Origin of the sequence: Micromonospora sp. NPDC048871 (assembly GCF_043198155.1) — a bacterium.
Taxonomy (GTDB): Bacteria; Actinomycetota; Actinomycetes; order Mycobacteriales; family Micromonosporaceae; genus Micromonospora.
In genome coordinates this window covers 718,273-774,225 of record NZ_JBICUM010000002.1, presented here as the reverse complement: position 1 = coordinate 774,225, position 55,953 = coordinate 718,273, and the positions used below count along the sequence as shown (strand labels likewise).

Annotated in this window: 56 protein-coding genes and 1 pseudogene (2 of these 57 cut by a window edge); 43 read left to right on the top strand and 14 right to left on the bottom strand. The window is 72.4% G+C overall.

The genetic code is table 11. The features are described from left to right. Positions 1 to 240, top strand: the 3' end of a protein-coding gene (leuS, locus tag ACGFIK_RS08050) for a leucine--tRNA ligase (protein WP_393338344.1). Its footprint begins 2,625 nt before the window's first position; 240 of the gene's 2,865 nt are visible here — the last part of the coding sequence; the start codon falls outside the window, past its left edge; its stop codon occupies positions 238 to 240. Between the two features lie 79 nt (positions 241 to 319). On the opposite strand, the gene ACGFIK_RS08045 is transcribed toward leuS, so the two are convergent. Continuing rightward, complete coding sequence (locus tag ACGFIK_RS08045; RefSeq protein WP_327024836.1) at positions 320 to 1,165, bottom strand: hypothetical protein; 846 nt, start codon at positions 1,163 to 1,165, stop codon at positions 320 to 322. Continuing rightward, positions 1,162 to 2,073 carry an ATP-binding cassette domain-containing protein gene (locus ACGFIK_RS08040; protein ID WP_327024837.1) on the bottom strand — a complete coding sequence of 304 codons (912 nt, stop codon included), beginning with the start codon at positions 2,071 to 2,073 and terminating at the stop codon, positions 1,162 to 1,164. Before ACGFIK_RS08040 ends, ACGFIK_RS08045 begins: the two co-directional genes overlap by 4 nt. A 132-nt stretch (positions 2,074 to 2,205) precedes the next feature. Between ACGFIK_RS08040 and ACGFIK_RS08035 the strand changes: the two genes are divergently transcribed. Continuing rightward, positions 2,206 to 3,489: a sensor histidine kinase gene (locus ACGFIK_RS08035; RefSeq protein ID WP_327024838.1), complete on the top strand. Its 1,284-nt coding sequence runs from the start codon at positions 2,206 to 2,208 to the stop codon at positions 3,487 to 3,489. Beyond that, positions 3,486 to 4,142, top strand: coding sequence for a response regulator transcription factor (locus tag ACGFIK_RS08030; protein ID WP_327024839.1), 657 nt, complete (start codon positions 3,486 to 3,488; stop codon positions 4,140 to 4,142). Before ACGFIK_RS08035 ends, ACGFIK_RS08030 begins: the two co-directional genes overlap by 4 nt. A gap of 103 nt (positions 4,143 to 4,245) precedes the next feature. Here the strand turns inward: ACGFIK_RS08030 and ACGFIK_RS08025 are convergent, their stop codons facing one another. The 3 genes from ACGFIK_RS08025 to ACGFIK_RS08015 are packed head-to-tail and all read right to left on the bottom strand — an operon-like array spanning position 4,246 to position 6,906. After that, positions 4,246 to 4,950, bottom strand: coding sequence for a TVP38/TMEM64 family protein (locus ACGFIK_RS08025; RefSeq protein ID WP_393338339.1), 705 nt, complete (start codon positions 4,948 to 4,950; stop codon positions 4,246 to 4,248). Beyond that, entirely contained in the window at positions 4,947 to 5,669 is a 723-nt protein-coding gene (locus ACGFIK_RS08020; protein ID WP_327024841.1) for a glutamine amidotransferase, read from the bottom strand. The genes ACGFIK_RS08025 and ACGFIK_RS08020 overlap by 4 nt, the downstream gene beginning before the upstream one ends. After that, positions 5,659 to 6,906, bottom strand: coding sequence for a MurT ligase domain-containing protein (locus ACGFIK_RS08015; RefSeq protein WP_327027031.1), 1,248 nt, complete (start codon positions 6,904 to 6,906; stop codon positions 5,659 to 5,661). The genes ACGFIK_RS08020 and ACGFIK_RS08015 overlap by 11 nt, the downstream gene beginning before the upstream one ends. A gap of 345 nt (positions 6,907 to 7,251) precedes the next feature. Between ACGFIK_RS08015 and mraZ the strand changes: the two genes are divergently transcribed. From mraZ to ACGFIK_RS07895, 24 genes are all read left to right on the top strand, one after another. Continuing rightward, entirely contained in the window at positions 7,252 to 7,683 is a 432-nt protein-coding gene (gene mraZ, locus ACGFIK_RS08010) for a division/cell wall cluster transcriptional repressor MraZ (RefSeq protein WP_111246328.1), read from the top strand. Between the two features lie 209 nt (positions 7,684 to 7,892). After that, positions 7,893 to 8,999, top strand: a complete 1,107-nt coding sequence (gene rsmH / locus ACGFIK_RS08005) for a 16S rRNA (cytosine(1402)-N(4))-methyltransferase RsmH (RefSeq protein WP_327027033.1) — start codon at positions 7,893 to 7,895, stop codon at positions 8,997 to 8,999. Continuing rightward, a complete protein-coding gene (locus ACGFIK_RS08000; RefSeq protein ID WP_327024843.1) occupies positions 8,996 to 9,604 on the top strand; it encodes a hypothetical protein in 609 nt (202 codons plus the stop codon). Before rsmH ends, ACGFIK_RS08000 begins: the two co-directional genes overlap by 4 nt. Before the next feature lie 4 nt (positions 9,605 to 9,608). Next, positions 9,609 to 11,837, top strand: coding sequence for a penicillin-binding protein 2 (locus ACGFIK_RS07995; protein WP_327024844.1), 2,229 nt, complete (start codon positions 9,609 to 9,611; stop codon positions 11,835 to 11,837). A 161-nt stretch (positions 11,838 to 11,998) separates the two neighbouring features. Continuing rightward, the gene (locus ACGFIK_RS07990) at positions 11,999 to 13,519 is read left to right on the top strand and encodes a UDP-N-acetylmuramoyl-L-alanyl-D-glutamate--2,6-diaminopimelate ligase (RefSeq protein ID WP_327024845.1); all 1,521 of its coding nucleotides are present in this window, start codon (positions 11,999 to 12,001) and stop codon (positions 13,517 to 13,519) included. Beyond that, on the top strand, positions 13,516 to 14,922 hold the full coding sequence (murF, locus tag ACGFIK_RS07985; protein WP_327024846.1) for a UDP-N-acetylmuramoyl-tripeptide--D-alanyl-D-alanine ligase: 1,407 nt from the start codon (positions 13,516 to 13,518) through the stop codon (positions 14,920 to 14,922). The genes ACGFIK_RS07990 and murF overlap by 4 nt, the downstream gene beginning before the upstream one ends. Next, positions 14,919 to 16,052 (top strand): phospho-N-acetylmuramoyl-pentapeptide-transferase, encoded by a 1,134-nt coding sequence (gene mraY, locus ACGFIK_RS07980; RefSeq protein ID WP_327024847.1) that lies wholly within the window; start codon positions 14,919 to 14,921, stop codon positions 16,050 to 16,052. The genes murF and mraY overlap by 4 nt, the downstream gene beginning before the upstream one ends. Positions 16,053 to 16,451: 399 nt before the next feature. Continuing rightward, positions 16,452 to 17,879 (top strand): FtsW/RodA/SpoVE family cell cycle protein, encoded by a 1,428-nt coding sequence (locus ACGFIK_RS07975; protein ID WP_327024848.1) that lies wholly within the window; start codon positions 16,452 to 16,454, stop codon positions 17,877 to 17,879. Then, positions 17,879 to 18,985: an undecaprenyldiphospho-muramoylpentapeptide beta-N-acetylglucosaminyltransferase gene (gene murG, locus ACGFIK_RS07970; RefSeq protein WP_327024849.1), complete on the top strand. Its 1,107-nt coding sequence runs from the start codon at positions 17,879 to 17,881 to the stop codon at positions 18,983 to 18,985. Before ACGFIK_RS07975 ends, murG begins: the two co-directional genes overlap by 1 nt. A gap of 121 nt (positions 18,986 to 19,106) precedes the next feature. Next, the gene (murC, locus tag ACGFIK_RS07965; protein WP_327024850.1) at positions 19,107 to 20,633 is read left to right on the top strand and encodes a UDP-N-acetylmuramate--L-alanine ligase; all 1,527 of its coding nucleotides are present in this window, start codon (positions 19,107 to 19,109) and stop codon (positions 20,631 to 20,633) included. A 32-nt stretch (positions 20,634 to 20,665) separates the two neighbouring features. Continuing rightward, positions 20,666 to 21,445 (top strand): FtsQ-type POTRA domain-containing protein, encoded by a 780-nt coding sequence (locus tag ACGFIK_RS07960; protein WP_327027034.1) that lies wholly within the window; start codon positions 20,666 to 20,668, stop codon positions 21,443 to 21,445. Between the two features lie 242 nt (positions 21,446 to 21,687). Further along, on the top strand, positions 21,688 to 22,803 hold the full coding sequence (ftsZ, locus tag ACGFIK_RS07955) for a cell division protein FtsZ (RefSeq protein WP_327024851.1): 1,116 nt from the start codon (positions 21,688 to 21,690) through the stop codon (positions 22,801 to 22,803). A gap of 9 nt (positions 22,804 to 22,812) precedes the next feature. Beyond that, positions 22,813 to 23,559 (top strand): YggS family pyridoxal phosphate-dependent enzyme, encoded by a 747-nt coding sequence (locus ACGFIK_RS07950; RefSeq protein WP_327024852.1) that lies wholly within the window; start codon positions 22,813 to 22,815, stop codon positions 23,557 to 23,559. Between the two features lie 195 nt (positions 23,560 to 23,754). After that, positions 23,755 to 24,447 (top strand): cell division protein SepF, encoded by a 693-nt coding sequence (locus ACGFIK_RS07945; RefSeq protein WP_327024853.1) that lies wholly within the window; start codon positions 23,755 to 23,757, stop codon positions 24,445 to 24,447. A gap of 29 nt (positions 24,448 to 24,476) precedes the next feature. Beyond that, positions 24,477 to 24,782 (top strand): YggT family protein, encoded by a 306-nt coding sequence (locus ACGFIK_RS07940; protein WP_013735078.1) that lies wholly within the window; start codon positions 24,477 to 24,479, stop codon positions 24,780 to 24,782. 44 nt (positions 24,783 to 24,826) lie between these two features. After that, on the top strand, positions 24,827 to 25,630 hold the full coding sequence (locus tag ACGFIK_RS07935) for a DivIVA domain-containing protein (RefSeq protein ID WP_327024854.1): 804 nt from the start codon (positions 24,827 to 24,829) through the stop codon (positions 25,628 to 25,630). A gap of 68 nt (positions 25,631 to 25,698) precedes the next feature. Beyond that, positions 25,699 to 26,349 (top strand): hypothetical protein, encoded by a 651-nt coding sequence (locus ACGFIK_RS07930; protein WP_327024855.1) that lies wholly within the window; start codon positions 25,699 to 25,701, stop codon positions 26,347 to 26,349. 9 nt (positions 26,350 to 26,358) lie between these two features. After that, on the top strand, positions 26,359 to 26,661 hold the full coding sequence (locus tag ACGFIK_RS07925; RefSeq protein ID WP_327024856.1) for a DUF167 domain-containing protein: 303 nt from the start codon (positions 26,359 to 26,361) through the stop codon (positions 26,659 to 26,661). Between the two features lie 329 nt (positions 26,662 to 26,990). After that, positions 26,991 to 27,410: a TraR/DksA C4-type zinc finger protein gene (locus tag ACGFIK_RS07920; protein ID WP_327024858.1), complete on the top strand. Its 420-nt coding sequence runs from the start codon at positions 26,991 to 26,993 to the stop codon at positions 27,408 to 27,410. Between the two features lie 68 nt (positions 27,411 to 27,478). Next, positions 27,479 to 28,114, top strand: coding sequence for a signal peptidase II (lspA, locus tag ACGFIK_RS07915; protein ID WP_327024859.1), 636 nt, complete (start codon positions 27,479 to 27,481; stop codon positions 28,112 to 28,114). Beyond that, positions 28,111 to 29,055: an RluA family pseudouridine synthase gene (locus ACGFIK_RS07910; protein ID WP_327024860.1), complete on the top strand. Its 945-nt coding sequence runs from the start codon at positions 28,111 to 28,113 to the stop codon at positions 29,053 to 29,055. The genes lspA and ACGFIK_RS07910 overlap by 4 nt, the downstream gene beginning before the upstream one ends. 42 nt (positions 29,056 to 29,097) lie before the next feature. Then, positions 29,098 to 30,135: a hypothetical protein gene (locus tag ACGFIK_RS07905; RefSeq protein WP_327024861.1), complete on the top strand. Its 1,038-nt coding sequence runs from the start codon at positions 29,098 to 29,100 to the stop codon at positions 30,133 to 30,135. 96 nt (positions 30,136 to 30,231) lie between these two features. Continuing rightward, on the top strand, positions 30,232 to 31,686 hold the full coding sequence (locus tag ACGFIK_RS07900) for an AAA family ATPase (protein ID WP_327024862.1): 1,455 nt from the start codon (positions 30,232 to 30,234) through the stop codon (positions 31,684 to 31,686). 49 nt (positions 31,687 to 31,735) lie between these two features. Continuing rightward, the gene (locus ACGFIK_RS07895) at positions 31,736 to 32,632 is read left to right on the top strand and encodes a DUF2567 domain-containing protein (protein ID WP_327024863.1); all 897 of its coding nucleotides are present in this window, start codon (positions 31,736 to 31,738) and stop codon (positions 32,630 to 32,632) included. Here the strand turns inward: ACGFIK_RS07895 and ACGFIK_RS07890 are convergent. Continuing rightward, positions 32,544 to 33,245 carry an LON peptidase substrate-binding domain-containing protein gene (locus ACGFIK_RS07890; protein ID WP_327024864.1) on the bottom strand — a complete coding sequence of 234 codons (702 nt, stop codon included), beginning with the start codon at positions 33,243 to 33,245 and terminating at the stop codon, positions 32,544 to 32,546. The genes ACGFIK_RS07895 and ACGFIK_RS07890 overlap by 89 nt on opposite strands. Before the next feature lie 107 nt (positions 33,246 to 33,352). Between ACGFIK_RS07890 and hisD the strand changes: the two genes are divergently transcribed. From hisD to hisF, 8 genes are all read left to right on the top strand, one after another. Further along, a complete protein-coding gene (gene hisD / locus ACGFIK_RS07885; RefSeq protein ID WP_327024865.1) occupies positions 33,353 to 34,672 on the top strand; it encodes a histidinol dehydrogenase in 1,320 nt (439 codons plus the stop codon). Beyond that, entirely contained in the window at positions 34,669 to 35,781 is a 1,113-nt protein-coding gene (locus ACGFIK_RS07880) for a histidinol-phosphate transaminase (protein ID WP_327024866.1), read from the top strand. Before hisD ends, ACGFIK_RS07880 begins: the two co-directional genes overlap by 4 nt. Further along, on the top strand, positions 35,781 to 36,392 hold the full coding sequence (gene hisB, locus ACGFIK_RS07875) for an imidazoleglycerol-phosphate dehydratase HisB (protein ID WP_327027035.1): 612 nt from the start codon (positions 35,781 to 35,783) through the stop codon (positions 36,390 to 36,392). The genes ACGFIK_RS07880 and hisB overlap by 1 nt, the downstream gene beginning before the upstream one ends. Positions 36,393 to 36,426: 34 nt before the next feature. After that, a complete protein-coding gene (locus ACGFIK_RS07870; RefSeq protein WP_327024867.1) occupies positions 36,427 to 36,600 on the top strand; it encodes a hypothetical protein in 174 nt (57 codons plus the stop codon). Then, positions 36,597 to 37,250, top strand: coding sequence for an imidazole glycerol phosphate synthase subunit HisH (gene hisH, locus ACGFIK_RS07865; protein ID WP_327024868.1), 654 nt, complete (start codon positions 36,597 to 36,599; stop codon positions 37,248 to 37,250). Before ACGFIK_RS07870 ends, hisH begins: the two co-directional genes overlap by 4 nt. A 48-nt stretch (positions 37,251 to 37,298) precedes the next feature. Continuing rightward, the gene (locus ACGFIK_RS07860; RefSeq protein ID WP_327024869.1) at positions 37,299 to 37,622 is read left to right on the top strand and encodes a hypothetical protein; all 324 of its coding nucleotides are present in this window, start codon (positions 37,299 to 37,301) and stop codon (positions 37,620 to 37,622) included. Between the two features lie 20 nt (positions 37,623 to 37,642). Continuing rightward, complete coding sequence (priA, locus tag ACGFIK_RS07855; RefSeq protein WP_327024870.1) at positions 37,643 to 38,368, top strand: bifunctional 1-(5-phosphoribosyl)-5-((5-phosphoribosylamino)methylideneamino)imidazole-4-carboxamide isomerase/phosphoribosylanthranilate isomerase PriA; 726 nt, start codon at positions 37,643 to 37,645, stop codon at positions 38,366 to 38,368. 122 nt (positions 38,369 to 38,490) lie between these two features. Continuing rightward, positions 38,491 to 39,258, top strand: coding sequence for an imidazole glycerol phosphate synthase subunit HisF (gene hisF, locus ACGFIK_RS07850; protein ID WP_327024871.1), 768 nt, complete (start codon positions 38,491 to 38,493; stop codon positions 39,256 to 39,258). Positions 39,259 to 39,335: 77 nt separating this feature from the next. On the opposite strand, the gene ACGFIK_RS07845 is transcribed toward hisF, so the two are convergent. After that, complete coding sequence (locus ACGFIK_RS07845; protein ID WP_327024873.1) at positions 39,336 to 39,797, bottom strand: hypothetical protein; 462 nt, start codon at positions 39,795 to 39,797, stop codon at positions 39,336 to 39,338. 144 nt (positions 39,798 to 39,941) lie between these two features. Continuing rightward, positions 39,942 to 40,595, bottom strand: coding sequence for a hypothetical protein (locus ACGFIK_RS07840; RefSeq protein WP_327024874.1), 654 nt, complete (start codon positions 40,593 to 40,595; stop codon positions 39,942 to 39,944). 58 nt (positions 40,596 to 40,653) lie between these two features. Here ACGFIK_RS07840 and ACGFIK_RS07835 point away from each other — a divergent pair, with 58 nt between their 5' ends. Beyond that, positions 40,654 to 42,111: a PLP-dependent aminotransferase family protein gene (locus ACGFIK_RS07835; RefSeq protein ID WP_327024875.1), complete on the top strand. Its 1,458-nt coding sequence runs from the start codon at positions 40,654 to 40,656 to the stop codon at positions 42,109 to 42,111. A gap of 70 nt (positions 42,112 to 42,181) precedes the next feature. Here ACGFIK_RS07835 and ACGFIK_RS07830 read toward each other — a convergent pair whose 3' ends face one another. The 3 genes from ACGFIK_RS07830 to ACGFIK_RS07820 all read right to left on the bottom strand — a co-directional run bounded on the left by ACGFIK_RS07830 (position 42,182) and on the right by ACGFIK_RS07820 (position 45,829). Then, positions 42,182 to 44,005 carry a long-chain fatty acid--CoA ligase gene (locus ACGFIK_RS07830; protein ID WP_327024876.1) on the bottom strand — a complete coding sequence of 608 codons (1,824 nt, stop codon included), beginning with the start codon at positions 44,003 to 44,005 and terminating at the stop codon, positions 42,182 to 42,184. Positions 44,006 to 44,141: 136 nt separating this feature from the next. Further along, the gene (locus ACGFIK_RS07825; protein WP_327024877.1) at positions 44,142 to 45,074 is read right to left on the bottom strand and encodes a terpene synthase; all 933 of its coding nucleotides are present in this window, start codon (positions 45,072 to 45,074) and stop codon (positions 44,142 to 44,144) included. Positions 45,075 to 45,199: 125 nt separating this feature from the next. Continuing rightward, positions 45,200 to 45,829, bottom strand: coding sequence for a TIGR03085 family metal-binding protein (locus ACGFIK_RS07820; protein ID WP_327024878.1), 630 nt, complete (start codon positions 45,827 to 45,829; stop codon positions 45,200 to 45,202). A 160-nt stretch (positions 45,830 to 45,989) separates the two neighbouring features. Here ACGFIK_RS07820 and ACGFIK_RS07815 point away from each other — a divergent pair, with 160 nt between their 5' ends. Next, on the top strand, positions 45,990 to 47,855 hold the full coding sequence (locus ACGFIK_RS07815; RefSeq protein WP_327024879.1) for an ABC transporter ATP-binding protein: 1,866 nt from the start codon (positions 45,990 to 45,992) through the stop codon (positions 47,853 to 47,855). A 167-nt stretch (positions 47,856 to 48,022) separates the two neighbouring features. Then, entirely contained in the window at positions 48,023 to 49,750 is a 1,728-nt protein-coding gene (locus ACGFIK_RS07810) for an ABC transporter ATP-binding protein (RefSeq protein WP_327027036.1), read from the top strand. A 67-nt stretch (positions 49,751 to 49,817) separates the two neighbouring features. On the opposite strand, the gene ACGFIK_RS07805 is transcribed toward ACGFIK_RS07810, so the two are convergent. Both ACGFIK_RS07805 and ACGFIK_RS07800 read right to left on the bottom strand, forming a co-directional pair. Continuing rightward, complete coding sequence (locus tag ACGFIK_RS07805; RefSeq protein WP_327024880.1) at positions 49,818 to 50,573, bottom strand: ABC transporter permease; 756 nt, start codon at positions 50,571 to 50,573, stop codon at positions 49,818 to 49,820. Then, entirely contained in the window at positions 50,570 to 51,304 is a 735-nt protein-coding gene (locus tag ACGFIK_RS07800; RefSeq protein WP_327024881.1) for an ABC transporter ATP-binding protein, read from the bottom strand. The genes ACGFIK_RS07805 and ACGFIK_RS07800 overlap by 4 nt, the downstream gene beginning before the upstream one ends. On the opposite strand from ACGFIK_RS07800, the pseudogene ACGFIK_RS07795 reads away from it, so the two are divergent. From ACGFIK_RS07795 to ACGFIK_RS07780, 4 genes and pseudogenes are all read left to right on the top strand, one after another. Continuing rightward, positions 51,237 to 52,178 (top strand): annotated as a pseudogene (locus ACGFIK_RS07795) (hypothetical protein); the annotation flags it as partial. The gene ACGFIK_RS07800 and the pseudogene ACGFIK_RS07795 sit on opposite strands and share 68 nt — an antisense overlap. Before the next feature lie 240 nt (positions 52,179 to 52,418). Continuing rightward, entirely contained in the window at positions 52,419 to 52,844 is a 426-nt protein-coding gene (hisI, locus tag ACGFIK_RS07790; protein ID WP_327027037.1) for a phosphoribosyl-AMP cyclohydrolase, read from the top strand. After that, a complete protein-coding gene (locus ACGFIK_RS07785; protein WP_327024882.1) occupies positions 52,841 to 54,394 on the top strand; it encodes an anthranilate synthase component I in 1,554 nt (517 codons plus the stop codon). Before hisI ends, ACGFIK_RS07785 begins: the two co-directional genes overlap by 4 nt. A gap of 73 nt (positions 54,395 to 54,467) precedes the next feature. After that, positions 54,468 to 55,019, top strand: a complete 552-nt coding sequence (locus ACGFIK_RS07780) for a Trp biosynthesis-associated membrane protein (protein ID WP_393338557.1) — start codon at positions 54,468 to 54,470, stop codon at positions 55,017 to 55,019. A gap of 93 nt (positions 55,020 to 55,112) precedes the next feature. On the opposite strand, the gene ACGFIK_RS07775 is transcribed toward ACGFIK_RS07780, so the two are convergent. Beyond that, positions 55,113 to 55,364: a hypothetical protein gene (locus ACGFIK_RS07775; protein WP_327024884.1), complete on the bottom strand. Its 252-nt coding sequence runs from the start codon at positions 55,362 to 55,364 to the stop codon at positions 55,113 to 55,115. A 442-nt stretch (positions 55,365 to 55,806) separates the two neighbouring features. Here ACGFIK_RS07775 and trpC point away from each other — a divergent pair, with 442 nt between their 5' ends. Continuing rightward, positions 55,807 to 55,953 carry the beginning of an indole-3-glycerol phosphate synthase TrpC gene (trpC, locus tag ACGFIK_RS07770; protein WP_327027038.1) on the top strand. The gene runs 657 nt beyond the window's last position, so only the first 147 of its 804 coding nucleotides appear in the window; it begins with the start codon at positions 55,807 to 55,809; the stop codon falls past the right edge of the window.

The window sequence follows — 55,953 nt, the reverse complement described above, 5'->3', positions numbered from 1 at the left end:
GACACCTCCCTGACCTACGCGGACTTCCCGGTAGCCGACCCGGCCCTGCTGGTCGCCGAGTCGGTGACCTACCCGGTGCAGGTCAACGGCAAGGTCCGGGGCCGCATCGAGGTCCCCGCCGACGCGACCGAGGAAGCGGTGCGGGAGCAGGCACTGGAGGCGGTGTCCGCCGTGCTGGCCGGCAAGGACCCCCGCAAGGTCATCGTGATCGCCGGCCGGATGGTCTCCGTGGTGCTGTGAAAGGAAGGGGCCCTTCCTAACGCCTCGTGTAGAGGAAGGGCCCCTTCTTAACAAACACCGAGCGAACCGACGCGCGGCGTTACGGCTCGCGGCGGTGCAGCGCGAGCACGGTGACCATGGCGGCCACCGCTGCCCAGACGGCGTACGTGGTCCAGGACCAGGCGACGGTGGCCGGGTAGGGGTCGTTGATCCACGGCGGGGGACCGGTCGGTTCCATCAGCCGCTGCCAGGCCGGCATCGGCATGGCCTGCCGGAGCAGCGCGCTCCAGCGTTCGTCGGCACTGACGGCGGTGGGCAGCAGGAGCAGCACTGTGGCGGCGGTGACGATCGCGGGCGCGGTGTGCCGGGTCAGCGCCGCCAGGGCCATGCCGACCAGTGCGCAGAGCGGCACCAGCAGCGCGGAGGCGGCGAGACCGCGCAGCGCGCCGTGGTCGCCGATCGACATGTTCGCGCCGACGTCGGCGAGGATCGCCTGCGACACCGTGAAGGCCGCCGCCGCGCCGAGCAGCCCGAGCAGGGTCAGCACCCCGGGCAACACGGTCAGCTTCGCGGCGGCCACGGCGCCGCGCCGGGGAACGGCCGCGAAGGTGGTACGCATCAGCCCGGTGGCGTACTCGCCGCCGATCGAGACCGCGCCGACGCCACTGGCCGCCAGGACGACGAACATCTGTGCCTCGGTGGGGAAGGCGTCCCAGAGCGGGGAGCGGACCGCCCGCCGCTCGGCCGGCCAGTCCGGCCAGCCCGCCTGGGTGGCCAGCGCGGCGTGCACGGCCAGGCCGACCATGGCGAGCAGGATCAGGGCGAACGCGCCCCAGGTCGAGCGCAACGACCAAAGCTTGATCCATTCGGCGGCGAGCAGGTCACGGAAGCGGGCCGGCTGCCGGGTCCGTGCCGGCGCGGTGCGGGTCGGGGCCCCGGTGGTCATCGGCCCTCCCCTGCGGCGTACTCGACGTCGGCGGCGGTGAGCGCCATGAAGGCCTCCTCCAGCGAGGCGGTGCGGGTGGTCAGTTCGTGCAGCGGGATCCGCAGGCCCAGAGCCAGCTCGCCGATCCGCTCGGCGGTCACCCCGGTCACCGCCAGCGTCCCGTCCGGATCGGACCGTACGGCCGCACCCTCGGCGGTCAGCGCCGTCACCAGCGACGCCGGATCGGGGGTACGCACGGCCACCTCCGACCGACCGGCGCGGGCGGCGAACTCGGCCAGGGACTCCTCGGCGATCAACCGGCCCCGGCCGATCACCACGAGCCGGTCGACACAGTGCTCCATCTCGCTCATCAGGTGGCTGGAGACGAAGACGGTACGTTCCTCGGCGGCGAGCCGCCGGAAAAGCTTCCGTACCCAGCGCACCCCCTCCGGGTCCAGCCCGTTGAACGGCTCGTCGAACAGCAGCACCGGCGGGTCCCCGAGCAGGGCGGCGGCGATGCCGAGGCGTTGCCGCATGCCGAGGGAGAATCGGCCGATCCGGCGGTCGGCCACGCTGTCGAGGCCGACCCGGCCCAGCACCTCGTCGACCCGCCCGCCCCCGATGCCGTTGCTACGGGCCAGCGCCGCCAGGTGGGCCCGGGCACTGCGCCCAGGGTGCACGTCGCCCGCGTCCAGCAGCGCACCGACGTGCCGCAACCCGCGGGGAAGGTCCCGGAACCGGACGCCGCCCACCGTGGCGGTGCCGCTGCTCGGCTCGGTCAGCCCGAGGACCATGCGCAGGGTGGTGGACTTGCCGGCGCCGTTGGGGCCCAGGAAGCCGGTCACCTGACCCGGCCGTACGGTCAGGGTCAGGTCGTCGACGGCGGTGGTGCGCCCGTACCGCCTGGTCAGGCCATCAAGCTCGATCATGATGCCTACCCTCCCGAAGACCGGGTCGCGCGGCATCGGCTCGCGGGCCACACCGCCGCGCCGGGCACTGTCCCACGGGCGTACGCCCGTGGGCCGATGCCCACACCGTGCCTGGCTGGATACCGTGTGCGCGTGGAGGCCACCGCCCGGATCCGGTCGCGTACCGCCCTGTCGGCGGTGCGGGTGGTGCTGGTCTGGGCCGGGGTGGCCATCCTGCCGCTGCTCTGGGTGATGGCGCCGCCGGCGGCGACGACCGGCAACGGGATCGGCGTGCTGGGCTGGTGGCTGCCCGAGCGGTACCTGGTGCCGCTGCTGATCGTGGCCCTGCCGGCGGCGTTGCTGCGCCGTCGGCCGCTCACCGGACTGGGGCTGATGCTGGTCGGGGCGACCCTTACCAGCGTCACGGTGCACGGCGGGGACCAGGGATATCTCGGCCGGCTCTTCACCGTGCAGTTCCTCGCGGTGGACGCGGCGCTCGGCGTGATCGCCGCGAACCGGTCCCGCCGGATGTCCGGGCTCGCCGCCGTCGTGGTGCTCGGGACGCAGATCCTGGTGGCCTTCGTCAACAGCGGCGTGGAACCGGTGGATCAGGCCCTGCTCTCCGGGCTGGCCGTCGCGACGGCGTGGACACTCGGCAACTCGGTGCGGTCGCGGCGCGAGCACGCGACCGCGCTGCGGGCGCACGCCGCCGCCGAGGCGGTCACCGCCGAACGGCTGCGCATCGCCCGCGAACTGCACGACGTGGTGGCGCACAGCATCGGGGTGATCGCCATCCAGGCGGGCGTGGGCGCCCGGGTGATCGACACCCAGCCGGAGCAGGCCCGGGCCGCGCTGGCCACCATCGAGGCGGCCAGCCGGGAGACTCTGGCCGGGCTGCGGCGTACCCTCGGCACGCTCCGTCGCGGCGCGGGGGAGGCGGCGGCGTTGGCTCCGACCCCCGGCCTGGCGGACCTGGACCGGCTGGTCGCGGCGGCGGCCGACGCCGGGGTCCGGGTCGAGTTGCGTCGGTACGGCGAGTGCCCGGTGCCGCCGGAGGTCGACCTCGCCGCGTTCCGCATCGTTCAGGAAGGGCTGACAAACGTGGTACGCCACGCGGGCGTCGACTTCTGCCGGGTCACCGTGCGGTGTGTTCCCGGCCTGGTCGCGGTGGAGGTCGTCGATGACGGCCGGGGTGGCCCGATCGGCGTCGAGGGGCATGGGTTGATCGGGATGCGGGAGCGGGTCCAGGCCCTCGGCGGCCGGTTTCACGCCGGCCCCCGACCCGAGGGCGGCTTCCGGGTGACCACCCAGCTGCCGCTCTCCGTACCGACCGACGGCGGCGAGCCGCCGGACCCTGCCCGACCGATCGACACAGCCCCGACCAGCGGTGATCACACGACCGGCGGCGAGTTGCCGGGTGCGGCGGTGCGGCGGTGAGTGTTCGGGTGCTGCTCGTCGACGACCAGCCGCTGGTCCGGGCCGGGTTGCGGGTGCTGATCGCCGACGTGCCGGACATGGAGGTGGTCGGGGAGGCCGGTACCGGCGCCGAGGCGGTGCGCCTGACCCGCGAGGTGGTGCCCGACGTGGTGTTGATGGACCTGCGGATGCCGGGCACGGACGGCATCCAGGCGACCCGCCAGATCATCGCTGCTGGTGGTCCCACCCGGGTGCTGGTGCTCACCACCTTCGACGACGACGAGCACGTGCACGGCGCGTTACGCGCAGGGGCGAGCGGTTTTCTGGTCAAGGACATGGCGCTGGAGGACATCCTCGCCGCGATCCGGGTGGTGGCCGCCGGGGACGCGTTGATCGCCCCCGGGGTGACCCGCCGGCTCATCGCCGAGTTCGTCCGCCAGCCGGCAGCGGCGTCCCGCTCGCGGTCGTTGGCCGGGATCACCGACCGGGAGCGCGAGGTGCTCGCCCTGGTCGGTCGGGGCCTGTCCAACGCCGAGATCGCCGAGCAACTCGTGATCAGTGTGGCGACCGCGAAGGCGCACGTGGCTCGGCTGTTCAGCAAGCTCGGCGCCCGGGACCGGGTACACCTGGTCATCGCCGCCTACGAAACCGGCCTGATCACCCCGCCGGGCTGACCCGCCGTCGACCCCGGGTGCGGGCGACAGTTTCAGGGATAGTGCTGCCTCAGCGCCTCCGGAGGCAGCACTATCCCTGAAGTTGCCGAGCTGTGCGCGGCGGTCAGCGGACGTCGGATCGAGGGCGGCGTTCGGCGCGCCACCACCGGGCGACCAGGATCGCGCTGGCGATGAAGCCCAGGGCGGCCGGGGCGGCGGCGTACCAGTTGATCCCGCCGGGGCTGGTGACGGCGGCGCCGAGGGCCGCATATCCGAAGGCGGTGGGCGCGGAGGCGAGCACGCTGCCGGTGAGGAAGGGCAGCAGCCGGGCGCCGGTGGTGCCGTAGCCGTAGCTGACCAGGCCGAACCCGGAGATGGGCAGCAGCCGTACGGTGATCACCCCGAACACGCTCTGCCGGGTGAACCAGCGATCCAGCCGGGCCAGCCGGCCGCGTACCCGTTCGGCGACGAAGTCCCGCCCGAGCAGCCGGCCGACCGCGAAGCCGGCCGCCGCCGCGACCAGGGCGGCCCCCAGGGCGTACAGGGCACCGGGCAGCATCCCGAAGATCGCGCCGGCGGCGAGGGTGATGAAGGTACGCGGCACCAGCGCCACCAGCAGCAGTGCCCCGCCGAGGACGGCCGCGACCGGGGCGAACCCACCCAGCCGATCGGCCAGGTGGGGCAGGGTGGCCGGGTCGGGCAGCGGGGTCAGCAGCAGGATCACCCCGAACCCGGCCAGCAGGAACACCAGCGTCCCGAACCGCAGCTTCGACGACGCCACGACGGCCCGCAGCACACCTCGTCCGGGCCGCCGCCCGTCCGGGATCATGGCCGGGCGGCAGCCGCCACCGCAGCCCGACGCTCGGCGCGCAACCGGTCGGCCCAGGTGTCGTCCAGCGGCGGCAACTGCTGGGCGCCGGTGGCCCAGCGCAGCAGCAGGTCGGCCAGGGCCGGGTTGCGGGCCAGCGCCGGCCCGTGGGAGTACGTGCCGAGCAGCTTGCCCCGCCAGGCCCCCTCGGTGGCGCCGTCGTTGCCGACCCCGGCGGTGACCCGGGCCAGCGGGGAGACCCCGGGGCCCAGTTGGGTACGCCCGCCGTGGTTCTCGAAGCCGGTCAGCGGCGGCAGGCCCAGCCGGGCGTCGATCTCCCCGGCCAGCTCGCCTACCGCCCGGCTGGCGCCCCGGTCCGAGCTGAGGTCGAGCAGCTCCAGACCGCGGTACTGGGTGCCCTTGGCGAAGAAGGAGGTGCCGAGCAGTTGGTAGCCGGCGCAGACCCCGAACACCACCGAACCCTGGGCCACGGCCCGGTGCAGCCCACCGTCGGCGAGCAGCCGCTGGGCCCCGAGGGCCTGCGGACCGTCCTCGCCACCACCGATGAGGTAGATGTCGGCCGTGTTCGGCAACGGCTGGTCGGAGCGGACCTCCAGCACCTCGACCGGGAACCCGCGCTGGCGCGCCCGCCGGGCCAGGATCAGCACGTTGCCCCGGTCGCCGTAGGTGGACAGCAGGTCGGGATAGATCCAGACGATGCGCAGGGTCTCAGTTGACACGGTCCAACTCCGCTCGGATGTCCTGGAACGCGGTGTAGTTCGCGATGACCTCCAACCGCCCGGGTGGCACCGCCCGGACGGCGTCGTCGAAGGTGCGTACGTGCTGGAAGGGCACGTCGTTGACGTCGAGCCGGACGGCCAGGTCGTACGCCCGGTCGCCGGTGATCAGCACCTGGCGTCCCCGCAGCGGGGCGAAGTCGACATCGAACAGCCAGGAGGTGTCCAACCCGTCGGGGTCCCGCGCGTTGATGGACAGCAGTGTCGGCGCCAGCTCGGCCATGTCGAAGGCCTCCAGCCAGCTGGCCGGGTTCTTGGCCAGCAGCAGCCGGACCGTACGCCCGTCCCGGACGACCTGGGCGTACCGCCCGGCTACCGAGGTGACGTCGGCCAGGCGGGGAACCGCGTCGAAGGGGCGGACGCCGAACTCGGCGGCGACGGCCAGGGCGGTGGCCGCGTTGCCGACGTTGACCTTGCCGGGAAGCTGGAGCTTGACCTTGTACCAGGCGCCGGTCGGGTCCAGGACGCCTTCCTCGTCGACCGTCCACTGCGGCTGGGGCCGGCGCAGCGGGCATCCGGTGCACCACCACTGCTCCCCGGAGCGCTGGATGGTGGACCCGCACTCGGGGCAGACCCAGGAGTCGTCGTGCCAGCGCTGCCCGGCGGAGAACCAGGTGACGTGCGGCGGGTTGATCCGCTGGTCGTGGGTGGCCGGTGGGGTGGCCGCCCAGACCACCATCGGGTCGTCGGCGTTGGCGACGATGCGGATGTCCGGGTGCCGGACCAGTGCCGCGCGCCAGAGCTGCGCCATCATGGCGACCTCCTTGGCGCGGTCCAGCTGGTCGCGGGAGAGGTTGAGCAGCGCCACCACGTGCGGGTCGGTCGCCTCGATCACCTGGGCCAGGTAGTGCTCGTCGACCTCCAGCACCGCGTACGGGGTGCTGCCGGCCTTGGCCAGGGCGGAGGTGTGGCCGGTGGGCATGTTGGCGCCGAAGGAGTTGGTGGCCACCCGGCCCAGCACCCCGACGGCCGCGGCGGCCAGTCGGGTGGTGGTTGTCTTGCCGTTGGTGCCGGAGATCAGCGCGATGGCCCGTCCGGCGGAGAGGTGGGCCAGCAGGTCCGGATCGATCTTCAATCCGATCCAACCGCCGATCACCGAGCCGTCGCCGCGGCCCGCCGCCCGGGACAGCGCCGCGGCGGTTCGTGACACCGAACTGGCCACCTTCGCCCGTAGGGGCATTTTCGCGTCCGTCACGCGAGCGAGGTTACCGGACCATGGCATGGGTCAGATTGCCGATCCGTTCGGGTGGGGTTTGTCGGCGATGCGGCCGGTGCCGTTCGGCCGACCGGAGTGGATCTATGTCGGATAGCGGACCCGGTCGCGCACCCCGCTGCGCCCTCCACTCCCCTCCACCCCGACTGACGTGCGGTTTTGTCGTCCAGAATGGCGCGCCACGCGGTCCAATCTGGTTGCGGGTGGAGGGAAGTGGAGTAGAGTGGGGCGCATTGGTGAGGCCGGGAGGGCCCACCGGCCCGGGGGGTCAGCGGCGCGCGAACGCCGCTAAAGGGCGAGGGGGTTGGGCCGATGTTTCTCGGCACCCACACTCCTCGTCTGGACGACAAGGGCCGGTTGATCCTTCCGGCGAAGTTCCGGGATGAGCTGGCGGGGGGTGTCGTGATCACCAAAGGGCAGGAACGCTGCCTCTACGTCTTCCCGACGCCGGAGTTCCAGCGCATCGCGGAGCAGTTGCGTGCACAGCCGATGACACACAAGGCGGCCCGGGCCTACAGCCGTGTCTTCTTCGCCAGTGCACACGACGAAGTGCCCGACAAGCAGGGCCGGGTGACCATCCCGGCGCACCTGCGCAGCTACGCGGGGCTCGACCGGGACCTGGTGGTCATCGGCGCGAGCACCCGGGTGGAGATCTGGGACAAGGTCGCCTGGGAGACCTACCTCGCCGAGAGCGAAGACGACTTCGCCGACATCGAGGAAGGGGTGCTGCCCGGCGGTCTGTAGGGCGTGACGACGCCCGACGTACTGCGAGATCTCCAGCCGCTTTCGAGTTCCTGGCATCCCTTCCCCGGTGCCAGGGGCACGATCCGACACGGAGGGCTGTGGCCCGACGGCCGGGCGGGGAGCGGATGGGGATCTGGCGGTATGACGGCACGGCGTCGTCCGACGAGCAGAACGCAGAAGACAACAAGGTCAAGCCAGTGGGGGTCGACATGGGGGAGCTACGCGGCACGCATGTGCCGGTGCTGCTTGAGCGGTGTCTCGAGCTGCTGGCCCCCGCACTGGGCCGAGGCGGTCGCACCGTGCACGTCGACGCGACCCTGGGGTTGGCCGGCCACGCCGAGGCGGTGTTGCTGGCCCATCCGGAGACCATCCTGGTGGGCCTGGACCGGGACACCGAGGCACTGGCCCACGCTCGGGTGCGGCTGGCCCGCTTCGCCGATCGGATCCACCTGGAGCACGCCGTCTACGACGAGCTGCCCGAGGTGCTGGACCGGCTGGGTTATCCGCGTGTCGACGGGGTGCTGTTCGACCTGGGGGTCTCCTCGCTGCAACTCGACGCGCCCGACCGCGGGTTCGCGTACGCGCAGGATGCGCCGCTGGACATGCGGATGGACCAGACCCGGGGGGTGACCGCCGAAGAGGTGGTCAACACGTACGCCCATCCGGACCTGGCCCGGGTGCTGCGGGTGTACGGCGAGGAGAAGTTCGCCGGACGGATCGCCTCGGCGATCATCCGGGAGCGGGAGCGCAACCGGATCACCTCCTCGGCCCGACTGGCCGAGCTGGTTCGGGAGTCCATACCCGCACCAGCCCGACGAACCGGTGGACACCCGGCTAAGAGAACGTTTCAGGCTTTAAGGATCGAGGTAAACAGGGAACTGGCGGCGCTGGAGACGGCGCTGCCGGCGGCCCTGGACAGGCTTTCGGTCGGTGGTCGTCTGGTGGTCATGTCCTACCACTCGTTGGAGGACCGGCTCACCAAACAGGCGCTCGCCGATCGGGTCCGTAGCACCGGCCCGGTCGACCTCCCGGTCGAACTGCCCGGGTCGGAGCCGACGTTCCGGCTGCTCAGCCGGGGCGCGGAGCTGCCCGGGGAGGCGGAGGTCGCCGCCAACCCGAGGGCCGCTTCGGTGCGGCTGCGGGCGGCGGAACGGATCGACCCGCAGGCCCGGCAGCAGGGGGGTACCGACCGCGAACGGTACCGCCGCCGGGTCAAGGCGATGCACCAACCGGGGACGGGATCGGCCACCGGATCCGCAACGGGTCCGCAGCCGGGCCCGGGGGAGACGACGGACGAAGAGGGGGAGGGAACATGAACGTGGACAAGCGCCGGAACATCGCCGGCGCCGGGCAGCGCGTACCGCGGTCGGGGGGCCGGATCGCGGCAGAGCGGGTTCGGGGGACCGGGGACACCACCCGGCGTACGGAGCGGATGAGCCCGCTGGAGCAGACTCGCGCCCGGGGGGCGCGCGAGTTCCGCACCGAGGGCAACGCCGCCTTGCGGCCGGTCGAGCGGGCCGGGGTCACCGAGCCGCAGCGGGCGGTGACGCCGCAGCTGCGGGTCGCCCCGCCGCCGCCGGTACGGGTGCCGCGGGCGCCGTTCGCGGCGCTGGTCGTGATGCTGGTCGTCGGCGGGGTGCTGGGCATCCTGGCGGTCAACACGAAGATCAACGAGAACGCCTTCCGGCTGCTGGAGCTTCAGGAGCAGCAGGCCAAGCTCGACGTGGAGCAGCAGCAGCTGACCAAGCAGATCGCCGACGCCGAGGCGCCGGGCAACCTGGCCGCCCAGGCCCGCAAGCTGGGGCTGGTCGAGTCGGGGGAGCCGGCCCTGATCCGGCTGCCCGACGGCAAGCTGATCGGGGTGCCGCAGCCGGCCGGTGGGCAGGCGTCGATCACGAGCACCCAGGGCGCGGAGGGGTAAGACCGTGCCACCGAGGTCGGAGGAACCGCGCCGGGACGCCACAGGCTCCCGGCGCGGTTCGTCACGTGGTGCCTCCGATCGGCAGGTGCCACCCCGCGGCAATGGAGAGCGCGCCGCCGGGGAACGCGGCGGCGAACCGGGCATCGGCGGCATCTCCGACGCCCGGGCGTACACCCCTCGGGGTCGCACCATCCGTGAAGGCGGCGCCACCCCGGCGGCCGGGCGGGCCGAGCAGCGGCGTACCCCCCGCAGCAACCGGTCCCAGGATCCCTTCCGGCCGGCCCTCCAGGTGCTCGACGGGGGTCGGGCGGCGGCGGCCCGGGGTGGGGGCCGGTCGGGCGCCGCGGCCCGCAGGGACGGTGCCACCGGTCGCACCTCGGTGGTGCGTACCGTCACGCCCCGCACCCCCGGTGGCGAGGAGGCCGAGCCGCCCCGTCGGCGGGTGACCGACCCCCGGCGCCAGGAGCGCGGGGCCCCCCGCCGTCCCGCCCGCAAGCCACCCCGCCCGCCCAGGCTCGCCGATCCGGCCCGTCGCCTGCGGCTGGGTACGGCGCTGGTGATGGCCATGTTCGTCGCCATCGGCATCCGGCTGGTCGTGCTCCAGACCGTGGACACCCCGGCGTACGCCGACGGAGGGGTGGCCGACCGGCTGCGGACCGTGCAGCTACCCGCGCCGCGGGGGGCGATCTACGACCGGGACGGGGCCGCCCTGGCGCACAGCGTCGAGGCCCGCTACGTCTACGCCGATCCCACCCGGGTGCAGGACATCCCGGCGACCGCCCGGACCCTCTCCCCGCTGCTCGGCATCCCCGCCTCCGAGCTGGCCGAGAAGATGCAGCCCCGCAAGCGGATCAACGGGGTCGACTCGCGGTTCGAGTACCTGGCCCGGGGGGTGGACATCGACCGGGCCCGCGAGATCATGAAGCTCGAACTGCCCGGCATCTACACCCAGCGTGACGAGCGGCGCGAGGTGCCCGGCGGTGACCTGGCCGCCAACCTGATCGGCTTCACCAGCCTCGACATGACCGGGTTGGAGGGGCTGGAGGCCCGCTACGACGACCTGCTGCACGGCGAGGACGGCGAGCGGACCTTCGAGATCGGCCTCGGCGCGCCCATCCCCACCGGCTACAGCCGCACCACCCCGGCCAAGCCGGGCAGTTCGATGGTGCTGACCATCGACCGGGACCTCCAGTTCATGACGCAGCGGATCCTCAGCGAGCAGGCCAAGGCGGCCCAGGCCAGCACGGCCGCCGCGGTGGTGCTGGACGTGCGTACCGGGGAGGTGCTGGCCCAGGCCAGCCAGCCGACCTACAACGCGGCGCGACCGCAGGCCAGCGAGCCGACCGACCGGGAGGACGCGGCCACCAGCTTCGTGGTCGACCCGGGCTCGGTGCACAAGGCGATCACCTTCGGGGCGGCCCTCCAGGAGGGGGTGATCACCCCGGACACCTCGTTTCCGGTGTCCAACGCGATCCGCAAGGGCGACACCTGGTTCCCGGACACCCACTTCGCCAACGGACGGCGGATGAGTGTGGCCGGGATGATGGCGTACTCCTCGAATGTCGGCACCATCCAGATCGCCGACAAGCTGGGCCCGGAACGGCTGATCGACTACCAGCGCCGGTTCGGTCTGGGGAAGCCGACCGGGGTAGGTATGCCCGGTGAGGCCGGCGGCCGGTTGCTGCCGTTGTCGGAGTGGAGCGACTCGTCGCACGGGTCGGTGCCGATCGGGCACAGCGTGGATGCCACCCCCCTGCAGATGGCCGCCGCCTACGCCGCCATCGCCAACGACGGCACCTACATCCAGCCGCACCTGGTCAAGGAGACCATCGACCCGCAGGGTAACCGGACCCCGGCCGAGGCGCCGGCGACCCGTGCGGTGCTCAGCCCGGAGAACGCCAAGGCCCTGCGTACCCTGCTGGAGGCGGTCACCACGGTGGAGAACGCCACCGGGTTGGCCGCGGCGGTCCCCGGCTACCGGGTGGCCGGTAAGACCGGCACCGGGTGGCGGCTGGTCGACGGCAAGAAGCAGCCCGGGGATGTCGCCTCGTTCATCGGGATGGCACCGGCGGAGAACCCCCGGTACGTGATCGCGGTCTTCGTGCACAGCCCGAGCGGTGGCGGCGGGAAGGTGGCGGCGCCGGCCTTCCGGGACATGATGACCTTCACTCTGCGGCACTTCAAGGTGCCCCCCTCCAGTGAGCCCGCGCCGAAGTTCACCGTCTTCCCGTAGGACGGTCCGGTCCGCATCGACCCGCCGGCAGGCCGTGCCGGCGGGTCGATCCGGGCTGCCCGGCTGGCCAGTCGCCGTCCGACCTGCGGTTCGACTCCCTGTGGCGGAGATTCAGGCGCGCCGTGCGGCCACGAGCGGGCGACCGGGTAGGGTCTGACGCCGTGCGCGGCAATCCTCGTCCCCGTACCGTGACCGGAATCCGGCTCGGTGACCTAGCCGCCCGGCTCGCCGTGGCGCCCCCTATCACCGTCGATCCGGTGGTGACCGGGGTGACCCACGCCAGCCGTGAGGTCCACCCCGGCGATCTGTACGCGGCCCTGCCCGGTGCCCGGCGTCACGGCGCGGAGTTCGTCGCCGAGGCGGCGGCGGCCGGTGCCCTGGCGGTGCTCACCGACCCGGCCGGTGCCGAACTGGCCGCCGAGCACGGGCTGCCCATCCTGGTGGTGCCCGACCCACGTGCGGTGCTCGGCACCCTGGCCTCGGCCGTCTACGGCAACCCGACCGAGAAGTTGACCGTGATCGGGGTCACCGGCACCGCTGGCAAGACCTCCACGGCCTACCTGGTCGAGTCGGGGCTGCGGGCCGCCGGCCACACCACCGGCCTGATCGGCACCGTGGAGACCCGCCTCGGCGACCTGGTTCTCGACAGCGTCCGGACCACCCCGGAGGCCACCGACCTGCACGCGATGCTCGCCGCCGCCCTCGAACGCGGGGTCACCGCGGTGGTCATGGAGGTGTCCAGCCACGCCCTGGTGATGGGGCGGGTCGGCGGGGTGCGCTTCGACGTGGGGGGCTGGACCAACTTCGGCTCCGACCACCTCGACTTCCACGCCGACGCCGACGACTACTTCGCGGCCAAGGCGCGGCTGTTCGACGGCCGCTGCCGGGTCGAGGTGCTCAACCATGACGATCCGGCGCTGAAGGGCCTGTTCCGGCCCGCCACGGTCAGCTTCTCCGCAGCCGGTGACCGGTCGGCCACCTGGTGGGCGGAGCACATCGACGGCGAGGGGTACGCCCAGCGGTTCACCCTGCACGGCCCGGACGATCTGGTGCTCGACGCCGGGGTGGCGCTGCCCGGGCGGCACAACGTGGCGAACGCCCTGCTGGCCGTCGCCGTACTGGTGGCCGCCGGGGTGCAGCCGGCCGTAGCGGCGGCCGGGGTGGCCGCCTGCGGCGGGGTACCCGGGCGGCTGGAGTCGGTGGGGGTGGCCGGCGGGGTACGCGGGGTCGTCGACTACGCCCACAAGACCGACGCGGTGGTGGCGGTGCTGGCCGCCCTGCGGGAGATGAGCAGCGGCCGACTGATCTGCGTGATCGGCGCGGGCGGTGACCGGGATCGGGGCAAACGGCCGACGATGGGTGCCGCCGCCGCCCAGGGAGCCGACGTGGTGCTGGTGACCGACGACAATCCCCGCACCGAGGATCCCGCGGCGATCCGCGCCGAGGTGCTGGCCGGGGCGACCGGGGCCGGGACTTCGGCCCGGGTTCTCGAGGTGGCTGGGCGGCGGGCGGCGATCGACGAGGCGGTCCGGCTGGCCGAGCCCGGGGATGTGGTCGCGGTGCTCGGCAAGGGCCACGAACGTGGTCAGGAGATCGCCGGTGAGGTATATCCGTTCGATGACGTGACCGAACTGGCCGACGCGCTGCGGGCCCGCTTCGGCAGCCTGGGAGGCCAGCGATGATCGCCTTGAGCCTGGCCGAGATCGCCTCGGCCGTCGACGGGCGGCTGGTCGCCGCCGACCCGGTCGGGCAGGTCACCGGCAGTGTGGAGTTCGACTCCCGCAAGGTCACCCCCGGCGGCCTCTTCGTCGCCTTCGACGGGGAGAAGGTGGACGGGCACGACTTCGCCGACTCGGCGGTGCAGGCCGGGGCGGTGGCCGTGCTGGGTAGCCGTGAGGTGCCCGGCGTACCGATGATCATCGTCGCCGATCCGCTGGCCGCGATGGCCCGACTGGCGCGTGCCGTGGTGGACCGGCTGCCCGAGCTGACCGTGATCGGGTTGACCGGTTCCTCCGGCAAGACCACCACCAAGGATCTGGTCGCCCAGCTGACCGCGCGGCTGGGGGAGACCGTGGCGCCCCCCGGGTCGTTCAACAACGAGCTGGGTCACCCGTACACCGCCCTGCAGGCCGGGCCCTCGACGCGCTACCTGGTGCTGGAGAAGGGGGCCCGGGGCATCGGGCACGTGCGGTACCTGTGCGAGGTGGCCCCGCCGCGCATCTCCGTGGTGCTCAACGTCGGGGTCTCGCACATCGGCGAGTTCGGCTCGCAGGAGAACATCGCCCTGGCCAAGGGTGAACTGGTCGAGGCCCTGCCGGCCGAGGGCCTGGCGGTGCTCAACGCCGACGACCCGTTGGTCGACGCGATGGCCGAGCGTACGACCGCCCGGGTGGTCCGCTACGGCGAGGCGGCGCACGCCGAGGTGCGGGCGGCGGAGGTGACCCTGGACGAGCGGGGGCGGGCCGCGTACACCCTGGTGACCCCGGAGGGGAGCGCCTCCGTGCGGCTCGGTCTGACCGGGCGGCACCAGGTCTGGAACACTCTCGCCGCCGCGGCGGTGGCCCGGGAGCTGGGTATGCCGTTGGCCGAGATCGCGGTCGCCCTGGGCGAGCTGGGCCTGGTCTCCACCCGCCGGATGGACGTCTTCGAGCGTCCCGACGGGGTGACCGTGATCGACGACTCGTACAACGCCAACCCGGCCTCGATGGCGGTGGCGTTGCGGGCGCTGGCCGGCGTGGGCGCGGGCCGGCGAACCCTGGCGGTCCTCGGCTACATGGCCGAACTGGGCGAGTACGAGGAGCAGGGGCACACCGAGGTGGGTCGGCTGGCGGCCGAGTTGGGTGTCGACCGGCTGCTCGTGGTCGGCGAGACGGCGGCGCCGATCCACCACGGGGCGACATCGGTAGGTGACTGGGGAGGAGAATCGGTGCTGCTCACCGATCAGGCGGCGGCCGTTCAGGTGCTGCGCAGCGAGCTACGGCCGGGGGACGTGGTCCTGGTGAAGGGGTCCCGGTACCGGACCTGGGAGGTGGCCGACGCGCTGCGTGCCGAGGCTGATCCGGCCACCGGGGGTGGCGCCGCGTGAGGGCCGTCATCGTCGCCATCGGGGTGGCCTTCCTGGTCTCGCTGTTCTGCACCCCGATCGCGATCAAGGTGTTCACCCGGCTCAAGGCGGGTCAGCCCATCCGGGCCGAGGGCCCGCAGATGCACCAGGGCAAGAAGGGCACCCCGACCATGGGCGGGGTGGTGTTCATCCTCGCCACCGTGATCGCGTACGTGGCCGGTCACCTGGCCCTGACCACCCTGCCGGACGCGCAGATCGCCCAGGTGGAGCCGACCATCACCGCGCTGGTGCTGCTCGGGTTGATGGTCTTCTGCGGCGCGGTCGGCTTCATCGACGACTTCCTCAAGGTGCGCAAGCGGCACAGCGGTGGCCTGAGCGCCAAGGGCAAGCTGCTCGGGCAGATCCTGGTCGGCGCGGTGTTCGGGGTGGTCGCCCTCTGGTTCCCCTCCACCATGACGGACGCCGACGGCGCCCAGACCAACACCGAGACCGTCGGCAGTACGACGTTGAGCTTCATCCGGGACATCCCGGCCCTGGAGGTCACCAAGATCGGCGCGGTGATCATCTTCATCTTCGTGGTGATGGCGGCGACCAACGGGGTGAACCTCACCGACGGCCTGGACGGCCTGGCCACCGGGGCCTCGGTGATGGTGCTCGGGGCGTACGCGGTGATCGCCTTCTGGCAGTACCGGCACTGGTGCGCCGACCCGGCGTACACCGCCAACCCGAACAACTACTGCTACGCCGTGCGGGACCCGTTGGAGATCGCCTTGATCGCCGGGGCGGCGGCCGGGGCCTGTGTGGGCTTCCTGTGGTGGAACACCTCACCGGCCCGCATCTTCATGGGGGACACCGGGGCCCTGGGCCTGGGCGGCCTGATCGCCGGCATGGCGATGTCCACCCGGACGATCCTGCTCCTGCCGATCATCGGCGGCCTGTTCGTGATCATCACCATGTCGGTGGTCATCCAGATCATCTCCTTCAAGACCACCGGCAAGCGGGTCTTCCGGATGTCCCCCCTCCAGCACCACTTCGAACTGGCCGGCTGGAGCGAGGTCAACATCGTGGTCCGCTTCTGGATCATCGCCGGCATCGGGGTGGCCATCGCCCTGGGCCTCTTCTACAGCGACTTCCTGGCCAACATGGGCTGACCCCCGTTCAGCGGCGTTGATCAACAGGTTTGCGTCACCGGAAGGCCGGATTCAGACGCAAACCTCTTGATCAACCACGGCGGGGGGCCGGGGGTGCGACACGCCGAGTGGGGGATACCGGGGGCGTGGGGTGGTGGCAGCGGCGATGATGGCGCTGTGGGGGAGGCCTGGGAAGACAGTGGCGGGGAGTCGGTGGGTCGGCGGCGTGGTCGTGCCGCGGGCGGAGAGGGTGCTGCGGCCAAGAGTGGTACGGCGGTCACGGCGGGTGGTGGGACCGCTGGCGGGGAGGGTGCTGCGGGGCGGGGTGCCGGGTCCGCCACGGGTAGCGCCGCCCGGGCCGGTGGGGCGGGTTCGTCCGCTCCGGTAGCGGAGGGTGGTCCGTGGCGTGGCCTGGACCCGATGGGCGGATTCGCCGCCCTGGCCGCCCTGCGTGGCCTGCTGTCCCGGCCCCTGGCCTCGTACCATCTGCTGCTGGCCAGCTCGGGGCTGCTGCTGCTGATCGGCCTCACCATGGTCTTCTCGGCCACCAGCGTGCGCGACTACGCCGCCGGGGGCAACGCCTCCGCCTCCCTGGTCAAGCAGGCGCTCTTCGCGGTCATCGGCATCGTGGCCTTCTGGGTCTGCCAGCGTCTGCCGGCCCGGACCTTCCGGGCCCTGGGGCGGCCGGTGCTGGCCGTCGCGGTGGGACTGCTGTTGCTGCTGAACGCGCTGGTGGCGTACGGGCGGTTGACCGGCTCCCCGGCGAGGATCGGGCCGCTGGAGGCCGAGCTGCTCGGGCTGTACGTCGGTGGTCTCGGGTTGCAGCCCTCCGAGCTGGCGAAGTTCGCGCTGGTGTTGTGGGGGGCGTACGTGCTGGCCCGCAAGGGTGCCGCGCTGGGCTGGTGGCGGGAGCTGGCCACCCCGCTGTTCCCGGTGGTGGGCCTGATGTTCGTGCTGGTCGGCTACAACGACCTGGGCAGCATGCTCTGCCTGGTGGCGCTGGTCGTCGGCCTGCTCTGGGCGGCCGGGGTGCGGCTGCGGGTCTTCGCCACCCTCAGCGCGATCGGCCTGGCCGGCATCGGCCTGCTGGTGGCGGTGGCCTCCCTCGGCGCCGGTTCCGGGGTCGTGGGTGAGGAGAACTACCGGCTGCAGCGACTGACCATGTTCGTCAGCCCGCCGCCGCTGGAGCAGTGCCGAGAGGAACTCTGCTACCAGATGGTGCAGGCCCGGTACGCCATCGCCAACGGGGGCTGGTTCGGCACCGGGCTGGGTCAGGGGCGCAGCAAGTGGGACTGGCTGCCGGCGGCCGAGAACGACTTCATCTTCGCGGTGATCGCCGAGGAACTAGGGGTGGTCGGCTGCGCGGTGGTGGTCACCCTGTTCGCCGTGTTGGCCTACACCGGCCTGCGCATCGCCCGCCGGGTCGACGATCCCTTCCGGCGGCTGGCGGCGGCCGGCGCCACCGCCTGGCTGATCGGGCAGGCCTTCATCAACATCGGCGGGGTGATCGGTCTGCTGCCGCTGACCGGGGTACCCCTGCCGTTCATCTCGGTCGGCGGCAGCGCCCTGGTCGTCACCCTCGCGGCGGTCGGCATGTTGGCCTCCTTCGCCCGGGCGGAACCCGATGCGGCCCGGGCCCTGCATGCCCGTCCGCCCGCCCGATGGGTCCGACTAGTGTGGGCTCCGTTGCCGCCGATTCCCGGCCGGCGTCGCCGTGCGGCGTCGCCGCCGGCTGCCCGCAGGTCCGTACCCCGGGCCCGTAATCGGCGTGAGGACGACCAGGCCGCATCGCGTGGTGCCCGGGACAGCCGGGGCCGCGGCGGGTCGGCGAACGAGAGGAGACGTTGATGGGTCCGCTGCGTTCGGTGGTACTCGCAGGCGGTGGCACCGGGGGACACATCTACCCGCTGCTCGCCTTCGCCGACTGCCTGCGCCGTCACGACCCCGGCGTCCGGATCACCTGTCTCGGCACACCGAAGGGCCTGGAGAACCAGCTGATCCCGCCCGCCGGCTACGACCTGCGCAACATCCCGGCGTACCAGCTCCCCCGGTCGATCAACCTGAACCTGGTCCGTACCCCGGGCCGGATGTGGACCGCGGCCCGCGCCGCAGGCAAGGTCATCGACGAGGTGGGCGCCGAGGTGGTCGTCGGCTTCGGCGGGTACGTCTCCGTGCCGGCGTACCTGGCCGCCTGGCGGCGGGAGCTGCCGATCGTCATCCACGAGGTCAACGTGCCGCCGGGGGTGGCCAACCGGCTGGGCATGAAGTTCACCAAGAACGTGGCGGTGGGTTTCCCCCACCAACCCGCCCAGGCCGAGGCGCTGCGGGAGGCCCGGGTGGTCGGGGTACCCCTGCGGCGCAACATCGCCGGGTTGGACCGGGTGGCCATGCGCGGCGCGGCCCGGGCCCACTTCGGGCTCCGTCCGGACCTGCCGGTGCTCTTCGTGGCGGGTGGTTCCCAGGGGGCCCGGTCGATCAACCTGGCGGTGGCCGGGGCGGCCAAGGAGTTGGCCCGCAACGGCATCCAGGTGCTGCACGTGATGGGGGCCCGCAACGAGCCGGTGTCGATCCCCACCGACCTGCCGGTGCCGTACGTGACCCTGCCGTACCTGTCCGACATGGATGCCGGGTACGCCGCCGCCGACCTGATGCTGGGCCGGGGGGGTGCGATGACCTGCGCGGAGGTGGCGGCCATCGGTCTGCCGACCATCTATGTGCCGTACCCGCACAGCAACCAGGAGCAGAAGCGCAACGCCCTGCCGGTGGTCGAGGCCGGGGGTGGGTTGCTGGTCGACGACGGCGAACTGACCCCGGACTGGCTGGAACGTACCGTCATCCCGCTGATCCGGGACCCGCAGCGGCTGCACGCGATGGGCAATGCCGCCGCGGCCTACGGCCGCCGCGACGGCGACGAGGCCCTGCTCAACTTCGTCTACGAGGCGGTTTCCCGGTGAGCGCGAGGAGTGAGCCGGGCCTGCGAGCCCCGCAGTCGCGAACGAAGATCGGCTCAGTGAGCGCGAGGAGTGAGCCGGGCCTGCGAGCCCCGCAGTCGCGAACGAAAGAAGGTGCGGCCCGATGAGAACGTTCAGCCCGGCCGGTACGGTGACCGCCGAGGATCTGGGTCACATCCACCTGATCGGGGTGGGCGGGGTCGGCATGAGCGGCCTGGCCCGGCTGTTCCTCACCCGGGGCCTGCCGGTCTCCGGCAGCGAGTTGCGCGAGTGGCCGTCGCTGGCCGGCCTGCGGGCCCTCGGCGGGACCATCCACATGACCCACGAGCCGGCCAACCTGGACGGTGTCGACACCGTGGTCTACTCCTCGGCCATCCCGGCCGACCACCTGGAGATGGTCGAGGCCCGGCGGCGTGGCCTACGGATCCTGCACCGTTCCGAGGCCCTGGCCGCTGCGATGACCGGCCGGCGTACGGTGGCGGTCGCCGGCACCCACGGCAAGACCAGCACCACCTCCATGGTCACCATGGTGTTCCAGCGGGCCGGCGCCGATCCCTCCTTCGTGATCGGTGGCGAGATCTCCGAGGTGGGCTCGGGCGCCCACCACGGCACCGGCGAGTACTTCGTGGTCGAGGCCGACGAGAGCGACCGGTCCTTCCTGATCTACCGCCCGTTCGTCTCGATCGTCACGAACATCGAGGCGGATCACCTGAACACCTACGGCGACCTGGCCAATCTGGAGGCCACCTTCGCCGAGTTCGCCCGGCTCACCGACCCGGACGGCTTCATCATCACCTGCGCGGACGATCCGGGTGGGCAGCGGCTGGCGGCCATCCTGCGGGCGGAGGGACGCCGGGTGTACACCTACGGCGAGTCCGCCGAGGCCGATCTGCGGCTCAGCGAGATGGCCTCCTCGGCTCAGGGGGTGCGCTACCTGGCCCACATCGACGGACGCCCGCTGGGGGAGTTCCGGATGCCGGTGCCCGGCCGGCACATGGCCCTCAACAGCGCCTCGGCGGTGCTGGCCGCGTACCTGTTGGAGTTGCCGTTGACGGCCGCGGAGGCCGCGCTGGGGTCGTTCCCCGGGGTACGGCGGCGCTTCGAACGCAAGGGGGTCGCCGACGGTGTCCTGGTGTACGACGAGTACGCCTACCACCCGACCTCGATAACCCTGGCGCTGCGGACCCTGCGTGAGGTGGCCGGCGAGGGCCGGTTGCTGGTGGTCTTCCAGCCCTACCGGCTGTACCGGACCCGGGACCTGCAGTCGGAGATCGCCGAGGCGCTGGCGATCGCGGACGAGTTGGTGCTGCTGGAGGTCTTCGGCCCGGGTGAGCAGCGCGGCCCGGGGGAGGGGTCGGCGGCCCTGATCGAGGCGGTCGGGTTGCCGGCGGAACGGAAGGTCTTCGTCGACTCCTGGGAGGACGCCCCGACGGAGGTGGCCCGTCGGGCCCGCCCCGGCGACGTGGTGGTGACCATGGGCGCCCCGCCGATCTCGCTGATGGGTGACGAACTGCTGGCCGCCTTGACTGCGCGTACCGCCGATCCGGACGCCGGCACGGTGGCCGGTGGCCTGGCCGGGGGTTCGGCGAGCATCGGCGGTACGGTGCCCGACGCCGCCGCGCGCAACGGCGCGGCCCCCGGGGTGGAATGAGTCCCGGACCGGCCCGCCGACGCGGTGGCGGGGTGGACGGTGGCGGAGGGTGGCGTCCGGTCCGCCAGTGGCAGCTGGTCCGTGCCGGTCGGGACGCGGTGCCCGCCTCCACCCGCCGGTTCATGGCCCGGGCCCGGCGCCGTCGGATGCGGGCCGCACTGCCGTGGGCGGTGGCCGGCGGGGTGCTGGCCGTGGCCGGCCTGGTGGCCTGGGTGCTGCTGGGCACCGGACTGTTCGGCGTACGCGAGGTGCGGGTGGAGGGCGCCGAGTTGGTCACCGACGTGCAGGTACGCAACGCCGCCGGGGTGCTCGACGGGGCTCCCCTGGCCCGGGTGGACCTGACCGAGCTGGCGGACCGGATCGGCGCCCTGCCGCCGGTGGAGCGGGTGTCGGTGCACCGGGACTGGCCGGACGCCCTGGTCGTACGACTCACCGAGCGCACCCCGGTGGCGGTGGTGCCGAGCGGGGAACAGTTCGTGGTGGTCGACGCCGCCGGGGTGGCCTTCCGTACCCTGCCGCAGCGCCCGGCGGGCCTTCCGCTGATCCGGATGACCGACCCGGGTGCGGAGAATCCGGCGACCCATGCCGCCCTGGAGGTGCTCGATGCCCTCACCCCGCAGTTGCGGGCGGACCTGGTGGAGATCACGGTCGAGGGCCTGGCCCGGATCAGCGTCCGGCTGCGGGACGACTTGACCGTTTTCTGGGGAGACTCCACCCGGGGGACGGACAAGGCCCGGGTGGCCACCGCCCTGCTGGATCAGGACGCCACCCGGATCGACGTCAGCGCCCCGGAGGTGGTCACCTTCCGGTGAGCGACCGATCAGGGGCGTGAACCCTCCCGCTTGACCGGCGACACGCCGAAAGGGTCCTTGGTTCCTCGCTCGGCTGCGCCTACGTTGCCGGAAAGAGGATCAGTGGTTGACATAACTGTAACCCTCTAGTAGAGGGTGAGGGTTTACCCCCTCGGCCTCGCTGGTGACAGTCGGGTCGACCATGGGTCTGGCCGCGCCGTAACCGGTCGGGGAGTAGCCAATCTCGAAGGGAAGGACCGGAGATGACACCTCCGCACAACTACCTGGCGGTCATCAAGGTCGTCGGCATCGGGGGCGGCGGCGTGAACGCCGTCAACCGGATGATCGAGGTTGGGCTCAAAGGCGTCGAGTTCATCGCGATCAACACAGACGCCCAGGCGCTGCTGATGAGCGACGCCGACGTCAAGCTGGACGTCGGCCGTGAACTGACCCGGGGTCTGGGCGCCGGCGCCAACCCGGACGTCGGCAAGAACGCCGCCGAGGATCACCGCGACGAGATCGAGGAGGTCCTCAAGGGCGCCGACATGGTCTTCGTGACCTGCGGTGAGGGTGGCGGCACCGGCACCGGCGGCGCGCCCGTGGTGGCCAACATCGCCCGGAAGCTGGGCGCCCTGACCATCGGTGTGGTGACCCGCCCGTTCTCCTTCGAGGGCAAGCGTCGCCAGGTGCAGGCCGAGGCCGGCATCGACGAGCTGCGCAACCAGTGCGACACCCTGATCGTCATCCCGAACGACCGGCTGCTGGCCCTCGGGGACCGCAACATCAGCATGATGGACGCCTTCCGTACCGCGGACCAGGTGCTCCTCTCCGGTGTCCAGGGCATCACCGACCTGATCACCACCCCGGGTCTGATCAACCTGGACTTCGCCGACGTCAAGAGCGTGATGAGCGGCGCGGGCAGCGCGCTGATGGGCATCGGCAGCGCCCGGGGCGAGAACCGCGCGGTCGAGGCGGCCGAGGCGGCCATCTCCAGCCCGCTGCTGGAGCAGAGCATGGACGGCGCGCGCGGGGTGCTGCTCTCCATCGCCGGTGGCTCCGACCTGGGTCTGTTCGAGATCAACGACGCGGCGCAGCTGGTCACGGACGCGGCCCACCCGGACGCCAACATCATCTTCGGTGCGGTCATCGACGACGCGCTCGGCGACGAGGTGCGGGTGACCGTGATCGCGGCGGGCTTCGACGGCGGCACCCCGGCCTACAAGGCGGCCGAGCCGGCCCGCAAGACCAATCAGAACCAGCCCGCCCAGCCGAGCACCCCGGTCGTACCCTCGCCGGCCACCCCGGTGGCACCCCAGTCGCCGCGCCGGGTGCTCTTCGACGACGTGGACGTGCCCGACTTTCTCAAGAACGGTTCCTGAGTACCGGCCATGACGGACAGCCCCGCTCTGGTACGCCCGGACCGACGTGCCGAACTGGCCGCCGGGCTGGCGCGGGTCCGGTCCCGGATCGCCGACGCCTGCGCGGCGGTGGGCCGGGATCGGACCGAGGTGACCATGATCGCGGTCACCAAGACCTACCCCGCCTCCGACGTGATCGCCCTGGCCGGGCTCGGGGTGACCGACGTCGGTGAGAACCGCGACCAGGAGGCGGCCCCGAAGGCCGCCCAGGTGGCGGCGGCCGGGGTCACCCCCTGCTGGCACTTCATCGGGCGCCTGCAGCGCAACAAGGTGAAGTCCGTGGTCCAGTACGCCGACGTGGTCCAGTCGGTCGACAGCGTCCGGTTGGCCGCCGCCCTGGACGCCGCCGCGACCGCCCGACGGGACCGGCCGCTGGAGGTGCTGGTGCAGGTGAGTGTCGACGGCGACCCGTCCCGTGGCGGGGCGGTGGCCGACTCGGCCGATCCGGACATCGGCCTGGGGTCGGTGGCCGCCGCGGTGGCCGACTCGGCGGGACTGCGGTTGGCCGGGCTGATGGCGGTGGCGCCCCTGGGGTGGGAGCCGGAGCGGGCCTTCGCCCGGCTGGCCACCATCGCCGAGGGGTTGCGGGCGGAGCATCCGCAGGCCGTCGTCCTGTCGGCCGGGATGAGCGGGGATCTGGAGGCGGCGATCGGCCACGGCGCGACACATGTCCGCGTCGGCAGCGCGTTGCTCGGAATGCGTCCCACGCTGCGGTAGCCTGGCCGCGAGAGAAGCAAATTACATCAGTGTTGTTTGTGGGAGCGGCCTTACCGGCGACCGGGGGGCGTGACGTGCAACGCGAATTGTGCGTCAGGGGATTGCCGTTCCGGTCCGGTGGGCAGGAATGGTCCACTCGCGACAGGCGACACGTACGGGGGCGTGTGCCGCACGGCGGACGGGAAGGGCGCGGGGATGGGTGCACTGCGCAAGGCGGGGGTCTGGCTCGGACTTGTCGAAGAGGACGACGAGCGGGCCTATGACGACGGTGGGTACGACAAGGGTGGGTACCGCGAGTCGCGCTACCGGCAGAGCCGGTACGCCGAGGAGTTCGCCGACGAGGCGGACGACGAGATGGACGAGCCTCCGGCGCCTCGTCCCCGGCTCGGCGACCGGGGTCGGCTCGGCGAGCGCTCCAGCAGTCGGCTGGGCGAGTCCGAGCGACTGGACTCCGACCGCCCCGAGCGGGTGGATCGGTCCAGCGTACGCTCGATCACCCGGTCCTCGGGGGAGCAGTCCGGCGCGTTGACGTACCACACCCGGGACAACCTGGCCCTGGCGCCGCAGGCGCAGCCCCGCGAGCGTGCGGTGGTCCAGGAGGAGGAGCAGCGCTACCAGATCACCACCCTGCACCCGACCACCTACCGGGAGGCCCGCACCATCGGCGAGCACTTCCGCGACGGGGTGCCCGTGATCATCAACCTCACCGAGATGGATGAGGCCGATGCCCGCCGACTGGTGGACTTCGCTGCCGGGCTGGCGTTCGGCCTGCGCGGTACGATCGAGCGCGTGACCAACCGGGTGTTCCTGCTCTCGCCGGCCAATGTCCAGGTCACCGCGGAGGACAAGGCCAAGATCGCCGAGGGCGGGTTCTTCAGCCTGAGTTGACCCGCCCGACCCGAGGGACGTCGCCTACCGTGTTGTCGATCTTGCTACAGGTCCTCTACCTGATCACCTATCTGTTCCTGATCATCCTGCTGGCCCGGTTCGTACTGAGTGCGGTCCTTCAGTACGGGCGGCGCTGGCAGCCTGGTCGCGGTGCATCAGCCGGACTGGAATCCGTGTGGAGCGTCACTGATCCCCCGCTCTGGGCGTTGAGGCGTGTGATCCCTCCGCTGCGAATTGGTACCGTGAGCATCGACCTGGCCTCCCTTGTGCTCCTGGTTATCCTGTTCGTGCTGATGAGGTTTGTGTTAGAGCCGGCGATCTTCAGGACCGCCTGATGACCGACGCGCTATCGCGGCCGCAACTGACCCGAGGAGTTTCGATGCCGCTGACCCCGGCCGACGTCCACAACGTCGCCTTCAAGAAGCCGCCGATCGGTAAGCGGGGCTACGACGAGGAGGAGGTCGACGCCTTCCTGGACGAGGTCGAGCGCGAACTCGCCCGTCTGATCGAGGAGAACAACGAACTGCGCGCCCAGGTGGAGCGCGGTGGGCGGGGCGGCGCACCCGCCGGCCCCGGTGGCGACGCCCGCCTGGCGGCCGAGCTCAACGACGTCAAGGCCCAGCTCGACCGGGTGCAGCGCGACAAGGCCGCCGCCGAGCAGGCCGCCCGCGCGATGCAGGCCGAGCTGGAGCAGGTACGCGCCGCCGCCGGTGGCGCGGTGCCGGGCGGTGACGGCGAGCAGCAGGCGCTGCGGGTGCTGATGATGGCCCAGCGGACCGCCGACGACCACGTCTCCGACGCCCGTCGTGAGGCCGACCAGCTGCTCTCCGAGGCCCGTTCCAAGGCCGAGGAGGTCACCCGCGAGGCCCGCGCCAAGGCCGACGCGCTGGAGCGGGACGCCCGCCAGCGTCACCAGGAGGCCATGGGCGGCCTGGACGCCAAGCGCACCGCGCTGCAGAAGCACATCGAGGAGCTCAAGCAGTTCGAGCGCGAGTACCGTACCCGTCTCAAGGCCTACCTGGAGAGCCAGCTGCGCGACCTCGACGGTCGTGGTCAGGGCCTGGAGGCGGAGATGACCCGTGGCGGAGAGGGCACCCGCGCGGCGGGCAACGGCCTGGCCGCCGCAGGTCTCGCCGGTTCCTACGGCGGGGGTCGCTCCGGGGCACTCGAGGCCGGTCGCTGAACCGGGCGGCGGCCGTCCTGACGGCCGCCTGCCCTGCCTCAACTTCTACGACGCGGCGGGGGTGAGCCGTGATAGTCATCAGTCTCGCGCTCATCCTCGTCGCGGTGGCGCTTCTTGTGTTCGGGTTGGCCAGTGGGTCCAGTGCCCTGCTGGTCGTCTCCATCGGCGCCAGCCTGCTGGCTGCGGTGGCACTGGTCGCGGGGGCCCGCCAGGCTGCCGCCGGCCGGGCCGCGACCCAGCGGGAGGGTGCCGGGGGTCGTTCGGCCACCATCCCGACCCAGCATGTCCCATCAACCTCGGATGCCGGTGTGCCCGGGTGGCGGCAACCACCCGGGTCGCCGGTGACGACCACGATGGGCACCGCCGAGGCGACCACGCCGACGGCCGCTGACCTGACCGCGCCGACGACCACCGCCGCCGAGTCGATGGCCGCCGCGGACGCGGGGGTGTCCGTGGCGACCGCCGGAGCGGGAGAGCCGTACGACGACGAGCCCGGCGCGCAGGAGGTCACCCCCGAGCAGGCTGCCCGGGTGTCCCGACTGCTGGACGAGGTCCGGGTGGTCGACGGCCGGCCCCGCTATCACCTCGACGAGTGCACGCACCTGGTCGGGCGGGACCACGAGCCCCTGGTGGTGGCCGAGGCGGTCTCGTTGGGTTTCACCCCGTGCGCCGACTGCACCCCGGACACCATCCTGCTGGCGCAGTCCGAACGGTACTGATCCGAGCCGATGACCGCCGAGGCGCTGACGGTCGCCGTCCGGGTCAAGCCGGGGGCCTCCCGGGCCCGGGTGGGTGGCCGCTACGACGGCCCCCACGGGCCCGCTCTGGTGATCGCGGTCAACGCTCCCGCGGTCGACGGCCGGGCCACCGAGGCCGCCCGTCGTGCCCTGGCCGAGGCCCTCGGTGTCCGCCCGGCCGCGGTATCCCTACGCACCGGCGCGGCCAGCCGCGACAAACTCTTCGTGATCGACCCCGCCCCCACCGACCTCCCGGCCAACCTCCACCGCCTCCTCAACCCCCCGCCTCACTGACCACCCCGGCCACCCGTGTTGATCAAGAGGTTTGCGTCGCGGAATCGCCGGATCCAGACGCGAACTTCTTGATCAACTTTGCGGGAGGCGGGGGTTGGGGGTGGGGGTCTGCTAGCGTTCGCTGTGCTTCGTTCCCGTACGGATCGGGGTGGAACGGGCAATTCGGTGCGGCACGTTGTCGGACGACCTTACGTTCCGTATCCTTGCGAATCTCCGGAGTGCGCGGCCAGTGGGCCGCGCGCCCGTTTTGTACCTGGGGTGGCCGATGCCGGCGGCCTCAGTCCAGGGGCGCCGCGGACCTCCGCGGTTCCGTGGCATAGGGAGTGATGATGGCCAAACCAGCCGACACCAGGACCGCCGGTCGTAAGCCCGCGATGACGTCCACCCGCAGTGCCGCGGAGACCGAGAAGATCCGCGCCGCCCTGGCAGCACGGCACGACGAGCTGCGCGCCGAGTACGATCAGACGCTGAGCGAGATCACCGAGCTGCAGCGCGACCGCCTCACCGACTCGGCCGGGGACGACCAGGCCGACACCGGCACGAAGACGTTCGAGCGGGAGCAGGAGATCTCTCTCGCCAACAGCATCTTGGAACGGATCACGCAGGTCGAGCGGGCTCTGGAGCGCCTCGACGAAGGTGGTTACGGCTGGTGCGAGCGGTGCGGCAACCCCATCCCGGTGGAGCGGCTCGCCGCCTTCCCGTCGGCCACCCTCTGTGTGACCTGCAAACAGCTGGCGGAGCGACGCTGACGGCGGGCTCCCCGGCGCTGGTGCACGGCGGTGCCACGGCACCGCCGTGATACGTCGATGGGGAGCAGATGAGCGCAGTACCGTCCGCAGGATCCGGCACCGCCGAGCCGGGCACCGCCACGAGATCGCGGCGTAGACCCGTAGCGATCCTGCTCGGCCTGGCGACCTTCGCGTTCGCGGTCGACCTGCTCACCAAGCACCTGGCGCTGGCCGAGCTGAGCGACCGGGAGCCGGTGCGGCTGCTCGGTGGTGCCCTCTATCTCTCCCTGACCCGCAACAGCGGGGCCGCGTGGAGCATCGGCAAGGACTACACCTGGGTCTTCCCGCTGATCGCGATCGGGGTGCTGGCCTGGATCGGCTGGATGGGGAAGACCCTGCGGTCGGTGCCCTGGGCCATCTCCCTCGGCCTGGTGGTCGGCGGCGTCACCGGTAACCTGATCGACCGGATCTTCCGGGCCCCGGGCTGGTTCGTCGGCCACGTGGTCGACATGATCAGCGTGTTCGACCCGTACGGCCGGGTCTTTCCGATCTTCAACATCGCGGACAGTGCCCTGGTCTGCGGCGTGGTCCTGGCCGTCTGGCTGGAGTTCACCGGCCGCCAGCGTGACGGCACCCGGCTGGTCGGCGACGACCGCAAGGCTGCCGAACGCGCGCCGGAACCGACGGCGCAGACCACGGACGACGAGCGGCGGGAGCCGGCATGACGACGACCTTCTCCGCCGGTGGCGACCACCGCAGCCTGCCCGTCCCGGACGGCCTGGACGGAATGCGACTGGACCAGGCGGTGGCCCGGCTGTTCGGGCTGTCCCGGACGACCGCCGCCGCCCTCGTCGACGCCGGGGAGGCCTTGGTCGACGGCGCGGTACGCCCCAACTCGCACAAGGTCCGGGCCGGGGCCTGGCTCGAGGTGACCCTGCCCGCGCCGGTCGCGGCGCCGATCGTGGTGCCGCAGGCGGTACCGGGCCTGCGGGTGGTCTACGCCGACGACGACATCGTGGTGGTCGACAAGCCGGTCGGGGTGGCCGCCCACCCCAGCCCCGGCTGGCGGGGCCCGACCGTGATCGGCGGACTGGCCGCCATCGGCCACACCATCGCCACCAGCGGCGCCGCCGAGCGCCAGGGGGTGGTGCACCGGCTCGACGTCGGCACGACCGGGATCATGGTGGTGGCCAAGAGCGAGCAGGCGTACAGCTTCCTCAAACGGGCCTTCAAGTACCGCGAGGTGGAGAAGCGCTACCACGCCGTGGTGCAGGGGCACCTGGATCCGCTGCGCGGCACCATCGACGCCCCGATCGACCGCCACCCCCATCACGACTACCGCTGGGCGGTGGTCTCCGGCGGCAAGCCGAGCATCACCCACTACGACACCATCGAGGCGTTTCCCTCGGCCAGCCTGGTCGACGTGCAGTTGGAAACCGGTCGTACCCACCAGATCCGGGTGCACTTCTCCACCCTGCGGCACCCCTGCGTGGGTGACCTGACGTACGGCGCGGACCCGACTCTTTCCGCCCGGCTCAAGCTGGATCGGCAGTGGTTGCACGCCAGAGAGTTGAGTTTCGAGCACCCCCGTACGGGGGACGAGGTCCGCTTCGTCAGCGACTACCCTGACGATCTGGGGCGCGCGCTGGAGATTCTCCGCGACTGACACGTCCCGCCCGTCCCGACCGATCCGACGAGGGGACCGCCTGTGCGTGCCGGCGATCTGCTGCGGCAGCTGGACCAGCGGCTGCTGCCCCGCCTCGCCGCCATGTTGAGACGGCTGGACCAGGGGCCGGCCCGCAACTCGCTGCTCAGCTGGGTGGCGGTGCTGTCCTGCGGCGCCGTGCTGTTCACCGCGGTGTTCGCCACCGGGGGCCCGCCGTTGTCCGACCGCACGGTCGGCGAGGTGACCCGGGTGGGCATCGCCGACGGCGACTCGATCCCCAGCTACGAGCGGACGGCCGCGGCGGACCTGGCCGGCCTGGCCCGCCGCACGCCCCTGGCCGACGGCACCTACGCCCTGGTCTCCCTGTCGGAGTACGTCACCCCGCAGTCGCTGGCGACGGTGGTCGGCGATGTCGGGGTCTCCGTGGTGTTCGGCCGGGTGCCGCTGCCGGACCGGCAGACCGAGATCGTGCGCATTCCCGCCCAGCGGCTGCCCGAGGACGTCACGGCCGGGATGGCGGACCTGGCCGAACGCAAGGAACGGGAGGCCGCGGACTACCGGTCGCGGGCTGCCGCCCTGGGTGGCGGCGGGCCGCAGGAACGGGAGCTGCGGCAGCTCTACGTCAGTGGGGCGCGCCTGGCGGAACGGGAGGCGGCCGCCTACCGGGAGAGCTGCGCCTGCGTCTACGCCGTCGTGGTCCGGGCCAAGCCGTCCGTGCTGCGGGGGGTGGCGACCCGCCCAGGGGTACGGGTGGTCGATCCCGCCCCGGAGGTCCGGCGACTGGAACGGACGGTGTTCACCCCGCCGCTGCCCGAGCAGCGCGACGTGGCCCGACCCCCGGTCGATCGGGAGCTGCTGTCCAGCCCCACGCCCAACCCGAAGTACCCGCTGCCGTCCTGGACGCCGGTGCCCGAGGAGGCACCGGTGACGCCGGAAGTGACGGATTCGTCACCATCGCCGACGCCCTCCCGGACCCCGCCGGTGTACGCGCCCCCCTCGGCCACTCCCACCTCGACGGATTCCTTCCGCGAGGGTGAGACGGACCTACAGGTGGTGGACGGTCCGGAGCCGACACCGTGACAGTTGAGGCCATATCGGTGGGTGTCCCGGTGTGGCCTCAGGACGGTTTCGTTCGTAGCCTGTCAGACGGAGACCGAGGCGCTGGGGAGGCGAGCCGTGGACGGCAGCGAGACCGGTTGGGGACGGCCCGCCGAGCCGGCACCGCGGTGGCGGGCCCTGCTCGACCGAGCCCGCCTCGGCGGCCGCGGCGCTGAGCAGGCACCCAACGAGCGACAGGCCGACGAGCCACCGCCGCCGACCGAGCCGCTGCCGCGTCGGGCGTCGGGCTCCGGCTACTCGGGGCGGGCCTCGGCCACCGCCCAGCCGCCGGATCGGGCGTACGGCGCCGACCCGGGTTACCGCCCGGAGCCCGGCTACCGGTTCGACGCCCCTGGACCGGCACCCAGGTACCGCGGCCACCCCGGATATCCGCCGGAGCCGGTGGCCCATCCGCCGGAACCGGCCTACCCCCAGGTGCCGGAGCCACGTCGACCGGAGCCGGTGGAGTCCCGGTACACCCTGCTGGACAACGGGTACCGGCACGCCGCCCCGCCGATGGACTCCCGCTACGCCCTGCTGGACAACGGCGGCTACCAGCCGCCCGGCCGGCCCCAGGGGCCGCCTGCCGGCCTCGGCGCACCTCCCGCACCCCCGGCCGGGCTCCCCGCCCCGCCCGCCCCGCCCGGGCCTGTCGCGGCGGTCGCCTCGGCCGCGGTGGCCGGGCGTCCCGGGCGGATCGAGTGGCGGGCGCAGAGCATCGAGAGCGAGTTGGAACGCGCCGCCGCGGTGCTGCGCAAGGACCTGGGCACCCCACGGGTGGTCGCCTTCGCCAACCCCAAGGGCGGGGTGCACAAGACCACCGCCACCGTGCTGGCGGCGGCGACCATCGGCAGCGTACGCGGCCGGGGGGTGCTGGCCTGGGACGACAACGAGTTACGCGGCACCCTCGGGTTACGCGCCGGCAGCGCCCGACACGCCCGGACCATCCGGCACCTGGTGGCCGATCTCGTCCAGATCGAGATCCGGGAGGGCAACGAGCTGCTGGAGGCGTTGGACGACTACCTGCGACACGCCTCCGACGGGTCCTACGACGTGCTGGCCGGTGAGGAGAGTCCCCGGTTCGCCCAGCGGCTGGACCAGTTCACCGTCAAACGGGTGCTGGAGCTGCTGCGGCGTACCCACGAGGTGATCTGCGTGGACACCGGCAACAACGTGGAGAGCCCGAACTGGCGTACGGTGATGCACGCCGCCGACCAGTTGGTGGTCACCACGGTGCCCCGGGAGGACGCCGCCTTCAGCGCGGACTGGATGCTCGACCTGCTGCACTCCGAGGGCATGGGCGAGCTGGCCGACAACGCGGTCACCCTGATCTCCTGTCCCACCCCGGGCCGACTGCCGTTGCAGAACGATCTGGAGAAGCACTTCGCCACCCGTACCCGGGCGGTGGCCGTGGTGCCCTACGACCCGGCCCTGGAGACCGGCTCCTCGATCGAGTATCACCAGCTCCAGGCAGAGACCCGGCAGGCGTGGATGCAGGCCGCCTCGGTGATGTTGGAGCCCTTCGCCCGCTGAGGCGACCACACCGTGTACAGCGCGCGAAGGAAGCTGCGAGGATCATCGGGTGAGTCCGGAGACACCCGCCGTCGAACCGCCCGTACCGGCCGCCTCGGCTGCCCCCCAGGCACCGGCCGACCCACCCCGCCGCGGCGTACGGGTGGGACTGGTGGCCGTGTTCGTACTGGCCCTGCTCGGGGTGCCGTTGGGGCTGCTGTGGGCGGTGATCTCCCCGGCCACCCCGGTGGTCAAGACCGCCAACGGCGCCGTCTACGGCGAGCCTCAGCCGGAGCAGCCGGTCGCCGCCGACGGCTGGTTCAGCCTGCTCGGCCTGGCCTTCGGGGTGCTCGCCGGGCTGGCCCTGTGGATCGTGCTGCGCCGCCGCCGGGGCCCCTTCGGGCTGGTCGTGGCGGTGGCCGGGGCGTTGGCCGCGGCGCTGGTCGCCTGGCAGGTCGGCCGCCGCATCGGGCTGGGCAGCTACGAACGTCTGCTGGCCACCGCACCGGAGGGCACCGCCTTCACCAAGCCGGCCGATCTGCGGGCCGGTGGAATCGAGATGGTCCTCGGGGTGCTACCCCTGCCGTACGGCAACCTGCTCCTGCCGGCCTTCGGCGCCGTCGTGACGTACACCATGCTGGCGGGCTGGTCCCAGTGGCCCTCGCTGCGCCCGGAGCCGGAGCCGGAGCCGGAGCCCGACCTGACCCTGCCGCCCGGCTACCCGCCCGGTGGACCCGGCCCCTGGCCGGCCGGGCCGGGCGCGGTGGGCGGCTATCCGCCACCGCCCGCTCCGGGCGCCTACCCGCCACCGCCTGCCCCGGGCGGCCCGCCACCGCCCTCCGGCGGGTTCGCGCCGGGGGCGCCGGCGGCCGGTGGGGTCAGTTCGGGGCCGGCGGGGGCTTGGCCAACTCCGCCAGCGGCACCGGAACCGCCCGCACCTGGCGCAGCAGAGCCGCCTCGCGGTTGAGCAGGGTCAGCTCGGCGCGCAGCCGGGCGGTCGTGTCATCGATCGCGAGCAGTCGCTGCCGGTCCGCCACGGTCAGTGCGGCCGTCGCGGCCACCAGATGGGAGAGCACGGTCGGGTCCTCCGGCAGCTGCTCGGTCAGCTGACCGGCCTCGGTGCGCATCAGGCCGAGGTATTCCCGGAAGACCGCGATCACCCGGGAGGCCAGCAGATTCGCCGCCTCGTCCGGGCCGGTCGGCTCGGGCAGCCAGCTCACCTCGGCGGTCAGGTAGGGCTCGGCCGCGTTGTCGAGCTGCTCGATCCGGAACCGGCGCCGTCCCACGGTGACGATGTCGAAACCACCGTCGGCCAACTCGGTGACCTGTCGTAGCTCCGCGCTGCAACCCACCTCGTGCAGGGTCAACTCCCCCCTGCCCGCGAGGACCCGGCCGGGGGCGGGGGCCACCTCCCAGCCGCTGCGGATGGCCACCACCCCGAACTCGCGTGGGGTGCCCTCGGGCTGGGCCATCAGGCGTCGGACCAGGGCCCGGTAGCGTTCCTCGAAGATGTGCAGTGGCAGCACCAGCCCGGGAAAGAGCACCGTGGCGAGCGGGAACACCGGCAGCCGTGCGTTCACGGAATCGAGGGTAGCCGCACCGGCGGGGTGACGAGTGTCCCGGCTCACCGTCCCGGCCTACGGGCGGCGCGGGTCGCCGCCCTGACGGGCCGCCTAGACTCGCAGGGGTGTTGAACCGCATCGACCTGCGCGGCGGCCTGTCCGACCCGCGTGACCTGCTGCCTCGTGCCCAGCTCGACGTCTCCGTGGCGGTCGAGCAGATCCGTCCGCTCGTGACGGCGGTCCGTGAGCATGGTTACTCGGCGGTCCGCGAGGCCAGCGAACGGTTCGACGGGGTGGCCCCGGAGGTGCTGCGGGTGCCCGTCGAGGCCATCGCGGCGGCGGAGAGCACCCTGGATCCGCAGGTACGGGCCGCGTTGCTGGAGGCGATCGCCCGGGTTCGCAAGGTGCACGCCGACCAGCGCCGCACCGATCACACCACCACGGTGGTGCCGGGGGGCACGGTCACCGAACGCTGGGTTCCGGTCGACCGGGTCGGCCTGTACGTCCCCGGCGGGCTGGCCATGTACCCCTCGACCGTGGTGATGAACGTGGTACCGGCCCAGGAAGCCGGAGTCCGGTCCCTGGTGGTGGCCAGCCCGCCGCAGAAGGACAACGACGGGCTGCCCGATGCGCGGGTGCTGGCCGCCTGCGCCCTGCTGGGGGTCGACGAGGTCTATGCCGTCGGCGGCGCCCAGGCGGTGGCCATGCTGGCGTACGGCTGCGCGGTCGACGCCGCCGGCAGCGCGCACTGCGCACCGGTCGACATGATCACCGGGCCGGGCAACATCTGGGTCACCGCGGCCAAGCGGCTGCTGCGGGGTGTGGTCGGCATCGACGCCGAGGCGGGCCCGACCGAGATCGCCATCCTGGCCGACGACAGCGCCGACCCGGTGCATGTCGCCGCCGACCTGATCAGCCAGGCCGAGCACGACCCCCTGGCGGCCAGCGTGCTGGTCACCCCCTCGGTGGCCCTGGCCGACGCGGTGGACCGGGAACTGACCCGGCAGGTGCCGGCCACCAAGCACGCCGAGCGGGTCGGCACCGCCCTGCGCGGTCCGCAGAGCGGCATCGTGCTGGTCGACGACCTGGCGGCCGGGCTGCGGGTGGTCGACGCGTACGCGGCGGAGCACCTGGAGATCCAGACGGTCGACGCCCGGGAGTGGGCGATGCGGGTACGCAACGCCGGGGCGATCTTCGTCGGGGCGTACTCGCCGGTGTCCCTGGGTGACTACTGCGCCGGCTCCAACCACGTGCTGCCCACCGGCGGCTGTGCCCGGCACTCCTCGGGGCTGTCCGTGCAGTCCTTCCTGCGCGGCATCCACCTGGTGGAGTACACCGAGGCGGCGCTGCGGGAGGTCGCCCCGCACGTGGTCACCCTGGCCACCGTCGAGGATCTGCCGGCGCACGGCCAGGCGGTCAGCCTCCGCTTCCCGGAGATGTCATGACCCGGCTAAAGGACCTGCCGATCCGGGACGACCTGCGCGGCCGGTCGCCGTACGGCGCCCCGCAGCTGGACGTGCCGGTGCGGCTGAACACCAACGAGAACTCCTACCCGGTGCCCGAGGAGGTGGCCGAGGCGATCACCAAGGCCGTCGCGGCCGAGGTGCGGGACCTCAACCGCTATCCGGATCGGGACGCGGTGGCGTTGCGCGCCGACCTGGCCGCCTACCTAGGTCACGGGCTGACCACCGAGGGGGTGTGGGCGGCCAACGGCTCCAACGAGATCCAGCAGCAACTGCTCCAGGCCTTCGGGGGTCCGGGGCGTACCGCCCTGGGGTTCGTCCCGGCGTACTCGATGCATCCGCTCCTGGCCTTGGGCACCGGCACCCGGTGGGTGCCGGCCCGCCGGGGGGTCGATTTCGGGCTGACCGTCGAGGAGGCCGTGGCCCAGGTCCGGGAACACCGACCGGACGTGGTCTTCCTCTGCTCGCCGAACAACCCCACCGGCACGGCCCTGGACCCGGCGGTGATCTCCGCGGTGCTGGAGGTCGCCCCCGGGATGGTCGTGGTCGACGAGGCGTACGCGGAGTTCGCCCGCCCGGGTACGGTCAGCGCCCTGGCGGTGCTGCCCGGTCACCCCCGGCTGGTGGTCACCCGCACGATGAGCAAGGCCTTCGGGTTCGCCGGTGGCCGGTTGGGCTACCTGGCGGCCGATCCGGCCGTGGTGGAGGCGGTGCAACTGGTCCGCCTGCCGTACCACCTCTCCGCGCTCACCCAGGCCGCGGCCCGGGCCGCCCTGGCCCACCGGGACGCCCTGCTCGGCACGGTCGCCGCGATCATGCAGCAGCGCGACCGGATCGTCACCGAGCTGCGTCGCCGTGGCCTGCGGGTGGCCGACAGTGACGCCAACTTCGTGTTGTACGCCGTCGACGGTGACCAGACCCTGGCCTGGCAGGCGATGCTCGATCATGGTGTGCTGGTCCGCGACGTCGGCCTGCCCGGCTGGCTGCGGGTGACCGCGGGCACCCCCGCCGAGACCGACGCCTTCCTGGCAGCCATCGATCAGATCCAGCGGGCGGGCCTGTCGGCCCCGCCGCGACCGAAAGGCACATGATGAGCCGGACCGCCCGGGTGGAGCGGATCACCAAGGAGACCAAGGTCCTGGTCGAGATCGACCTGGACGGCACCGGAGCGGCGGAGATCAGCACCGGGGTCGGCTTCTACGACCACATGCTGCACCAGATCGCCCGGCACGGCGGCTTCGACCTGACCGTCCAGACCGTGGGTGACCTGGAGATCGACGCTCACCACACGATGGAGGACACCGCGTTGGCGCTCGGCGCCGCGTTCGATCAGGCGCTGGGGGACAAGGCCGGCATCCGCCGGTACGGCTCGGCCACCGTCCCGATGGACGAGGTGCTGGTCCGGGCCGCCGTCGACCTGTCCGGTCGGCCGTACGTGGTGCACGACGAGCCGCTGCTGACCCCGTACATCGGGCCGGTCTACCCGACCAGCATGACCCGGCACATCTGGGAGTCCTTCGGCCAGGCGGCCCGGATCACCCTGCACGTGGACGTGCTGCGGGCGGCCCGTCCGGGGGGCCACCCGGACGCCCACCACGTGGTGGAGGCGCAGTTCAAGGCGGTGTCCCGGGCCCTGCGGGAGGCCACCGCGATCGATCCGCGCTCGGCCGGGGTCATCCCCAGCACGAAGGGTGCCCTGTGATGGCCGCCGGGCGGTACGGGCGGGGGTGGCGTCGATGAGCGGGATCCTGCCGACCCTGCTGCTGATCTTCGCCGGGGTGCTGGTGGGCGGGACCTGGTCCCTGCACCGGCAGGGCGCCCCGCGCGGGGCCGTCGTGGTCACCGCCCTGCTGGCGGTGCTGGCCACCGTGGCCGGGGTGTTGTGGCTGCTGCCCGGGGAGGGATCGTGACGGACCGCGACACCCCCCGGCCCCGGGTGGTGGTGCTCGACTACGGCTCGGGCAACCTGCGCTCCGCCGAGCGGGCCCTGGCCGCCGCCGGTGCCGAGGTCACCGTCACCGACGACCTGGCCGCCGCGGCCGACGCCGAAGGTCTGGTGGTGCCCGGGGTCGGTGCCTTCGCCGCCTGCATGGCCGGCATCGAGGCCCTGGGTGCCGGTCCGGTGATCGCCGGACGGGTAGCCGCCGGCCGTCCGGTGCTGGGCATCTGCGTGGGCATGCAGATCCTCTTCGAGTCCGGTGACGAACACGGGGTCGTCACCAAGGGACTGGGCCTGCTGCCCGGCAACGTCAGCCGGTTGCCGGCCGCCCGGCTGCCGCACATGGGCTGGAACACGGTCGAGCCGCCGGCCGGTTCGGTGCTGTTCGCCGGGTTGCCGACGGACAGTCGGTTCTACTTCGTCCACTCGTACGCCGTCTGCGACCCGGCCGCCCTGACCGCCGCCGGCGCTCGGGTGACCATCGCCCACCACGAGGCCGACTTCGTCGCCGCGGTGGAGCGGGGGCCGCTGTCGGCCGCCCAGTTCCACCCGGAGAAATCCGCCGACACCGGCGCCATGTTGCTGCGCAACTGGCTGGCCACACTCCCCACCGATGGCTGAACCGAACGGCCCGGCGTGGCCGGGCGGCCGGGTGCGGCGGGGGGCCCGGTGAGCAAGGAGCGGGCCCGTCGCCGGGCGGCCCGGGAGGCCGAGGCGGCGCGCAGACGGGTGGCCCGGGAACGGGCCATGGCCCGCCGGGCCCGCCGCCGGGCGCTGGTCCGGCGGATGGTGCCCACGGTGCGACGTGGGCGTACGGGACGCCTGCTGCGCTACTCCCGGAGGGAACGGGCCACCATCGCGGCGCTGACCCTGGCGATGATCACCCTGATCTGGGTGCTCGTACCGGACCTGGCGCTGCGTGTCGTGTTGATCGTGCTGTTGCTGCTCGTACTGCCGGTGATCGTGGTGATCGCCCTGGACCGCCGTTCCTGACTCTGGAAGGACAAAGACACGTGAGCCTCACTCTGTTGCCCGCCGTGGACGTCGCCGACGGCCAGGCCGTCCGGCTCGTGCAGGGCGCCGCAGGCAGCGAGACCACCTACGGTGACCCGTTGGAGGCCGCCCTGGCCTGGCAGCGGGACGGCGCCGAGTGGATCCACCTGGTCGACCTGGACGCGGCCTTCGGCCGGGGCTCCAACGCCGGACTGCTGGCCGAGGTGGTGCGTCGGCTCGACGTGCAGGTGGAGTTGTCCGGTGGCATCCGCGACGACGCCTCACTGCGGGCCGCCCTGGCCACCGGTGCGGCCCGGGTGAACATCGGCACCGCCGCCCTGGAGGACCCGCAGTGGTGCGACCGGATCTGCGGCGAGTACGGCGACCGGGTGGCGATCGGGCTGGACGTGCGGGGACGCACCCTGGCGGCCCGGGGCTGGACCCGCGACGGCGGTGACCTGTACGAGGTGCTGGAGCGCCTGGACAAGGCCGGTGCCGCCCGGTACGTGGTCACCGACATCACCAAGGACGGCACCATGCGGGGGCCGAACCTGGACCTGCTGCGGGAGGTCTGCTCCCGTACCGACGCCCCGGTGATCGCCTCCGGGGGTGTCTCGACCCTGGACGACCTGCGGGCCCTGGCCACCCTGGAACCCATCGGAGTCGAGGGTGTGATCGCCGGAAAGGCCCTCTACGCCGGTGCCTTCACGGTCGCCCAGGCCCTCCAGACCCTGGCCGAGCAGTAGGGCGAGCAGTAAGGAAGGGCCCCTTGTTAACGCCTGCGGTAGAGCAGGGGACCCCGGTTAACACCGCCGGCGGCCTCGGACGGGGGCGCAGCGGGTCCGAGGCGCGACGAAAGGCTGATGTCATGACGGTGGCGGTACGGGTGATCCCCTGTCTCGACGTGGACGCGGGTCGGGTGGTCAAGGGGGTGAACTTCCTCGACCTGCGCGACGCCGGTGATCCGGTCGAGTTGGCGGCGGCCTACGACCGGGCGGGCGCGGACGAGTTGACCTTCCTGGACGTGACCGCCTCCTCCAGTGACCGGGGCACCATGCTGGACGTGGTGCGGCGTACGGCCGAGTCGGTCTTCATCCCGTTGACCGTCGGCGGTGGGGTACGCGCGGTCGCCGACGTGGACACCCTGCTGCGCGCCGGAGCCGACAAGGTCGGGGTGAACACGGCAGCGATCGCCCGACCCGAGTTGATCGCCGAGATCGCCGACCGGTTCGGTCGGCAGGTGCTGGTGCTCTCCCTGGACGTACGACGGGCCCCGGCCGGCACCACCCCCAGCGGCTTCGAGGTCACCACCCACGGCGGCCGACGGGGCACCGGGCTGGACGCCGTGCAGTGGGCGCAGCGCGGCGCGGAGCTGGGCGCCGGGGAGATCCTGCTCAACTCCATGGACGCCGACGGCACCAAGGCGGGCTTCGACCTGGAACTCATCGGGGCGGTCCGCCGGGTGGTCGAGGTTCCCGTGGTGGCCAGCGGCGGCGCGGGCGAGGTGGCCCACTTCCCACCGGCGATCGGTGCCGGCGCCGACGCGGTGCTGGCGGCCAGTGTCTTCCACTTCGGGGAGCTGACCGTAGGCCAGGTCAAGGACGCCCTGCGCACGGCCGGTCACCCGGTCCGCTGACCCTCGCCGCGGCTCAGGCACCCCGGCCGCTGGCCCTCGCGGGGCTCAGGCACCCGGCCCGCTGAGCCCTCGCGGGCTCAGTTGCGGCCGGAATGCCCCTCCGGGGAACGGCGGGGCATCGGGATGGTCCGGACCAGATACTCCTGTACGGCGGCGGCGTGCTCGGCCTCGTCCAGGTGCCATTCGGCCGACCCCGGCGCGTGCCGGCGGCTGAGCACACTCTGCACGGTGTCGACCGTGGTGGCCAGCCCGGCGGTGGGCCGGGACCGCCACAGCCGTTCGCCGTCCGGGGTGATCCGGAACCAGCCGTCGGCGACATCGACCAGGCCGGCACCGAGCAGCCGCCGGATCGCCTCCTCGATGTCGTGCCGCTCCGGGATGCTCTGGTCAAGATGGTCGGCCGTGGACAGCACATCGGCCAGGCGTACGCCCTCCGGGCGGCGGGTGGTCGGGGACCGCCGGTGCCGTCCCGCACCGCTGGCGATCACCAGCGAGACGAAGATCCATGCATCCGTCCGGCGCCAGGCGTTCTCCCCCATGTGAGGATTCTGCCGTCCCATCCGGGGTCAAGAAAACACCACCCACCCAAGAGTTACGGGCGGTTATATGCGGGCCGGAAGGCAGGGCCGTGACCTCGGTGGTCACGGCCGGCCGTCGAGCAGGGTGATTGCTCTGAGTGACCGTCAGACGGTCGATGCCGTCTCGACCCGTGCTGGGGCCTCCCGTTGCGGCTCCGGCACGTCGCAGTGGGGCAGGAAGAGTTGCGTCAGCGGCCCGATGGCCAGGGCGTAGGCGACCGTGCCGATGCCGAGTTTCCCGCCGAGCAGCGCGCCCACGGCCAGTACCCCGATCTCCAGGACGGTGCGGACCAGGCGCAACGAGAGTCCCGGCCGGCGGGCGACGAAACCGGTCATCAGCCCGTCCCGGGGACCGGGCCCGAGGCGGGCCCCGAGGTAGAGGGCGGTGGCCAGCCCGTTACCCACGATCCCGGCGGTCAGCAGGACGATCTGGACGGCGAGGTTCTCCACCGGCGGCAGCAGGGCCAGGGTCAGGTCGACCGTCAGGCCGACCACGAGCACATTGGCCACCGTGCCGAGGCCGGGACGTTCCCGCAGGGGGATCCAGGCCAGCAGGACCACCGCCCCCACGAGGATGACCACCGTGCCCATGCTCAGCCCGGTGAGCCGGGAAACCCCCTGGTGGAACACGTCCCAGGGGTTCAGGCCGAGTTCGGAACGGAGCATCATCGCCATGCTGGCTCCGTACAGCAGCAGGCCGACGAACAGTTGCACCAGCCGTCGCACCGGACGATGCCGCAGGTTGCCAATCAAAGTCACTCCTGCCACCCTAGTGGCCAATTGAGGGTCAGAAAGAGCCAATATCGGGGGAGCGGCCATGACCAGTCAGGTACGCGGAGCCCAATTGGCCCGCCTGCTAGGGCAGTGGCATGCGTTGCCGGGCCGCCGACGCAGACCGGACTACGCCGCCCTGGCCGGTGCGGTACGCGGCCTGCTCGCGGACGGTCGGCTACCGCTGGGGGTACGGCTGCCGGCCGAGCGGGACCTGGCCGAGGCGCTGCAGATCAGCCGGACCACCGTCACGGCCGCCTACCGCGAACTGCGCGACAGCGGACACCTGGCCAGTCGGCGCGGTGCGGGCAGCTGGACCATGCTGCCCGGAACCCACCGGGTGGCCAGCAACGGCCTGTGGATCCCGCTGGACGACCGGGACATGCTCGATCTCGGGGTGGCGGCCCTGGCCGCCCCACCGGAGCTGCTGCCGGCCGCCCGCGCGGCGGCCGAGGACCTGCCGCGCTACCTCGGGGGTGCCGGGTACCACCCGATCGGCATCATCGAGCTGCGGGAGGCGGTGGCCCAGGCCTACGCCGACCGGGGCCTGCCCACCTCACCGGATCAGATCATGGTCACCAACGGCACCCAGCACGCGCTGGATCTGGTGCTGCGTCTGGCCCTGGCCCCGGGTGGCAGCGTGCTGGTGGAGTCGCCGAGCTACCCCAACGCCCTGGCCGCCCTGGCCGCCCGGCGGGCCCGGATCACCACCCACGGCCTGGCCGCCGAGCTGAACGGCTGGGACGCCGACCTCCTGCTCGGCTCGCTGCGGCAGGTGCGTCCCCGGGTCGCGTACCTGATCCCCGACTTCCAGAATCCGACCGGTCACCTGATGTCGGCCGACCTGCGGGAGCGGCTGGTGGCCACCGCCCACGCGGTCGGCACCGACCTCGTCATCGACGAGTCCTTCGTGGACCTGTCGCTGGACGACTCCCCCCTGCCGCCGCCTACCGCCAGCTTCGACCGGCACTCCCGGGTGGTCAGCATCGGCGGGATGAGCAAGCCCTTCTGGGGTGGGCTGCGGATCGGCTGGATCCGCGCCTCCGCCCCACAGGTGCAGCGGCTGGCCGCAGCCCGGGTGGGGGTGGACATGGCCAGCCCGGTCCTGGACCAACTGGTCGCCGTACACCTGATGGCCGCCGCGCCGACCATCGTGGCCGCCCGGCGGGCCCAGTTGACCGCCCAGCGCGACGCCCTGCTCGGGGCCCTGGCGGCGCGGCTGCCGGAGTGGCGGGTCACCGTGCCCCGGGGTGGGGTGACCCTCTGGGCCGAGCTGGACGGGCCGATCTCCAGCGCCCTGGCGCGGGCGGCCGAGGAGGTCGGGGTACGCCTGGCCCCCGGTCCCCGGTTCGGCCTGGACGGCACCCTGGAGCGTTTCCTGCGACTGCCCTTCACCCTGCCCTCGGCCGACCTGGTCGAGGCGGTCGGGCGGCTCGCCGCGGTCCGCTACGACCTGGACCGGGGCGGGGCGCCCCGCTGGCGGGAACCCAGCGTCATCGCCTGAGCGGTCGGGAGGCAACGAGCCGGCCCCGCGCCCTGGGTGGGGTGCGGGGCCGGCTCGGAGCGGATCGCCGTCAGAGTTCGGCGACCGTGCCGGTGTACATCTTGTCGATCTCGGTGGAGAAGTTGCTCTCCACCCCGCGACGCTTGATCTTCAGGGACGGGGTGATCTCGCCGTCCTCGATGGTCAGGTCGCGCGGCAGGATGGTGACCTGCTTGATGGTCTCCCAGCGGTTGAGCTTGCTGTTGAGCTGGGCGACGTACTCCTCGACCATCGCCTTGGCCTCCGGCGAGGCGACGATCTCGGCGTACGGCCGACCCTCCAGGGGGGTGCCGGCCGCCCAGCCGACGATGGCGTCCGGGTCCAGGGTGACCAGCATGGTGCAGTAGTTGCGGGCCTGGCCGATGACCACCGCCTGCGAGGTGTACGGGCAGGTCGCCTTGAACATGCCCTCGATGTACGAGGGGGCGATGTACTTGCCGCCGGAGGTCTTGACCAGGTCCTTCTTCCGGTCGGTGATCCGCAGGTAGCCGTCGGCGTCGAGCTCGCCGATGTCACCGGTGCGGAAGAAGCCGTCTTCGGTGAAGGCGGCGGCGGTCTCCTCGGGCAGGTTGTGGTAGCCGCGCATCACCGGACGACCCTTGATCAGGATCTCCCCGTCGGTGTCGATGCGGCACTCCAGGTCACCCATCGCCTTGCCGACCGTGCCGATGCGCAGCCCGTTGGGCGGGTTGACGAAGTTGCCGGCGCTGGACTCGGTCAGCCCGTACCCCTCGGAGATGGGCAGGTTGGCGGCGGCGAAGAAGGTGGCGATCTCCGGGCTGAGCGGGGCGGCACCGGACACCAGTACCCGGATCCGGCCACCGAGGCGGGCCTGGAGCTTGCTGAAGACCAGCTTCTCGGCCAGCGAGTACTTGAACTTCAGGCCGCCGGGCAGGGGCTTGCCGGCCTGCTCCAGGGCGACCTTCTCCTTGCCGACCCCGACCGCCCAGGCGAAGATCTTCGCCTTGGCGCCACCGGCGTCCTGGGCGGTGGTCACCGACTTGTTGTAGACCTTCTCGAACACCCGGGGGGCACCGCACATCAGGGTCGGTCGGACCACCGAGAGCAGCTCGACCAGCTTGTCGACCCGGCCGTCGACATACGTCGGCAGGCCGACGTGGGTGGCCCCGCAGAGCAGGGTCTTGCCGAAGGAGTGCGACAGCGGCAGCCAGAGGTACTGGAGGTCGTCATTGCGCAGCAGACCGACCGCCTCCTGGGCTACACCCTCCCAGCACCAGCCACCGTGCAGCAGTTCGACCCCCTTGGGGCGGCCGGTGGTGCCGGAGGTGTAGATCAGGGTGGCCAGGTGGTCCGGGCCGATCTCGGAGACCAGGCGGTCGACCAGCTCCGGATCCTCGGCCAGCCGCTCGGCGCCCTGCTTCTCCAGCTGGGCGAGGGTGAGCTGGGGTACGGCAGCCGAGGGGTCGGGCTCCCCGTCGATGAGGATCACGTGGGTCAGCGCGGGCAGCTGGGCCCCGGCGATCTTCGCCGCCTGGCTGGGGTCCTCGGCGAACAGCACCTTGGAACCGGAGTCGGCGATGATGTAGGTCGCGTCGTCGGGCTCCGTGGTGGGGTAGACCGTGGTGGTGGCACCGCCGGCACACATGATGCCGAAATCGGCGATGACCCAGTCGAGCCGGGTGTTCGCCAGGATCGCCACCGGGTCCTCCTGGCCGACGCCCAGGCCGTGCAGACCGGCGGCGACCGCCTTGGCCCGCTCGGCGACCTGCGCCCAGGTCAGCCATACCGGGGAGTTGTCCGGGCCGGGACGACCGAAAGCCTGGCGGTCGGGGGTGGCCGCCACGCGCTTGAGGAACATGTCAGGAATGGAACGGTACGGTACATCGAGAGCCATCGCTGTAGCCGCCTTCGGGGGTGGAGGCGTGACCATCGTCACGTCGAGTGTTCGTTACCGAAGGGTATTGCCTGTGCGGGGAGTCGGCTAGCCCCGTCGATCATCCACCGGCCGGTTTCCGCTCCGGTCGGCCCGTTCAGGCGTAGCGCTGCGCTGCCAGGGACCAGTCGTAGGTCGCCCGGATCCAGTTCCGGCGGGTCGCCAACGCCGGCCGGACCGCCTCGCCGTGCTGCGCCAGCAGGTCGCTCTCCGTGGTCAGGTAGGTGCCGAGTTCCTCGTTGAAGCGGGCCGCCGCGGCTCGGATCGCCGCGGTCTCGTCGCCGGTCTCCCGGCTCAGGACGGTGACCAGGTTATGCGCGTCCGGCCCGGCCCGATGCTCCTTGCGGTACGAGAAGACGTCGTTGCACCAGCAGATCAGGTTGGCCGCGAGTTGATCCAGGGCGGCCCACTGCGGGTCGGCCCGGTGCTCGGCCGAGGGGAAGCCGTCCAGGGCCAGGTCGGTCAGGGTGAGGCTGGGGAAGACCCCGCCGGTGTGCCGACGCATCTGCACGTACTCGTGCACCGGGGGCACCCGGTCGTGCTCCCGGTTGGCCGCCTCCCAGAGCAGGGCCAGCAGGTACTCCCGCATGGCCGAGGTGAACCGCAGCAACACGGCCGGCCGGTCGTGGGCGCGTACCCGGCGGCACAGGTCGGCCAGCGCCGCCCCCAACGCGCCGGCGGCCGGGTCGGCGTCCCGGCCACCCTGCTGATCCAGTACGTCCAGCAGGGCCGCCAGGGTGGGGGCCAGGCGGGTCGGATCGGCCCCCAGACCGTCCTCGTCGCAGGCGTCGTCCATCACGAACAGCCAGGAGATCAGGTCGGACAGCAGGCGCAGGCGATCACGGGGTGCCTGCGGGCAGGCCCGGCCGGCCAGCCCGGCAGCGTCCGCGCGACGCAACCGCTGTCCGTTACTGATCAGTCCCAGCCGCTGCGCCCAGCTCTCGCTCTCCTGCGCCAGCGCCTCGGTGTCCTGGTGCTGATCCGCGGTGAAGGGCGGTTCTCGCAGGACGGACAGCGCAAAGCTTCGCATCGAGTTTCCCTGTTCCTGTCGCCCCGGGCGGAGCGGCGCGGCAAGCGTACGGGAGGCTCGATCAACTCACGGTACGCACCAGATAACTATTCGGGTGTGGTCGGTGGCCGGTTCTGCACACCTAGCTAAAAGCCCAGCTTGGCCCCGCGCAGCCGGTCCGCCAGGGCCGTCGGGCCCTCGATCTCCACCCGGGCCACCCGCTGCCGACCGGACAGGAACAGGGTCAATTCGCCCGGGGGGCCGACCAGACGCACCGTTTCGCCGCCCTGGCCGGTGACGACCTCACCGTGCCCCGGTGCCTGCACGACCAGTCGGGCGGGGAAACGACGCAGCCGCAGGCGGGCCATCGTCGAGGTGCGCCGCCACAGGGTCTGGTCCAGCCCGGCCGGCAACTCGCGCGGCTGCCACTGCGGCTGGGCCCGGCGGACATCCTCGTGGTGGATGAAGAACTCCAGGGTGTTGGCCAGCTCGTCGGTCAGGGGGTTGCTCATCGGGCTCCACACCGGAGGGTTTCGCACCTGGTCGAGCAGGTCGGCCCAGTCGCCGGCCGCGACCTGCCGGCGGACCCGTTCGCCGCGATCCCGCAGCGGGGGCAACAGGATGCCGGCGGCGGCGTCCGGCCGACGTTCGCGGATCACCAGGTGGGCGGCGAGGTCACGCACCGTCCAACCCTCGTTGACGGTAGGGGCCTGCGGTCCCAGCGTGGACATCAGGTCGGCGAGCGCCTTGCGCTCCGATCGGGCGTACCGCGACATGACAGCGATGCTAGGCCCATTTCACCGACCTCGCCGGATGGGCCGTCGTGCCTGGTTGTCCCCGGAGGGTGACGTCGGACATATCACCGGGGGGTCGGCGGGGGGAGCGGACAACGGTAAGGATGAGAGAGGATATTGGCGGCTTACGGCGGGGGAGACAGTGGCGAGCGGGACTAGTCGGGATGTGCTGGGTCGTGGTCTGGCCGTCCTGGGGCGGGCCATCCGCGAGCAGCCGAGGATTTTCGCGGTCGCGGTCAGCGGCAGTGTGCTGTTCGGCGCGATGGTGGTGGCCAGCGCCTTCATCGTCGGCCGGGTGGTCGGCGAGGTGGTGGTCCCGGCGATCGAGAGCGGCTCGGTGGGGGTCAGCGCCCTGGCCATCGCGGCCACCGCCCTGTTCGGGCTCAGTGTGCTGCGGGTGGTCGGCATCTTCGGCCGACGACTCGGCGCCGGCTACATGCAGTACCGACTCCAGGCCGCCTATCGGCGCCGGGTCACCCGTCGCTACCTGGAGCTGCCGCTGTCCTGGCACCACCGCAACGCCACCGGCACCCTGCTGTCCAACGCCAACTCCGACGTGGAGGCGGCCTGGCAGCCGATCGCGCCGCTGCCCTTCGCGGTCGGCACCCTGGTGATGCTGGTCGGGGCGGTGTCCTCACTCTTCTTCACCGACTGGGCGCTGGCGCTGGTCGGGCTGGCGGTCTTCCCGGCCCTGTTCGCGCTCAACGTGGCCTACTCCCGGCGGATGGCCCCGCGTCAGGCCCGTGCCCAGCGGCTGCGGGCCGAGGTCAGCGGGATCGCCCACGAGAGCTTCGACGGTGCCCTGGTGGTCAAGACCATGGGACGGGAGAGCCAGGAGACCGCCCGGTTCGCCGACCGGGCCGGGCAACTGCGCGACGCCCTGATCTCCGTCGGGCGGCTGCGCGGCATCTTCGACCCGATGTTGGAGACCCTGCCCAGCCTCGGCACCCTGGCGGTGCTGGTGGTCGGGGCGTACCGCCTGCGTCAGGGGGCCATCGACGTCGCGGACCTGGTCAGCGTGGCCTTCCTGTTCACCGTGCTGGCCTTCCCGGTGCGGGCGATCGGCTGGGTGCTGGCCGAGTTGCCGCGCAGTGTCGCCGGGTGGGACCGGGTCAACCGGGTCCTGCAGGCCACCGGCGAGATGCCGTACGGCGACACCCGGCTGCCCTCCACGACCGCGCCGGCCTCGCTCACCTTCACCGAGGTCGGCTTCGCCTACGAACCCGCCGAGGCGCATCTGCCCGGTACGCAGGTGCTCGGCGAGGTCTCCTTCACGGTCGAGGCCGGCAAGACGGTGGCCCTGGTCGGGCCGACCGGGGCCGGCAAGTCCACCATCGCCTCGCTGGCCGTACGACTGGTGGATCCGCTGTCCGGCACGGTCTGCCTGGACGGGGTGGACGTCCGGGAGTTGACCGCGGACTCCCTGGCCGCCAACGCGGCGCTGGTGGCCCAGGTGCCGTTTGTCTTCGACGACACCATCCGGGCCAACGTCTCCCTGGACCGGCCGGGTATCGACGACGAGGCGGTCTGGGCCGCGTTGCGGCTGGCCGAGGCCGACGGGTTCGTCGCCGCCCTGCCCGACGGGCTGGACACCATGGTCGGTGAGCGGGGCACCTCCCTCTCCGGTGGGCAGCGGCAGCGACTGACCCTGGCCCGGGCGCTGGCCGGGCGGCCCCGCCTGCTGGTGCTCGACGACGCGACCAGCGCGGTGGATCCCCGGGTGGAGGCGGCCATCCTGGCCGGGCTGCGCTCCTCGACCGGGGGTGGTCCCGGCGCCTCGATCCTGGTGGTGGCCTACCGCCGGGCCACCATCGCCCTGGCCGACGAGGTCATCTACCTGGAGCAGGGCCGGGTGATCGCGCGCGGCCCCCACTCGACCCTGCTGGCCACCGTGCCCGGCTACGTCGACCTGGTGACGGCCTACGAGCAGGCCGAGGTCGAGCAGCAGAGCGCGGCGGAGTACGACGAGGTCACCCCCCTGCCCACCGGCCTGGAGGTGGACCGGTGAGCGCGAGGAACGCAGCGCAGCGGAGTCCCGCAGTCGGGAACGGAAGGCAGGCCCGGTGAGCGCGAGGAACGCAGCGCAGCGGAGTCCCGCAGTCGGGAACGGAAGGTGATCCGGTGAGCGCGAGCAACGCAGAGGCGGCGGAGCGGGCCGAGTCGACCTGGCAGACGATGCGCCGTGGGCTGGCTCTCTCGCCGGAGTTGCGGGTCGGGCTGGCCGGCACTCTCGGCCTGGCCCTGGTCTACATGGTCGGGCGGGTGGCCGTGCCGGTGGCCGTGCAGCAGGGCATCGACCGGGGCATCGTCGGCGGGCTGGACCTGAACGCGCTGTTCAGCGTGGTGGCCGTGACCGGGGCGGTGCTGGTGGTGACCACCGTCTGCGGTTACCTGATGATGCGGCGGCTGTTCACCGTCAGCGAGACCGCCCTGGCCAACGTGCGGGTGCGGGCCTTCCGGCACGTGCACGACCTGTCGATGCTGCACCAGCAGTCCGAGCGGCGTGGTTCGTTGGTCTCCCGGGTGACCAGCGACGTCGACCAGATCACCCAGTTCCTCCAGTGGGGCGGGGTGATCCTGCTGGTCAACCTGGGGCAGTTGGCGGTCACCACCGCGGTGATGCTGGCGTACTCCTGGCAACTGACCCTTGTGGTCTATGCCGCCTTCGTGCCCGCGGTCGTGGTGATCCGGCTGCTTCAGCGCCGACTGGCCGCCGCCTACGGGGTGGTGCGGCAACGCACCGGCGCCCTGCTCGGCGCGGTCGGCGAGAGCGTGGTGGGGGCGCCGGTGATCCGGGCGTACGGTATCGCCGGGCGGACCGCCCGGCGGCTGGACCAGGCGATCGACTCCCAACGGCTGGCCCAGCAGAAGGCGATCCGGATCAGCATCCTGGGCAGCTCCGTCGGGGAGTTGGCGGCCGGGGTGGCGTTGGCCGGGGTGGTGGTCGTCGGGGTGCTGCTCGGGGCCGACCAGACCCTGAGCATCGGTGAGGTCACCGCCTTCCTGTTCCTGGTCACCCTGTTCATCCAGCCGGTGCAGATCGCCACCGAGGTGCTCAACGAGGCGCAGAACGCGATCGCCGGTTGGCGTCGGGTGCTGGATGTGCTGGACCTGACTCCCGACGTGGCCGACCCGGGCGAGCAGGGGCGGGACCTGCCACCCGGCCCGCTGGACATCCGCTTCGCCGGGGTGAGTTTCGCCTATCCGAACGGTCCCACCGTGCTGCACGAGGTCAGCCTGGAGATCCCGGCGAAGAGTCGGGTGGCCGTGGTCGGGGAGACCGGTAGCGGCAAGACCACCTTCGCCAAACTGCTCACCCGACTGATGGATCCCTCGCAGGGCCAGGTGCTGCTCTCCGGGGTGCCGCTGACGGACGTACGGTTCGAGTCGCTGCGCTCCCGGGTGGTGATGGTGCCGCAGGACGGCTTCCTGTTCGACGCCACCGTGGCCGACAACGTCCGCTTCGGCCGTCCGGAGTTGACCGACGAGCAACTCACCGCCGCCTTCACCGAGCTGGGGTTGAGTGACTGGCTGGAGGGCCTGCCGGCCGGGTTGGCCACCGGCGTCGGTGAGCGAGGTGAGGCGCTCAGCGTGGGGGAGCGGCAGTTGGTCGCCCTGGCCCGGGCGTACGTGGCCGACCCGGACCTGCTGGTGCTGGACGAGGCGACCAGCGCGGTCGACCCGGCCACGGAGGTCCGGCTGCAACGGACCCTGGACGCGGTGACCCGGGGGCGCACCACCCTGGCCATCGCGCACCGGCTCTCCACCGCCCAGAACGCCGACGAGGTGATCGTGGTGGACCGGGGTCGGATCGTGCAGCGGGGCCCGCACGACGAGTTGGTAGCCGACCCCGATTCCGTCTACGCCCTGCTCTACGCCTCCTGGCTGGAACAGACCCGCTGATCTTGGTCGGGCAGCGGGGCGGTGAGGTAGCGGGCCCAGGCTGATCCCGGGGCCCGGAGGCCCGGCGTCAGCCGCTGCGTCGTCGCAGGGTGGCCGCGGCGAGCAGCAACGCCAGCACCGTCACGGCGGCGACCACGGCCACGTCACGCCACATGGTCGCCGTCGGCTCGGCGTGCGCGCCGACCTCTTGCAGGGCCTCGACGGCGTACGTCAGGGGCAGCACGTCGCTGACCGCCTGCAGCCAGCCCGCCATCTGCTCCCGCGGCACGAACAGCCCACAGAGCAGCATCTGCGGCGCGACCACGACCGGCATGAACTGTACGGCCTGGAATTCGGTGCGGGCGAAGGCGCTGCACAGCAGCCCGAGCGCGACGGCCAGCACCGCGTTCAACGCGGCGATCATGATCACCAGTCCGCTGCTGCCGGCGGTGTGCAGGCCGAAGACCCAGTACGTCACGGCCGAGGCGATGGTGGCCTGCACCGCGCCGGCCAATCCGAAGGCGATGCCGTACCCGAAGAGCAGGTCGGCCTTGGCCAGCGGGGTGGTGAGCAGTCGTTCCAGCGTGCCGGTGGTCCGCTCGCGGAGCATGGCGATGCTGGTCACCAGGAACATGATGATGAACGGGAAGAAGCCGAGCATGACCAGGGCGATCCGGTCGAAGGCGGACGGCCTTCCCGGCACGGTGGGCTGGTCGGCGTACATGTAGTAGATCAGGGTCAGCAGCACGGTGGGCACGACCACCAGCAGGGCCACCGTCCGCCGGTCGTGACGCAGTTGGCGCAGGATGCGCCCGACGGTGGCGAACAGGATTCGGGGGTTCATCCCGCCTCCCCGGTCGGCTTGGTCTCGCCCGCTCGGATCAGTCGCAGGAACGCCTCGTCGAGGTCGTCCACCCCGGCGGCGGCCCGGACGGCGTCCGGGGTGTCGTCGGCGATCAGCCGTCCGGCGCGGATCAGCAGCAGCCGGTCGCAGCGGGCCGCCTCGTCCATGACGTGACTGGACACCAGCAGGGTCGTCCCGGTCGCGGCCAGCTCGTGGAAACGGGCCCAGAGGTCGGCGCGCAACACCGGGTCCTGGCCGACCGTCGGTTCGTCGAGCACGACCAACTCCGGGTCACCGACCAGGGTGCAGGCCAGTGACGCCCGGCTGCGCTGCCCACCGGAGAGGTTGCCCACCAACTGCCCTGCCGCCGGGGCCAGCCCCACATCGGCCACGGCCCGGTCCGCCTCGGCCGCGCCTCGGCCGTGCAGGGCGGCGAAGTAGCGGGCGTTCTCCCGGACGGTGAGGTCGGCGTAGACGCTCGGGGCCTGGGTCAGGTAGCCGACCCGGTGGCGTAGACCTGCCGAGCCGGCCGGCTGACCCAGCACGGTCACCGCGCCAGCCGTGATCACCTGCACCCCGACGATCGCCCGCATCAGGGTGGTCTTGCCGCTTCCGCTCGGCCCGAGCAGCCCGGTGACCGTGCCGCCGGGAACGACGGCGTCGATGCCGTCCAGAACTCGCCGCCCGCCCCGGTCCACGACCAGGCCACGGACGACGATCGCGTCGACCATCGGCCACCTCCGAGAAACTCATCATCTGTGGCGATCGGCGCTGGGGGAATCAGTTTCGGCGGAGCAATGGCGACGCCTGCGTCCCTCGATGCGCGCCTGCCGACGACATGGCGGAGAGCTCCGTAAGGTACAACGGGTCTGTCATCGGGCATTGCACCTTAGATCGGACATGCGGCAGGATGGCGCGGTGGATCACGCTCCGTCACCGGACAGTCGTTTCTTCGCCGACTGGACCGCACGGCTGCGGGCGAGCGCCGACCGACCCGTGGTGGGCATCCTGCTGCGCGGCAGTCACGCCCGCCGGGCCGCCACCGCGCACAGCGACGTGGATGTCGACCTGCTGGTCGGAGGTGCCCCGTACGCGGCCTGTCGGGCCTACTTCGCGGAGCACTCCGGCCGACTCACCCATGTCTCCGTCGCCGCTCGGGACATCCGCTCCTGGGTCACCCGGCTGGGCGAGCCGGCCGACTGGGCCTTCGGTCTGCCCGTGACGGCCCCCGCCCGGCTGCTGTGGGCCGATCCGCGCTGGCGGGCCCGGATCGATCTGCCGGTGCTCTGCCAGCCGGCCGACGAGCCACGGCTGGAGGAGTTGATCGCCACCCTCGGCAAGGTGGCCTCGGCCCGGGACGCCACCGATCGGCTCGGCCTGCGGTTGGCCGCCGCCGACCTGGCCCGGCTCTGCCCGTCGGTGCTGCGACTGGCCAATCCCACCGTCCGGGTGGCGTCCCGCCGGTCGGCCTTCACGGCCGCCCTGGACCTGCCGGTGGCCCCGGCCGGGTACCGCGACGACATGCTGCGCTGCCTGGGGCTGTGGCCCGGCTCGACCGGCCCCCTGTGGGCCGCCGCCGCCCGACTGGTGGCCGGCATCCTGCCGCTGATCCGCCCGTACGCCGCCGAGGTGGCCGAGGCGGGCGGCCCGGACCTCGCCGAGGCCCTGCTCGACGGCCGCCTGGACCGCTACATCACCCAACTGGCCCGACCCGCCGGCCCGCCCAACGCCACCAGTGCTCCGGCTGCGCCCGCCGTCCCGCCCAAGGCTGCCGACGAGCCACCTGTGTCTGGCGGGCGGGAGTCCGGTGGGGTACCCGCGCCGCGTGCGGAACAATGGCTAACTGTGTCCGTACCTGACGCGCCGGTGACCGGCGCCCACCACGAAGCGCCACCCTCCGGCGGCCCGGACCGGCCCTCCCGGCTGGACCCGGCGATCGCCGCCCGGCTGCGCCGTACCCCGGAGGGTCTGGTGGCCGCCGTGGTCCGGCAGCACGACAGCGGTGAGGTGCTGATGGTCGCCTGGATGGACGACGAGGCCCTGCACCGCACCCTGACCACCGGCCGGGCCACCTACTGGTCGCGCAGCCGCCGGGAGTACTGGGTCAAGGGCGCCACCTCCGGCCACCACCAGTACGTCCGGTCGGTGGCCCTGGACTGTGACGGCGACGCCCTGCTGGTCAGTGTCGACCAGGTGGGTGCGGCCTGCCACACCGGGGAGCGCACCTGCTTTCACACGGAGCTTCCGGTCACCGGGGAGGTGACCTCGTGACGGACGGTCGGGTCAGCCCGGACGAGGCCACCTTCACCGAGTTGGCCGCCCGGTGGCGGGTGGTGCCGGTGACCCGTCGGCTGCTCGCCGACGCGGAGACTCCGGTGGGGGTCTACCGCAAGTTAGCCGGTGGCCCGGGAACCTTCCTGTTGGAGTCCGCCGAGCAGGGGGTCGGCTCGGCGGGACTGTCCTGGTCCCGGTACTCCTTCGTCGGGGTACGCAGCAGCGCCACCCTGATCGAGCGCGACGGTGCGGCCACCTGGCTCGGCACCCCACCGACCGGCCTGCCGACCAGCGGTGACCCGGTCGAGGTGCTGCGGGCGACCGTGAGCGCGCTGGCCGGGCCCCCGGGTGATCCGCAGGCCGGGCTGCCCCCGCTGACCGGGGGGATGGTCGGCTACCTCGGCTACGACCTGATCCGGCGGTTCGAGCGGCTGCCCGACCTGACCGAGGACGACCTGGGCGTACCCGAGTTGGGCATGATGCTCGCCACCGACCTGGTGGTGCTGGACCACTTCGACGGCTCGGCGATCCTGGTGGCCAACGCGGTCCTGCCCCCGCTGGACGAGCCGGGCCGGGAGGCCCTGGTCGCCGCCGCCTACCACCACGCGGTGGGCAGGCTGGACGCGATGACGACCGCCCTGTCCCGGCCGATCCCCCCGATGGTCTCCACGGTGCACCGCCAGCCGGTCGGTGAGGTACGCAGCCGTACCCCCGACGGGGGCTACCCCAAGGCGGTCGAGGCGGCCAAGGAGGCCATCCGGGCCGGCGAGTGCTTCCAGATCGTGCTGGCCCAACGGTTCGAACGCGACACCGAGGCCGACCCGCTGGACGTCTACCGGGTGCTGCGCACCACCAACCCCAGCCCCTACATGTACCTGCTGCGCTTCGACGACTTCGACATCGTCGGCTCCTCCCCGGAGGCGCACCTCAAGGTGACCATCGAGGAGGGTGGTGAGCGGCGGGCCCTGCTGCACCCGATCGCGGGCACCCGTCCGCGCGGGGTCACCCCGGAGGCCGACGCCCGTCTGGCCGCCGAACTGCTGGCCGACCCCAAGGAGCGGGCCGAGCATGTGATGCTGGTCGACCTGGGACGCAACGACCTGGGTAGGGTCTGCCGGCCCGGCACGGTCGAGGTGCCGGAGTTCGCCACCATCGAGCGGTACAGCCATGTGATGCACATCGTCTCCACGGTCGTCGGCACCCTGCGCGAGGACCGCACGGCCTTCGACGCCCTCGCCGCGACCTTCCCGGCGGGCACCCTCTCCGGGGCCCCGAAGGTGCGCGCCATGGAGATCATCGAGGAGTTGGAACCGGTACGCCGTGGTCTCTACGGCGGTACGGTCGGCTACTTCGGCTTCGGTGGCGACCTGGACATGGCGATCGCGATCCGGACCGCTCTGATGCGCGCCGGTAGGGCCTACGTGCAGGCCGGGGCCGGGGTGGTGGCCGACTCCGACCCGGCCGCCGAGGACCAGGAGACCCGGAACAAGGCCGCCGCCGTCCTGGCGGCCATCGCCGCGGCGGAGACCCTGAGGCCGGCCCGATGACCGTACGCATGGTGATCCCGGCCCGACGATCGCGGGTGGATGTCGTGGCGGGCAGGTCGATCCGGTGAGCGAGCTGAGCGAGCCGCAGGTGGCGGCGCGACCTTCGGCGCGGCGTGAGTTGGCGTACGCCGTGCTGGCCTGCCTGGCCGGCGCGGGGCTGGCCCTCTGGGCGGTGACCCGCACCTGGACGGTGCAGGCCACCGGCTCGGCCCTCGACGAGGAGGGCAGCGGCGCCGGTCTGCTGCCGTGGTTGCCGGCGCTGGCCCTGGTGGGGCTGGCCGGGGGTGGCGCGATGCTGGCCACCGGCGGCTGGCTGCGCCGGGGGGTCGGCGGGCTGTTGGCGCTGCTCGGCCTGGCCATGGCCGCCGGTGGCGGCTACGGGCTGGTGGCCGACCTGGGCGACCAGGTCAGCCGGCAGTGGCCGGCCCTCACCCTGCTCGGTGGCCTGATCGCCGCGGCCGGTGGGGTGTTGACCGCGCTGCGGGGTGACCGGTGGCCGGCGATGGGTGCCCGGTACGAACGCCGCTCCGGGCAGGCCGTCGACAGCGGCGGCCCGATCGAGGGCGCCGGTACGAGGGACGCCTGGGAGGCCTTGGACCGGGGCGAGGACCCCACGGTGCGCTGAAACCGCCGCGCCGCGCGACGGCCGAGCTGCGTGGACGTCCGGCCGCGTGGCGGCTGAGCTAGGTGGCTGCGGCCGGTCGGTGTGGCGGGTTGGTCAGCTGACCGGTTCCCGGTCGCGGACCCGGGTGGCGGCGAGTTCGGCGACCAGTTGGTCCAGGGCGGCCCGTTGGTCTGCGCGGGCCCGGTCGGCGCAGACGGCCTCCCAGGCGTTGCCCCGGGCGGTCCGGATCCGGGTGGGGTCGCCCACCGCGCGCTCGACCGTGTGGACGACACCGACGGCGAGCGACGCGACGGTGCGGGAGATGGTGGTGAGTCCGATGGTCTGGTGCGGCGCGGAGGAACTCATGAAGCACCCCGGGAGGATCGTCGTGGTGAAGGGGCAGGCGCGAACCTGAGTCTGCCCGAGAACGATGCTGCGCGGTTCACGTTTCGTAGTGATGACTGCAACGTCAACACTGAGGTAGCCCCCCTGACCAGGCAAAGAGTCCTTGGTCCTTGAGGTAGCTCACAGCATCGAGGGTGATCGTGATGAGGCGTCGATCACTTCCGATGAGCGCTCGCATGGGTGACTGTCGATCTACTGGTGACGTAGAGTTACCACGTGTGCGCGCAAGTCGGCCATTATGCCCCAGCCCATCTCGTGAGGAGCGCCATACCCCCGGCGGGCGGTTCCAGGCCGGGCCACCTAGCATCGGCCCATGACACCCGGAGAGGGGAGTCCGTTGGTGACTGCTGAGCATGCGCACGCGGAGGGGGACGAAGCCGGTTCGTCGGCCGCCCCGACCAGCGTGCTCGACGAGATCCTGGCCGGCGTCCGAGAGGACGTGGCCCGGCGGCAGGAGCAGGTTCCGCTGGAGCGGATCCGTGAACTCGCCGCCGCCGCTCCACCACCGCTGGACGCGTACGCGGCCCTGCGGCGGCCGGGCGTCGCCGTC

Coding starts and splice junctions, on each gene's coding strand:
- ACGFIK_RS08045 (WP_327024836.1), bottom strand. CDS start 1,165: ATGACCACCGGGGCCCCGACCCGCACCGCGCCGGCACGGACCCGGCAG.
- ACGFIK_RS08040 (WP_327024837.1), bottom strand. CDS start 2,073: ATGATCGAGCTTGATGGCCTGACCAGGCGGTACGGGCGCACCACCGCC.
- ACGFIK_RS08025 (WP_393338339.1), bottom strand. CDS start 4,950: ATGATCCCGGACGGGCGGCGGCCCGGACGAGGTGTGCTGCGGGCCGTC.
- ACGFIK_RS08015 (WP_327027031.1), bottom strand. CDS start 6,906: ATGCCCCTACGGGCGAAGGTGGCCAGTTCGGTGTCACGAACCGCCGCG.
- mraZ (WP_111246328.1), top strand. CDS start 7,252: ATGTTTCTCGGCACCCACACTCCTCGTCTGGACGACAAGGGCCGGTTG.
- rsmH (WP_327027033.1), top strand. CDS start 7,893: ATGGGGGAGCTACGCGGCACGCATGTGCCGGTGCTGCTTGAGCGGTGT.
- ACGFIK_RS08000 (WP_327024843.1), top strand. CDS start 8,996: ATGAACGTGGACAAGCGCCGGAACATCGCCGGCGCCGGGCAGCGCGTA.
- murF (WP_327024846.1), top strand. CDS start 13,516: ATGATCGCCTTGAGCCTGGCCGAGATCGCCTCGGCCGTCGACGGGCGG.
- ACGFIK_RS07975 (WP_327024848.1), top strand. CDS start 16,452: ATGGGCGGATTCGCCGCCCTGGCCGCCCTGCGTGGCCTGCTGTCCCGG.
- murG (WP_327024849.1), top strand. CDS start 17,879: ATGGGTCCGCTGCGTTCGGTGGTACTCGCAGGCGGTGGCACCGGGGGA.
- murC (WP_327024850.1), top strand. CDS start 19,107: ATGAGAACGTTCAGCCCGGCCGGTACGGTGACCGCCGAGGATCTGGGT.
- ftsZ (WP_327024851.1), top strand. CDS start 21,688: ATGACACCTCCGCACAACTACCTGGCGGTCATCAAGGTCGTCGGCATC.
- ACGFIK_RS07950 (WP_327024852.1), top strand. CDS start 22,813: ATGACGGACAGCCCCGCTCTGGTACGCCCGGACCGACGTGCCGAACTG.
- ACGFIK_RS07945 (WP_327024853.1), top strand. CDS start 23,755: ATGGGTGCACTGCGCAAGGCGGGGGTCTGGCTCGGACTTGTCGAAGAG.
- ACGFIK_RS07935 (WP_327024854.1), top strand. CDS start 24,827: ATGCCGCTGACCCCGGCCGACGTCCACAACGTCGCCTTCAAGAAGCCG.
- ACGFIK_RS07925 (WP_327024856.1), top strand. CDS start 26,359: ATGACCGCCGAGGCGCTGACGGTCGCCGTCCGGGTCAAGCCGGGGGCC.
- ACGFIK_RS07920 (WP_327024858.1), top strand. CDS start 26,991: ATGGCCAAACCAGCCGACACCAGGACCGCCGGTCGTAAGCCCGCGATG.
- lspA (WP_327024859.1), top strand. CDS start 27,479: ATGAGCGCAGTACCGTCCGCAGGATCCGGCACCGCCGAGCCGGGCACC.
- ACGFIK_RS07910 (WP_327024860.1), top strand. CDS start 28,111: ATGACGACGACCTTCTCCGCCGGTGGCGACCACCGCAGCCTGCCCGTC.
- ACGFIK_RS07880 (WP_327024866.1), top strand. CDS start 34,669: ATGACCCGGCTAAAGGACCTGCCGATCCGGGACGACCTGCGCGGCCGG.
- hisB (WP_327027035.1), top strand. CDS start 35,781: ATGAGCCGGACCGCCCGGGTGGAGCGGATCACCAAGGAGACCAAGGTC.
- ACGFIK_RS07870 (WP_327024867.1), top strand. CDS start 36,427: ATGAGCGGGATCCTGCCGACCCTGCTGCTGATCTTCGCCGGGGTGCTG.
- hisF (WP_327024871.1), top strand. CDS start 38,491: ATGACGGTGGCGGTACGGGTGATCCCCTGTCTCGACGTGGACGCGGGT.
- ACGFIK_RS07845 (WP_327024873.1), bottom strand. CDS start 39,797: ATGGGGGAGAACGCCTGGCGCCGGACGGATGCATGGATCTTCGTCTCG.
- ACGFIK_RS07835 (WP_327024875.1), top strand. CDS start 40,654: ATGACCAGTCAGGTACGCGGAGCCCAATTGGCCCGCCTGCTAGGGCAG.
- ACGFIK_RS07830 (WP_327024876.1), bottom strand. CDS start 44,005: ATGGCTCTCGATGTACCGTACCGTTCCATTCCTGACATGTTCCTCAAG.
- ACGFIK_RS07825 (WP_327024877.1), bottom strand. CDS start 45,074: ATGCGAAGCTTTGCGCTGTCCGTCCTGCGAGAACCGCCCTTCACCGCG.
- ACGFIK_RS07820 (WP_327024878.1), bottom strand. CDS start 45,829: ATGTCGCGGTACGCCCGATCGGAGCGCAAGGCGCTCGCCGACCTGATG.
- ACGFIK_RS07810 (WP_327027036.1), top strand. CDS start 48,023: ATGCGCCGTGGGCTGGCTCTCTCGCCGGAGTTGCGGGTCGGGCTGGCC.
- ACGFIK_RS07805 (WP_327024880.1), bottom strand. CDS start 50,573: ATGAACCCCCGAATCCTGTTCGCCACCGTCGGGCGCATCCTGCGCCAA.
- ACGFIK_RS07800 (WP_327024881.1), bottom strand. CDS start 51,304: ATGGTCGACGCGATCGTCGTCCGTGGCCTGGTCGTGGACCGGGGCGGG.
- ACGFIK_RS07775 (WP_327024884.1), bottom strand. CDS start 55,364: ATGAGTTCCTCCGCGCCGCACCAGACCATCGGACTCACCACCATCTCC.